The sequence below is a fragment of the Pseudomonas sp. B611 genome, assembly GCF_055407965.1.
In genome coordinates, this window is sequence record NZ_JBUZST010000021.1 from 1 (window position 1) to 57,671 (window position 57,671).

Below are 57,671 nucleotides of genomic sequence, written 5' to 3' on the forward strand. Positions count from 1 at the left end.
TGAACTCACTCGAATAAGATTTACGCATATCCAAACACCTCAGATTTGGGCGCTATCATAGCGCCCGATTGAAGTGTCCAAAATCATTAGGCCAGTTCAAGCCCGCTCCCACATTCGATCTGCGCTAATCTGGCAAGCCGCGCACGAAACAACAAGGACCTTACATGGACGTAACAATGGGCCTGCTGGCCGCCCTGCTCTGGGGCGGCACGGACTTCCTCGTGGGCCTCAACGCCCGCGCCGTTGGCGTTAAACGCGCGGTGTACTTCGGCCAAGCCCTCGGCTTTTTGATCATGACCCTGTTGCTGCTCATCTTCCCGGCCTTCCTCTTCAAGTCCCTTGATGCCCCGCTGAGCGTCTGGCTCCTCGGCATCGCCGCCGCACTGTTCACCGTCTCCGGCGCCCTCGCACTGTCCAAGGCGTTCGCCCTGGGCAAAGCCGCCATCGTCGCGCCACTGGTAACGTCCTACGGCGTAGTCACCACGCTGCTGTCCTGGGCCAGCGGTGAGCACATCAGCCTGCTTCAACTGGGCTGCATCGCCCTATGCGTGATCGGCGTGATCCTCTCCAGCCTCCACAAGGACAACGGCGTGCCCCACAACAACCCACGGCTGTCCATCGCCTACGCCATGCTCGCTGCAACGCTGTACGGCACCAGCTTCTGGCTGCAAGGCCGATACACGCTACCGGCGCTGGGGCCGATCAGCATGTTGTGGCTGGGTTACCTGGTGGGGCTGTGCGTGCTGGTGATGATGGTGCTGAGGATCAAGGATGGCCTGAAAGTCCCACCCCTGAAAAACTGCGCGACGCTGACCGGGGCGAGCCTGATGAACCTGGGTGGGTTCTCGGCGTTTTCGTGGGGGGCGATGGCGGGGTCGGTGTCGGTGGTGACGGTGATCAGTACGTTGTCGGGGGGGATTGCAGCGATTCTGGGGTTTGTGTTTTTCAAGGAGCGGTTGTCGGCGGTGCAGGTGTTGGGGGTTGTACTCGTACTCGTCGGCGCCGTGGTCCTGCACATCGCCAACTAACCTCCCGCGCACAAAAAAGCCGCCTACAAGAGGCGGCTTTTTCACAACGATCGAATCTTACAACTTAGGACCCGCAGCCTTGATCGCATCGCTCACTTCAAACTTCTTGAAGTTCTCGATGAACAAGCCAGCCAGCGCCTTCGCGGCTTCATCGTAGGCAGCCTTGTCGGCCCAGGTGTTGCGTGGGTTCAACAGGCCAGTTTCAACGCCCGGTACGGCCAGTGGCACGTCGAGGTTGATGGTGTCGAGGTGTTCAGTTTCAGCACCGATCAACGCGCCGCTCTGGATCGCTGCGATCACGCCGCGAGTGGTCGGGATGTTGAAGCGGTTGCCAACGCCGTAGCCGCCGCCGGTCCAGCCGGTGTTGACCAGGTAGACCTTGGAGCCGAAGCCACGGATGCGCTTGATCAGCAGCTCAGCGTATTCGCCAGCCGGACGCGGGAAGAACGGTGCGCCGAAGCAGGTGGAGAAGGTCGACTTGATGCCGCCGCCGGAACCCATTTCGGTCGAGCCCACCAGTGCGGTGTAGCCGGACAGGAAGTGGTAGGCCGCTTGTTCTTCGCTGAGGATCGACACCGGTGGCAGTACGCCAGTCAGGTCGCAGGTCAGGAAGATTACCGCGTTTGGCTCGCCGCCCAGGTTCTTCTCGGAACGCTTGGCAACGTGTTCCAGCGGGTAAGCAGCGCGGCTGTTCTGGGTCAGGCTGACGTTGGTGTAGTCGGCGTGCTTGGCGTCGTCAATGACGACGTTTTCCAGCACGGCGCCGTGCTTGATGGCTTTCCAGATGACCGGCTCGTTCTTCTCGGAGAGGTCGATGCACTTGGCATAGCAACCGCCTTCGATGTTGAACACCACGCCTTCGCCCCAGCCGTGTTCGTCGTCACCGATCAGGTAACGGCTTTCGTCGGCGGACAGGGTGGTTTTACCAGTGCCCGACAGACCGAAGAACAGGGTCACGTCGCCTGCTTCGCCGATGTTGGCGGCGCAGTGCATTGGCAGCACGTCGGAAGCCGGCAGCAGGAAGTTCTGCACCGAGAACATGGCTTTTTTCATTTCACCGGCGTAACGCATGCCAGCAATCAGCACTTTCTTCTGGGCGAAGTTGAGGATCACGCAACCGTCGGAGTTGGTGCCATCACGCTCTGGCACGCACTCGAAGTTGGCCACGTTGAGCACTTGCCATTCATCACGGCCGGCCGGGTTGTACTGGGCCGGGTTGATGAACAGGCAACGACCGAACAGGTTCTGCCAGGCAGTCTGAGTGGTCATTTTCACGGCGAGGTAGTGGTCTTCGGCCGCACCTACGTGAACGTGGGAAACGAAATGCTCTTGCGCGTTGTTGAACGCCTCGACGCGAGCCCACAGGGCATCGAACTTGTCGGCCGGGAACTTGCGGTTGATCGGGCCCCAGGCGATGGCGTCCTGGGTAGTAGGCTCTTCAACGATGAAACGATCGACTGGCGAACGACCGGTACGGTGACCGGTTTCTACGACCAGCGCGCCAGTATCGGCAAGCACGCCTTCACCGCGCTGCAGGGCTTCTTTGACCAGATCGTCAACACTCAGATCGGTGTATACGGCGTTATTGGCTTGCGTCATGAGGTTCCCCGTCGGCCTATGGCCGAGTGCTCCAAACGTTTTGTAGTAGAAAGTTGCGCACTACTACCGCGAAAAAAGTGGGCCGGATTATGCCAGAAAAGCCCAAAAAGAGTAGGGCCCTCCCGTCAGAACTGCGCTAATCCGGCGTTTGTCAGGTGATTTACCTGTGCTTAAACGTTTTAGTGGCGGGTATCGGAAGGGGTGTCGATGCCTGCGCCGGCGAACAATTGCACTACATCGGCGGCATCGAACAGGTAACGCTCATTGCAGAACTGGCAGTCGATCTCGATGTTGCCGCCGTGTTCCACCACCAGGTTCTGCGCGTCTTCCAGACCCAGGCTGACCAACGCGTTGGCCGAGCGCTCGCGCGAGCAGCTGCAATTGAAGCGCAGGGACTGTGCGTCGAATAGACGCACGGCTTCTTCGTGGTAGAGACGGTGCAGGATGGTTTCGTTGCTCAGGCCCAGCAGTTCTTCCGCCGTGAGCGTGCCGGCCAGGGCGGTGAGGCCGCGCCAGCTTTCCGCGCGATCGTCGTCGTCCTTGATGCGGTCGGCGGGCAGTTGTTGCAGCAGCAGGCCCCGGGCGCGATGGCCGTCAGCGTTGAGCCAGAACTTGGTGCCCACTTGCTGGGACATCACGAAATAGTTGGTGAAGCAGTCCGACAGGGTCTCGCCGTCGAGGTCGACGATGCCCTGGTAGCGCTGGCCTTCGGTCGGGTCGACGGTGAGCGCCAACACGCCGTTGGGCATCAGGTCGGACAAGGTCGCGTCCGGGGCGATCTGGTCGGCCTCGTAACGGGCCAGGCCACGGATGTCGCGCTCGCTGGAGCATTCGATCATCAGCAACGGGATCGGGCCTTCGGAGCGGGCCTGCAGGATCAGCAGACCGTCGAACTTCATGGTGCCCACCAGCAGCGCCGCAGCCGCCATCAACTCACCGAGCAACTGCGCGACCGGCTCAGGATAGGCGTGCTTGGCGAGGACTTCGGCGTAGCTGCGCTCCAGCGACACCAGTTCGCCACGGGCGTCGGTCTCGTCGAAGATGAAGCGTTGGGTGAAGTCGGTATCCGGTAGATCAGTCATAGGTCTGGGTATCTGAATTGAAGAATATTGACGCGAAGATGCTGCAGTTTATGAACAAACCGAGGCAGTTCCAAGCCAACTGACGCTTTGGGCGATTGCCGGTGGCCTCAGTCGTCGTTTCCGCTGCCGCGAAACTTGAACAGGTCGCGACGCTGTTTTTTGCTCGGTTTGCCATCGGTGGTCATGCCGATGGCACCGGCCTTGCGCATCGCCGCCGCATTTTCGCGCTTGGCGATGCTGGCGTCGGTCTCGGCGTACAGCGCCTGGGCTTCAGGCGCACCGCGGCGCACAGTGGAAAGCGCCTGCACTACGACTGTCTTTTCATCAAACCCTGTACGAATCTGGAACTCATCTCCGACGCGCGGCTCCTTGCCCGGCTTGCAGCGCTCGCCGCGATGGTGCACCTTGCCGCTCTCGATGGCGGCCTTGGCCAGGGCACGGGTCTTATAAAAACGCGCCGCCCACAGCCACTTGTCCAAACGGACCTTTTCTTCCTCTTCCTGCTTTTGAGCCACTTGAATTCCTCGCTCTGAAAAATGTCGCAACTTTACCGTTGAAACCCTTCGACGCATAAACCTCAAGGCTCACCTAAGATACGCCAGGCGGCTGGAGTTTCACGTGACTTTCCATCGCATCGACTGATTACCGGTACCTGAGCGATATCTATCGCCATTTGCCGAATATTCTGCGTGAATACCGCGAATTCGGCGCCACCCCTTCACGGATGGTCGGGGATTGTCACAATCCATGCGCAGTTGGACGTTACTGTCCTCGAAGACTACGAAACATTTCTGAATGACCGGTTACCCATATTGAAGACATTTGACCATTTGACCGTTGTGGGTCTGCGTGAGTGGGTGGCACTTCCCGACCTGGGAGTAGCCGGCCTGCGCGCCAAGATCGACACCGGCGCCAGCACCTCAAGCCTGCACGCCACCGATATCGAGCCTTTTGAGCGCGACGGTGAGAACTGGGTGCGCTTTACCGCGCACTTGGGCAGCGTGGTGCAATTGCGTCACCGCCGCTGTGAAGCGCCCCTGGTGACGATGAAAACCATCAAGAGCTCCAACGGCCATGCGCAGGTGCGCTATGTGATCAGCACCACCCTCGCGCTGGGTGATCGGGTATGGCGGGTGGAATTCACCCTGGCCTGCCGCAAAGCCATGCGTTACCGCCTGTTGCTCGGCTCCAAGGCGCTGATTGACGGCCAGTTGGTGGTCAATCCAGGCGTCAAGTACGTTCAAGACAAGCCGGTGTTCCCGGTCTCTACTATTTCTGCCCCAGGTGCTGCATGAAGATTGCTGTGCTGTCGCGAAACCCGCGTCTGTATTCCACCCGCCGCCTGGTCGAGGCCGGCACCGAACGTGGCCACGAAATGGTGGTGATCGACACGTTGCGTGCCTATATGAACATTGCCAGCCACAAGCCGCAGATCCACTACCGGGGCAAACCCCTGGAGGGCTTTGATGCGGTCATCCCGCGTATCGGCGCTTCGGTGACGTTTTATGGCTGCGCGGTGCTGCGCCAGTTTGAAATGATGGGGGTGTTTCCCCTCAATGAATCGGTGGCCATCGCCCGCTCGCGGGACAAACTGCGCTCGCTGCAACTGCTGTCGCGCCGCGGCATAGGCCTGCCGGTCACCGGCTTTGCCCACTCCCCGGACGACATCCCCGACCTGATCGAGATGGTTAACGGCGCACCGCTGGTGATCAAGGTGCTGGAAGGCACCCAGGGCATTGGCGTGGTGCTGTGTGAAACCGCGACGGCGGCAGAGTCGGTGATCGAGGCATTCATGGGCCTCAAGCAGAACATCATGGTGCAGGAATACATCAAGGAAGCCGGCGGTGCGGATATCCGCTGCTTCGTGGTGGGCGACAAGGTGATTGCGGCGATGAAGCGCCAGGCCAAGCCGGGTGAATTCCGCTCCAACCTGCACCGTGGTGGCAGCGCCAGCCTGATCAAGATTACCCCGGAAGAGCGCATGACCGCGTTGCGGGCGGCCAAGGTCATGGGATTGAGCGTGGCGGGTGTGGATATCTTGCGCTCCAACCACGGGCCGCTGGTGATGGAGGTCAACTCATCGCCAGGCCTGGAAGGGATTGAAACCACCACGGGCAAGGATGTGGCGGGGATCATCATTCAGCATCTGGAGAAGAATGGCGGGCCGAATATGACGCGGACCAAGGGCAAGGGCTGATTTCACGCTCTCTACCAGCCACCACAAAAAACTGTGGGAGCTGGCTTGCCTGCGATGAAGGCGGCACATTCAACATAATTGTTGACTGAACCACCGCTATCGCAGGCAAGCCAGCTCCCACATTGGGTTACTGGTTGTCTGTTAGACCGCGTCTCTCGGCAACATCAGACCCAACGGCAAACGCACCCGCGCTTCCAGGCCTCCGCCTTCGCGGTTGCGCAGCTCAACATTGCCGCCATGCATAGAAGCAATCCGCCGCACAATCGCCAACCCAAGGCCAGTGCCTTTGCCACCCCGGGCACGGTCGCCACGGGTGAACGGGTTGAAGATGCCTTCCAGCTCCGCCGGGTCGATCCCGGTGCCACGGTCCATCACGCTCAGCACCACATAGGGCGCAGCACTGTCGCCGGACACGTACGCCGCCACTTCCACATCTGAACCCGCGTGATGCAACGCGTTGCCGATCAGGTTGTTCAGCAGGCGCTTCATCGACACCCGACGCAGCGCAAACGGCTGGATCGGCTCCAGGCGCATGCGCACCTGTTCGCCATTCTGGTTGTAGGGCGCCACCACCTCACGCACCAGGTCAGTCAGGTCCACTTCCTCGACCACTTCGTCACGGCCATCACGGATAAACGCCAGGAACTGGTCGAGGATCGCGTCCATGTCCTCGATATCCCGCACCATGTCGTCGGTGAGGTCGTTATGGTTGCCCATCAACTCCAATGACAGCCGCAAGCGCGTCAACGGTGTGCGCAGGTCATGGGACACCCCCGCCAGCATCAGCTCGCGTTCGCGCCCGGCCTGTTCGACGTCCTCCGCCATCTGGTTGAAGGCGCCGTAAACCTCGGTCATCTCACTGGGGGTATCGCTGACCGGCAGGCGCACACTGCGCCCCTGGCCCAGTTGGCGGGCAGCAAACACCAGGCGTTTGAGCGGTTGGTTGAGCTGGCGCACGAAAATCCACGCGGACGCGGTCGAAAGCAAGCCAATGGCCAGGAACCAGCCCAACACGTTCCAGATCTTCTGCCCCCGCAACGGGTGCGGGTACAGCGGCACTTTCAACCAATCCTCACCCAGGCTCGGTGCACGCACCCATAACGCGGGCGACACATGCATGCGCAGCCGCACCTCGGTGTCTTCACCCAGTTCGGCCTGCATCTGGCGCTGGTAGATCTCGCTGTAGGGCCAATGCTGCTCACCCTCCGGCACACCGGCGCCAGCGACGCGCACCAGGGTGGCGGCCTTGGCGATCTTCTCGCGGTTCTCAGGGTCGGCGGCCCAGTAGGCGCGCAGCGTCAGGGCGACACCGTGACTGTATTGTCGATCCACGAGCACGTCCTCGTTCATCAATAGATAAACCAGCGTGAGTGCCTTGGAAAACAGAACGACGATCAGCACCAGCCAAAGGGTGCGGGAGAAAAAGCTTTGCGGGAACCACAGCGGGGTTTTCATAGAAGACAGCTAGACACCTTGCAGGAATGAGCGGCGCTCGCAGAATTGCAGACGCCGGGCATCCCGTCGACCCTCACGGAGCCGAACCCATGGATGCCCGTTCCTGCAAATCTTCGGTCACTTGGTTGCAGTGCCATCCGGCACAAACACGTAACCCACGCCCCACACGGTCTGGATATACCGTGGCTTGGACGGGTCCGGCTCGATCATCCGGCGCAGACGGGAGATCTGCACGTCGATGGAGCGCTCCAGGGCGTCCCACTCCCGGCCACGGGCCAGGTTCATCAGCTTGTCGCGGGTCAGCGGCTGGCGAGCGTTCATGACCAGCGCCTTGAGCACGGCGAATTCGCCAGTGGTCAGCATGTGCACTTCATCGCCACGCTTGAGCTCACGGGTCGCCAGCGACAGCTCGTAGTCGCCAAACGTAACGCTTTCGTCTTCGCTGCCCGGTGCGCCTGGAACCGGCGGTGCCTGGCGACGCAATACGGCCTTGACCCGCGCCATCAGCTCGTCCGGGTTGAACGGCTTGGCCAGGTAGTCATCAGCGCCCAGCTCCAGGCCCTTGATGCGGCTCAGCTCATCGCCCTTGGCGGTCAGCATGATGATGGGGATCTGGTTGTTCGCGCTGCGCAGGCGCTTGCAGGCGGTCAGGCCGTCTTCGCCCGGCAGCATCAGGTCGAGTACGACCAGGTTGAATACTTCACGCCCCAGCAGACGATCCATCTGCTCGGTGTTCGGCACCGCGCGGGCACGGTAGCCCTTGGAGTTGAAGAAACGCTCCAGCAGGCTGCTCAGCCCCGGATCGTCATCAACGATGAGAATTTTTTCGCCTTCAGCAGTTTGTGCAGTGCTGCTCATTGGATGCTCCTCTTATCTCGGCGCGCATTATGGCGTAGCTGCCGTTATACGCACCGTGTGCATTGTTAGCAGATTTTTCCTCTACTGCCAGCGAACCCGCGCCCTACAACCTTTGGCACAGTCCCCCCAAGGACAGAACGCTGGTTATAATGCGGCGCCTTCGTGCAGGGCAACGTCAGATCGTTACCGTTTACTGCCGGGCTTTTTTTACCCGCTTGTCGTGATTTTTTCGATTTCGAGGGTCAATAGGCTGCCTCTTGACCCAGGCAGCGGCGCCAGTCGGGCCGCTCAACCAGCCGCGCAAGGCCTTGTTTTACGGGCCTGCGGGCTGCTTTCAGAATTTCAGGTGGTTTTATGGACAGCATCAACAGCCGCATCGCCGAGGAACTCGGTGTACGCCCGCAACAGGTCGAAGCGGCCGTCGCTCTACTGGATGAGGGCTCCACGGTGCCCTTCATCGCCCGTTACCGTAAAGAAGTGACCGGCAGCCTCGACGACATCCAACTGCGTCACCTGGAAGAGCGCCTGCGCTACCTGCGAGAACTCGACGAACGGCGTATCAGCATCCTCGCCAGCATCGAGGAACAGGGCAAGCTGACCCCTCAGCTTGAACGCGACATCAAGCTCGCCGACACCAAAACCCGCCTCGAAGACCTCTACCTGCCGTACAAGCAGAAGCGCCGCACCAAGGGCCAGATCGCCCTGGAAGCCGGCCTCGGCGAGCTGGCCGACGGCCTGTTCAACGACCCGTCGCTGACCCCGGACACCGAAGCCGCGCGCTTCATCGACGCGGAAAAAGGCGTCGCCGACGTCAAGGCAGCCCTCGAGGGCGCCAAGTACATCCTCATGGAGCGCTTCGCCGAAGACGCCAGCCTGCTGGAAAAGCTGCGCACGTACCTGAAGCAAGAGTCCATCCTCAGCGCCCGCGTGATCGCCGGCAAAGAGGAAGAAGGCGCCAAGTTCCGCGATTACTTCGAACACGACGAACCGCTCAAGAGCATGCCTTCCCACCGTGCGCTGGCCATTTTCCGTGGGCGCAACGAAGGTATTCTCAGCTCCGCGCTGAAAGTCGGCGACGAGCTGCCGGGCACCATGCACCCGTGCGAAGGCATGATCGGTCAACAATTCGGCATCCAGAATCAGAATCGTCCTGCGGATAAGTGGCTCGGTGAAGTGGTGCGCTGGACCTGGAAGGTCAAGCTTTACACCCACCTCGAAACCGACCTGCTCGGCGAGTTGCGTGACGGCGCCGAAACCGAGGCGATCAACGTCTTTGCCCACAACCTGCACGACCTGCTGCTGGCCGCACCGGCCGGCCCGCGCGCCACCCTGGGTCTCGACCCGGGCCTGCGCACCGGCTGCAAGGTCGCGGTGGTCGATTCCACCGGCAAGCTGCTGGACCACGCCACCGTGTACCCACACGTGCCGCACAACAAGTGGGACCAGACCCTGGCGATCCTCGCCGCCCTGTGCGCCAAGCACTCGGTTGACCTGATCGCCATCGGCAACGGCACCGCCAGCCGCGAAACCGACAAGCTGGCCGCCGAACTGATCAAGAAATACCCAGCCATGAAGATGACCAAAGTCATGGTCTCCGAGGCCGGTGCTTCGGTGTACTCGGCGTCGGAACTGGCTTCCAAGGAATTCCCGGACCTCGACGTGTCGATCCGTGGCGCGGTGTCCATTGCCCGCCGCTTGCAGGACCCACTGGCCGAATTGGTGAAGATCGATCCGAAATCCATCGGCGTCGGCCAGTACCAGCACGACGTGTCGCAGCTGAAACTGGCGCGCGGCCTGGATGCGGTCGTGGAAGACTGCGTGAACGCCGTGGGCGTGGACGTGAACACCGCTTCCGTAGCGCTGCTGGCACGGATCTCCGGCCTCAACGCCACCCTGGCGCAGAACATCGTCACCCACCGTGACGAAAACGGCGCCTTCAAAACCCGCGCCGCGCTGAAAAAAGTCGCTCGTCTCGGCGAAAAAACCTTCGAGCAAGCCGCTGGCTTCCTACGCGTCATGAACGGCGACAACCCGCTGGATTCGTCCGCCGTCCACCCGGAAGCCTACCCGCTGGTGCAACGCATCGCTGCCGAGACAGACCGTGACATCCGCTCGCTGATCGGCGACGCCGCGTTCCTCAAGCGCCTGGACCCGAAGAAGTACACCGATGAAACCTTCGGCGTACCGACCATCACCGATATCCTGCAAGAACTGGAAAAACCTGGCCGCGACCCACGCCCCGAGTTCAAGACCGCCGAGTTCCAGGACGGCGTCGAAGACCTCAAGGATTTGGAGCTGGGCATGATCCTCGAAGGCGTGGTGACCAACGTGACCAACTTCGGCGCGTTTGTGGATATCGGCGTGCATCAGGACGGTTTGGTGCATATCTCTGCGCTTTCGGAGAAATTCATCAAGGACCCACGCGAAGCGGTGAAGGCCGGTGACGTGGTCAAGGTCAAGGTCATGGAAGTCGATATCCCGCGCAAACGCGTCGGCCTGTCGATGCGCATGAGCGACACCCCCGGCGAGAAAATCGACGGTGCCCGTGGCGCCCGCCCAGGCTCGGCGCCGCGCCAGTCGCAGAACCGCTCGGAAAACACGGCGCCGCGCAAGGAAACCGCGACCGCCGCGCCAAGCAACAACGCCATGGCCTCGCTGTTCGCCAACGCCAAGCAGCTGAAGAAGCGTTGATGGAGATCCGGGCCGGCTTGACCCAGAGCGCGTTCAGCGAACTGATCGGCTGCCGCCTGCAACGCCTTGAAAAAGGCGTTGCCGAGGTGGCCCTGACCCTGGAGCCGCACCTGCGCAACCGCGCGGGCAAGCTCCATGGCGGGGCGATTTTCAGCCTCGTGGACATTACGATGGGGCTGGCCTGTTCCAGCGCCCATGGTTTCGACCAGCAGAGCGCGACGATCGAGTGCAAGATCAACTACATCCGCGCCGTCGAAGACGGTGACGTGCTGTGCACCAGTCGGGTAATTCACGCCGGTCGACGCACCCTGGTGGTCGAGGCGGATGTGTACCAGGACGAAAAACTGGTCGCAAAAGCACAAGGCACCTTCGCTGTCCTATAGCTCCCCACCCTCGATTTGAGTTAATTTCGGCGCTGCACTAAACGGCGTCGGAATTTTCTTGCTGCGCTATAGCCAAATTCATGGAGTGAAGTCGGCTTTTTCTGAGCGAGTCAAATCGACTCTAGACCAGGCGATCACGCCAGTTTTAACTTCACCCTTGTAGACCGTCCTGCCCACCCCCATATTGGGGCGACTGACGCGTGAAGGAATCCAACTTGAGCGAACTTCTCAACCGCCGCCTGGCTTTGCTCGGCAAGCGCGAACACCTCTCCCTGCTAGAGCAGTGCTTGCACGGCATCGAGCGCGAATGCCTGCGCGTCACCGGCGAAGGCCGCCTGGCACAAACGCCGCACCCCGAAGCCCTGGGCGCCGCGTTGACCCACGAACAGATCACTACCGACTACTCGGAATCGTTGCTGGAGTTCATCACTCCCGCCCTGCCCAACCCGGCCGATACCCTGAGCAGCCTGGACAAGATCCATCGCTTTGCCTACACCAAGCTCGGCAGCGAATACCTGTGGAGCCCCTCGATGCCGTGCCCGCTGCCGGCCGAGGAAGATATTCCGATTGCCTACTACGGCACGTCCAATATCGGACAGCTCAAGTACGTGTACCGCAAGGGCCTGGCCCTGCGTTACGGCAAGACCATGCAATGCATCGCCGGCATCCACTACAACTTTTCCCTGCCAGAACAGTTGTGGCCGTTGCTCAAGGAGACTGAAGGATTTGTCGGCACCGACCGCGATTACCAGTCCACGGCCTACATCGCCCTGATCCGCAATTTCCGCCGCTACAGCTGGCTGCTGATGTACCTGTTCGGTGCTTCGCCGGCCCTGGACGCCGGTTTCCTGCGCGGTCGCTCGCACCAGCTCGAAGTACTCGACGCCGACACCCTGTACCTGCCGTACGCCACCAGCCTGCGCATGAGCGACCTGGGTTACCAGAGCAATGCCCAGGCCGGCCTCACGCCGTGCTACAACGATTTGAGCAGCTACACCGACAGCCTGCGCGAAGCGGTGGCAACGCCCTACGCGCCGTACGTCGAAATCGGCACGCACAAGGACGGTGAGTGGGTGCAGCTCAACACCAACATCCTGCAGATCGAAAACGAGTACTACTCCAACATCCGCCCAAAACGTGTGACCTACACCGGCGAGCGGCCGATCCAGGCGCTGATGGCCCGTGGCATCCAGTACATCGAAGTGCGTTGCCTGGACATCAACCCGTTCCTGCCGATGGGCATCGACCTGCCGGAGTCGCGGTTCCTCGATGCGTTCCTGTTGTACTGCGCGCTGAACGACAGCCCGCTGTTCGCCAGCAACGAGTGCGGCAACGCCACCGCCAACTTCCTCAGCGTGGTCAAGGAAGGTCGCCGTCCGGGCCTGCAATTGCAGCGCGACGGCCAGCCTGTGGGCATGAAGGAATGGGCCGCCGAGCTGCTGGAGAAGATCGCCCCGTTGGCCGCCCTCCTCGATGAGAGCCACGGCATCAACGAACACAGCCAGGCGCTGGACGCCCAGTTGGCGAAGGTCCAGGACCCGTCCCTGACCCCGTCGGCCCAGGTATTGGCGGCGATGGCCGAGCGTAAAGAGAGCTTTGCACAGTTCTCCCTGCACCAGAGCCAGCTGCACGCCGAGCATTTCCGCAGCGAACCGCTGCCGGCTGCAGAGCAGGCGCACTTTGAAGAACTGGCGCGCAAGTCGCTGGCACAGCAGGCAGAGCTGGAGCAGAACGAAGTGGGCGACTTTGATGTGTTTGTGGGCTCGTACCAGGCGAGCATTCTGGCGATCAGCAACTAAAGGCAGCACACAAAACCCTGTGGGAGCGGGCTTGTGTGGGAGCGGGCTTGCTCGCGAATGCGGTGTATCAGTCGATGAATCTGTTAACTGACACTCCGTCTTCGCGAGCAAGCCCGCTCCCACATTTGGCTTCTGCCCACTCAAAATCGCCGCAGCATTCTTCTCATAAGCTAATTCGAAAATGTTATTTATTTTCGAGTTCTTAGATCATTTAGTCTCCTCACACGCCGACCCTCGGCCGCCTGATTGAGGAGCTTCCCCTTGAAACGATTGACCCCTCTGCGCCTCTTGGCCGCATTGTCCCTGGCCGGTGCCAGCCTGTTTGCCCAGGCGGCGGATGTGACCATCGCTTACCAGACCACCGTGGACCCGGCCAAAGTCGCCCAGGCCGACGGCGCCTATGAAAAAGCCACCAACGCCAAGATCGACTGGCGCAAATTCGACAATGGCGCCGACATCATCGCCGCCATTGCTTCCGGCGACGTGCAGATCGGCTACCTCGGTTCGAGCCCGCTGACCGCTGCCATCACCCGCAAAGTGCCGGTGGAAACCTTCCTCGTCGCCACCCAGATCGGCGGCGCCGAAGCCCTGGTGGCGCGCAATGGTTCGGGGATCAACGGCCCGCAGGACCTGATCGGCAAGAAAATCGCCGTGCCCTTCGTGTCCACCGGCCACTACAGCCTGCTGGCCGCGCTGAAGCACTGGAACATCGACCCGGCGAAAGTGACCATCCTCAACCTCGCGCCACCGGCGATCATCGCCGCCTGGAAGCGTGGTGATATCGACGCCACTTACGTGTGGGACCCAGCCCTCGGCGTGGCCAAGGAAAACGGCAAGGTGCTGATCACCTCCGGCGAACTGGCCAAGTTTGGCGCACCGACCTTCGATGCCTGGATCGTGCGTAAGGACTTCGCCGCCAAGCACCCGGAAATCGTCACGGCTTTCGCCAAAGTCACCCTGGATGCCTACGCCGCCTACCGCAAAGACCCACAAGCGTGGATCGCCGATAAAGGCAACGTCGACAAGCTGGTGAAGCTCTCCGGCGCCAAGGCCAGCGATATCCCGCTGCTGCTGCAAGGCAACGTCTACCCGCTGGCCGCCGACCAGGTGACCCTGCTGGGTGCGCCTACCACCAAGGCCGTGACCGACACCGCCGCGTTCCTCAAGGAACAAGGCAAGGTTGACGCCGTACTGCCGGACTACGCCCCTTACGTCAGCGCCAAGTTCATTACCAACTGATCAGGAGTCTATCGCGATGGCCTTGCTACAACTGGAGCGCATCAGCGCACAGTACCCAGGCGCCACAGAACCGGTACTGTCTGACATCTCAATCGACCTGGGGCCCCAGCAATTGCTGGTGGCCCTCGGCCCGTCCGGCAGTGGCAAGACTTCGCTGTTGAACCTGATTGCCGGCTTTGTCGAACCCTCTTCCGGGCGCATCACCCTTGATGGCGTGCCGGTCAAAGGCCCCAGCGCCGAACGCGGCGTGGTGTTCCAGGACGACGCCCTGCTGCCCTGGCAGGACGTGCTGGCCAACGTCGGCTTCGGCCTGGAGCTGGCCGGCGTACCCAAGGCGCAACGTGAAGTGCGCGCCCGGGAAATGCTCGCGTTGGTGGACCTGGCCGGTTTCGACAGCCGCCGTATCTGGCAGCTCTCCGGTGGCCAGAAGCAACGCGTCGGCCTCGCCCGTGCGTTGGCCGCCGACCCACGCGTATTGCTGATGGACGAACCCTTCGGCGCCCTCGATGCGTTCACCCGCGAACAGATGCAGGAGTTGCTGCTGCAAGTCTGGCGGCGCACAGCCAAGCCGGTGTTCCTGATTACCCACGACATCGAAGAGGCGGTCTTCCTCGCCACAGACTTGATCCTCCTGGCGCCCAACCCCGGGCAGATCGTCGAACGCCTGAACCTGGACTTCGGCCAGCGCTACGCTGCCGGTGAATCGGCGCGGGCGATCAAGTCCGACCCGCGCTTTATCGAAACCCGCGAACACGTGCTGGGCAAAGTGTTCTCCCAACGGCAGGTGTCCGCATGAGCAGCTACGAAATTCCCGCCGTCGCTGAGCCAGTGGCCCATGCGGTTATCCCCGTGCGCCGCAGCTTGAGCACCCGCTGGATCAGCGTACTGACCCTTATCGCCCTGTTGGCCATCTGGTGGGCCGTGACTGCCACCGGCTTGATCGAACCGCTGTTCCTGCCGCCGCCGTCCGCCGTGCTGCAAAAGGGCTGGCTGCTGGCGACCACGGGTTATATGGATTCCACCTTGTGGCAGCATTTGGGCGCAAGCCTCAGCCGCATCGGCCTGGGCCTCGGTTTTGCGGTGCTGACCGCCGTGCCGGTGGGGATTGCCATCGGTTCCAACCGTATCGCCCGGGGCATTCTCGACCCGTTGATCGAGTTCTACCGGCCGATTCCGCCGCTGGCCTACCTGCCGCTGATCGTGATCTGGTGCGGCATTGGCGAGCTGTCCAAGGTGCTGCTGATCTATCTGGCGATCTTTGCACCGATCGCCATCGCCACCGCGACCGGCGTGCGCACCGTTGACCCGGCCAAACTGCGCGCGGCGCAGTCGCTGGGGGCAACTCGCGCCCAACTGATTCGCCACGTGATCCTGCCCAGCGCCCTGCCCGATATCCTCACCGGCGTGCGTATCGGCCTGGGTGTGGGCTGGTCCACGTTGGTCGCCGCCGAGCTGATCGCGGCCACCAGCGGCCTGGGCTTCATGGTGCAGTCGGCGGCGCAGTTCCTGGTTACCGATGTGGTGGTGCTGGGGATTCTGGTGATCGCCCTGATCGCCTTCGCCATGGAAATGGGCTTGCGTGCCCTGCAGCGTAAATGGGTGCCGTGGCATGGCCAGGCACATTGAGTGAGAACAGCATGAGCAGCCTGACCGTTACCCCGTTAAGCATCGCCCTCGGCGCCGAAATCCGTGGCGTCGATATCACCCAGCCGCTGAACCTCGAACAGCGCGACGCCATCGAACAGGCGTTGCTCACCCACTCGGTGCTGTTCTTCCGCGGCCAGGTCATCACCCCGCAACAGCAAGCTCGGTTCGCGGCGAATTTCGGCGACCTGCATATTCACCCGATCTACCCCAACGTGCCGGAACAGCCCGAAGTGCTGATCCTCGACACCGCCGTCACCGACGTGCGTGACAACGCCGTATGGCACACCGACGTGACCTTCCTGCCCACCCCGGCGCTCGGCGCGGTGCTCAGCGCCAAGCTGCTGCCGGCGTTTGGCGGCGATACGTTGTGGGCCAGCGGGATTGCGGCGTATGAGGCGCTGTCGGCGCCCTTGAAGCGCTTGCTCGATGGGCTGACGGCTACACACGACTTCACCAAATCTTTCCCGCTGGAGCGCTTTGGCAACAGCGCCGAAGACCTGGCGCGCTGGGAAGAAACCCGCAAGAAGAATCCACCGTTGTCCCACCCGGTGGTGCGTACGCATCCGGTGAGCGGGCGCAAATCGTTGTTTGTCAGCGAAGGGTTCACCACCAGGATCAATGAACTTGAACCGGCGGAAAGCGAGGCGATTCTCAAGCTGCTGTTCGCCCACGCCACCCGGCCGGAGTTCACCATTCGCTGGCGCTGGCAGGAAAACGACGTAGCGTTCTGGGACAACCGCGTGACCCAGCATTACGCGGTGGATGATTACCGGCCGCAACGGCGGGTGATGCACCGGGCGACGATTTTGGGCGACGTACCCTTCTAGAGACTGGCGACGTTCAAATGTGAGAGCTGGCTTGTCGGGTCGCCGCGCCGCTGCGATGGCGGCGTATCAGCCAGCACTTCATCGACTGACCTACCGCCATCGCGGGCAAGCCCGGCTCCCACACTGACCGGGGCACGCCAAAAATATCGGCCACACTGAAGATCCAAATGTGGGAGCTGGCTTGCCTGCGATAGCGGCGTGTCAGCCAGCACTTTCATCAACTGACACACCGCCTTCGCGAGCAAGCCCGCTCCCACATTGACCGCGTACTGCCTGCCGCTTATTCAGCGGTGGATGGTTTTTCCCACAGGTTGATCCCGCCTTCCTGGGCAAATCGGTCGATCTCCGCCAATTCTTCTGCGCTGAAATGCAGATTCTTCAACGCCCCAACGTTCTCGATGATCTGCTCCGGCCGACTGGCACCGATCAGCGCACTGGTCACCCGTGGATCACGCAGCGTCCACGCCAACGCCAATTGCGCCAGGCTCTGGCCACGACGCTGGGCGATTTCGTTCAGTGCACGCACGTGGGCGATGTTGGCTTCGGACAAGTGCTTGGCCTGCAACGAACCACCACCCGGGCGGTTCACCCGCGCATCCGCCGGTACGCCGTTGAGGTATTTGTCGGTCAACAAACCCTGGGCCAATGGCGTGAACGCAATCACCCCGGCGCCGAGTTCTTCGGTGGTGTCCAACAGGTCTTTTTCCACCCAGCGGTTGAGCAGGTTGTAGGCCGGCTGGTGGATCAGCAGCGGCACTTTCCACTCTTTGAGCAGGGCGGCGATTTCGCGGGTTTTCACCCCGGAGTAGGACGAGATACCGATGTACAACGCCTTGCCCTGTTGCACGGCGGTAGCGAGGGCGCTGGCGGTTTCTTCCAGTGGGGTGTCGGCGTCAAAACGGTGAGAGTAGAAGATGTCCACATAGTCGACGCCCAGGCGTTGCAGGCTCTGGTCCAGGCTCGCGAGGATGTATTTGCGCGAGCCGCCGCCCTGGCCGTAAGGGCCGGGCCACATGTCCCAACCGGCCTTGCTGGAGATGATCAGCTCATCGCGGTAATGCTTGAAATCTTCGCGCAGCAAACGGCCGAAATTGATCTCGGCGCTGCCGTACGGCGGGCCGTAGTTGTTGGCCAGGTCGAAGTGGTTGATACCGAGGTCGAACGCGGTACGCAGCAGGGCGCGCTGGGTGTCGATCGGAGTGCTGTCGCCAAAGTTGTGCCACAGCCCCAGGGACAGTGCAGGCAGCACCAATCCACTGCGGCCTACGCGGCGATACGGGATAGATTCATAGCGGTTTTCGGCAGCAATGTACGTCATCGAATCCTCTCTGGGCTTAGGGCAAATAAGGCCTGGGAATAACCTTATTCCCAGGCCTTTTAACCAGCTGAATCGCTTAAGTCTGCCCTTCCGTTTTACAGCAATTTCCTACCAGAGTGGAACGACGTAGCTGACATAAAAGCGGTTTTCATCCTGCACGGTGGCGCCGGTAATGTCCGGGCTGGCGTGGGCATTTTTCCAGGTCACACCGAGGCCTTTGAGGGTGCCGGTGGGCACTTGATACGCCACGGCCACGTTGCGTTCCCATTCGCTGGTGGTGCCTTGTGCGGTGCGGATGTCATCACCGTGGGCGTACGCCGCCGAGAAGGTCAGGCCGGGTACGCCGAGTTTGCCCAAGTCATATTTGTACTGCGCCAGCCAGGTGCGTTCGCCAGCGTGCTGGAATTTGTTCAACTGCATGTTGGTCAGTGCCGGCGTATCGGCGCCTGAGCCAGGGCCCTGGCGGTTATCGCCGCTGTTCAGGCCGGAGTCGAGGTAGGGGAAGTCACTTTCGCCGCTGTTTTTCTGGATGCCCAGGCCGACGGTGTGGCCGTCCAGGCTGTAGCTCTCCAGCAAGCTGGCGGTGGTCTGGTTGATGCGCCCCTTGTTCACGCCATCGCCATAAAGACCGCTGGCTGCGTAGTCTTTTTCACCGTCGGCGTTACCGCCCACACCCAGGCTGCGGAACACGCGCACGTCGGTATCGAGCGCGCCCACCGACAAGGCGTCATGGCGCTTGGCGCCCACGAAGAACTGCTGGTAGTAATCCTCAAGGTTCGAATACCACAGGCTCACCGTGGTGTTCTGGATGCCGGTGTAGTCGGCGCCGCCGAACAGGAAGCGATCACTCTCTTTGGTACCGCCCGCGGTGATCATGCCCTGGTCGCCGGTTTCGTTGCGGATCTTGGTCTTGAAGATATCGCCACCGGTAAAGGTGAAATCGCTGAGGTCCTTGGACACCAGCTGAACACCCGTATTGGTCTGCTGGTACAGGCGCCCGTCAGTGTTGGCCAGCACCGGGTTGTTGCCGTACAGCGTGCCCACGCGCAGTTCATCCTTGGCGAAGCGCATCTTGAACGTCGGGCTGAGTACGCCGAACTGGTCGGCGGATTTGCCGTTGTCCAGGGGGAACATGCTGCCGGGGTAGCGGCTCTGGTGATCCTTGTCGTTGAGGTCGCCACCGGAATCCAGCTTCAACCCGTAGAACGCCTGCAAGTCGAGGCCAAAACCCACCGGCCCTTCGGTGTAACCGGACTTGAAGTTGAACTCGAACCCCTGGCCCCAATCGCGAATGCTGTGGGCCTTGGCGTTGCTGTTCACTACATCGCGCCCCTGCTGGTTGAGATAGCGATTGAGCAGGGTCACGTCGGCGTGGCTGTCATCGATAAAATCGGCATGGGCGGACAGCATAAAGCTCGCCATGGCGGCACCCACCATAGGGCTTAATAACGTCTTCATTGGTACCGGTCTCCGTCACTGTTCTGAAATGAAAGCGTCAAACGCTTCACACAATTACGCAGTGGACAGATGACAGTTGCGCGTCAAAACCGGCGTGCGACGGATGAAATTAAATTCATGAAAGCCCCGTAGATCAGGGCTTTGCGAGGTTTTTTGTGGGAGGGTGCCCCCTCCCACAAAAAGCAGACTTCACAAGCCAGCTATCAGCGCACCAAATGCAGGAACTGCAAGTGCCGCTCGTACTGATCGAGGATGTCGTTGATGATCTGCTCCTTGGTGTAGCCCACCAGATCGTAGTCCTGGCTGCCCTCGGCCAAGTGCACTTCCGCCCGGTAGTAGCGGCGGTTGTTGAGCTCTTTGGAACCCATGCCGCCACGGGCAAACGACGGTGTGAAGTAGCCGCGCATCTGCACCTGGTAGATGAACGGATGTTCCTCACCATGGCCGATTTCCAGGCTGACACTGTCGTTGGACGGGTCGGGCTGGGTCGTCACATTCAGGCCCTTCTCGACAAACACCGCCGTCACTTCTTCGATCGCCGGGCGCACCGTCGATTCAAGGAAACGGTACACCTCATCCCGCGACGGGAAGTGCACGGCCTGGCTCAAGCGCTGGCGCCACCCGCCACGGCCCCTGCGCGAGGCCGAGACCGGTGCCAGCGAATGCAGCTGCGCGATCTGCTTCTGGGACTCCAGATAGAACGCCTTGTGCAGCCCCCACATCATCAACAGCAGGATCAGCGAGAACGGCAACGAGGTCAGCACCACGGCGGACTTCAGCGAATCGATGCTGCCAGCAAACAGCAACGCGCTGGTGACCAGTCCGGTCATCACGCCCCAGAACACCCGCAGCCATTTCGGCCCGTCTTCATCGGCATTGCCGCCCTTGGACGACAGCGTGGACAGCACCACCGTGCCAGAGTCGGCCGAGGTGACGAAGAACACAAAGCTGATAAACACCGTGACCGCGATCACGGTCTTGCTCCACGGGTAGGTTTCCAGCAGCAGGTAGAGGCTCATCGACGGGTTGTCGATGGCCGACTGGCCGAGCGCGGCCATGCCGTGGTTGAGCACCTGATCGATGGCGCTGTTGCCGAAAATCGACATCCACGCCAGGGTGAAACCCAGCGGGATCAGCAGCACGCCAAACACGAATTCGCGGATGGTGCGGCCACGGGAAATACGCGCGATAAACAGGCCCACGAACGGCGACCATGCGATCCACCAGGCCCAGTAGAACACCGTCCAACCGCCCAGCCAGTCGCTGGGTTTGTCGTAGGCGTACACGTCGAAACTCTTGGTCGGCAAGGCGCCCAGGTAGTCGCCAAGGTTCTGGATCAGGGTGTTGAGCAAATGCTGGGTGGGCCCGGCGAACAACACAAACAGCAGCAGCGCGCAGGCCAGCAGCATGTTGATATCGGACATCACCCGCACGCCCTTATCGACGCCGGCCACCGCGACAATAATCGCCGCGCCCATCATCAAGGTGATCAGGCCGACCTGAATCCATTGGGTATGGGCGATGCCGAACAGGTAATCGAGACCGGAGTTGAGGTGCAGCACCCCAAAGCCCATGTCGGCCCCCAGGCCAAACACCGTGGCGATGATGCCGAAGCCATCCACCGCATAACCGATGGGGCCGTTGATGCGCTTGCCGATCAGCGGATACAGCGCCGAACGCAACGCCAGCGGCAGGTTATGCCGGTAGGCGAAATACGCCAGGGCCATGCCGACAAACGCGAACACGCCCCAGCCGTGCAGGCCCCAGTGCAGGAACAGGATCTGCATGGCCTGGCGCGCGGCGTCGGCGTTCATCGGCGCGCCTTGGGGCGGTTGCACCAGGTGCGTCAGCGGCTCGGACACGCAGAAGAAAAACAGCGTGATGCTGATCCCGGCGGCGAACAGCATGCCGGCCCAGGACAGGTAACTGAATTCGGGCTCGTCGTGGTCGGCACCGAGTTTTATCTTGCCGTAGCCTGATAACGCGGTGACCACCACGAAGACCAGATACAGGGTCATCGCCAGCATGTAGTACCAGCCGACCGTATTGGCCGCCCAGTTTTGCGCGGCCAGCAACCAGGCACCGGCCTGTTGTGGGATCGCGATGACAATCAGGCCGAACAGCAGAATGAACGTAGCGGCGAAGTAGAAGACCGGCGCATTCATGCGCACCAGGCCGCTGGGTGGGGTGGACGATGCACTCATGAACGATGCACCCCGAGGGTGAGGGATGTGGCTGTAAAAAACGGACTCAGCAAAGGTAAGCCTCCTGTTGTGAGCGGGCAGCGAACCACCGGGTTTAACTTGAACGAGCATTCAAGTTAAACATGGATAGGCGGTTCGGGACTAATCGCAGGGCTGAGCGGTAGACAATTCCTACACTAGCTCAAGGATGGGTATGACGGGTGGCGCTAACAAAACGTTCAGCACAATTTTTCGGATTCTTCATACAACGCCGAGCAATATGTGCGGTTTTCCAACAGGCAGGCTCAACACAATCGCATGACCCAGGCACCTTCGAAAGGTCATCGCACCATGTCTGAAACACCGATTCATTTTGACTTCATCCAGCAACGGCTACCGCGCTGGTTGCCCGGCACCTCGCCGCAGCGCCTCAAGGCATTGGCGCAGCACTCCCCCGATATCGCCGAATTGCATCGCCATGCGCCCGTCGTCGCCCGACGGCGGGCATTCAAACAGGCAATCGCCAACCATTGGGCCAGCCAGGATCGCGTGGACAAGTCACTCGCCACGCTCAACGACCTCAAGGCATTCGCCGAGCCCTTGCTGAAAAACGCCCTGCGCGACTACGGCAATATCGATGTACTGCGCACCTCGATCCGTCTGTATGCCCCGGCCAGATTGCCGTGGTGGGCAATCAATGTGCAGCCGGGGGTGAGTACCCGCACGAGCACCTTGCTGGAAGCCGCGCTGCATAATTTTTCTGCCGCTGAAACCTTCGCCGATTACGCGTTCCTCGCTCCCGCGGATGCCCGAGGGCAGCGCGAGATCCTGACCTTATCCCACGCAGTGACCGGCCAGCGCTTGACCGCCGAAACCTTCAAGGCCCTGTGCCGCAAGCTGGATATCGGCGCGCGCTACCAGCAACACCTCACGACGGTGCTCGGCTTCGATAACGCCTCGGTTGCCGTCGCGCTGCGCCAGACCCTCATCACCAACCTGAAGGCTGCCCTTAACAGCGCTGCGCACATGGCTCTGGCCAGAAAAGACATCGCCACAGACAGCCATGCCCTCATCCAGACCCTGCTGCGCAGGGACGGCGCGCTGCAACTGGCGGGGCAAACCGTCGATCTGTACACCCTGGACCTGCTGGGCACGCGCCTGACCGGCATCCTGGTCATCGCCCCCATACAGCTGGACGCGCGGCCCAACCGGATTGTGGTGTACATCCCCGAAGACCCCGCCCATCCATTGAAGGAATACCCGTCCTCCCAAGCCTTCATCAAAGAGCTGACCGGCCAATTGCGTGACCGCACGCCGCCGGCGGACCTGTCACGCCCCAGCTACCAACAGTTTTTCAGCCGGTTCGTGGCCCACAAGGAACGCGGCCGTTTCTTCTCCCAGCTCAACACGCTGCTCGCCACCGTGCGCTGGCATGCCAAGACACCCGGGGACAGCCGCCCCAACTGGCGCCCAGACCCGGTGGAGGCGCCCAACCTGCAATTTCGCACCCAGGCCATTCGCGACGACACGCAAAACCGCATCAACGACCCCCACCAGAACAACCTCTGGCATTACCTCTACCGGGCGAAGCTGAATCAAGTGGTCAATGACGCCCGGGAAATCGCCATCGCCACCGACTACGCCGACCGTATGGCACGCTGGGCCTGGTGGGACAACCTGGAAAAAATGCTCTCCGACGTCCTCAACGCTGCGCTGCTGGTGGCTACGCCTTTTGTGCCCGTACTGGGCGAGTTAATGCTGGCCTACACCGCTTACCAAATGCTCGACGACGTATTCGAAGGCATCGTCGATTGGGCCGAAGGCTTGCAACGCGAAGGCTGGGAGCACCTGGTGGCAGTCGCCGACAATGTGCTGCAACTGGCCCTGTTCCACGTCGGCGGCGGCCTCGGCGAGATCACCAAGGTGAAGTTCTCCGCGTTCATCGAGCACCTGCGACCAGTACAAACACCACGAGGCGAAACGCGCCTGTGGAACCCGGACCTGACGCCTTACCAACAGATCAACCTGCGCTTGCCCAGCGGGCATGTGCCAGAAGAAAACGGCCTGCACCACCATCAGGGCAAGCAGATCGCCAAGGTCGAAAACCAGCGCTACGAAGTGCGCCAAGATCCCATCACCCAAGGGTTCCACCTCGCCCACCCCAAGCGGGCCGACGCCTACCGACCGCCCGCGATACTCAACGGCAGCGGCGCCTGTGTGTTCGCCGGCGAGCAACCGCGCACCTGGAACAACGCGCGCCTGCTGCGGCGCCTGGGGCCGCAGACCCACGGCCTGAGCGCCGGCGAGCTGGAACAGGTGCGGCTGATCAGCGGCGTGGAGTTCGGCGCCTTGCGCCATATGTACCTCAACAATGAGCCGACCCCGCCCTTGCTGGCCGATACACTCAAACGTTTCAACAGTGAAAAGCAGATCAGCAACGCCGCCGACACGGTGCGTGCCGGGCAGACCCTGGAGCCGGCGGCCGACTGGTTCGAGCAAATGGTCACCGAACTGGACGGCTGGCCCCGCGACAAGGCCTTGCTGGTGTATCCACGCACTGACTTGAGCGGCGACCCCCGCCGCTACGGCAATGCCAAGGCGCAAGGTGCTGATGCATTACACGTCGGCATCAGCGACATCATGTCGGGCCGCTTGGCGGAAAAGGTCGTGGCGTTTCTGGATGAGCCACAACTGGCCCGACTGCTCGGCAAAGCGCTGCCAGAAGAAGAGCGCGCGCAGGCCCTGCGCGACCTGTTGGCCGCGTATGTGGAACAGCAAAGCGACACCCTCGCGCACAACCTCTACGCCCGCCAGGAGAGCAGCAGCGACCCCCGCATCCAGTTGCTGCGCAGCCATTACCCTGACCTCCCCCTGAGCATCGCCCAGCGCTTGGTGCACCATACCCGACGGCGTGACCTGCGGGTGATGGACGAGTCGCAACGCCTGCCGCTGGCGGTAAAAAACCAGGCCCGCGAGCTGGATTTCGAAGCGGCCAGCTCGCGCATGTTCGAGCAGATCTTTCACGGCAAGATACCGTCGGTGCACACCGAAAACCTGGCACTCAATACCCTCAGGATCTACTCCGACGGGTTGGCAAATCTGCGCATCCAGGTGCGTGAACGCACCTACCGGGGCGAACTGCGCACCCAGGTCGGTGCCGAGGACGCCGCAGACATCAGGATCCTGGTGCGCAACCGCAAAGGCCTGTACCGGGTGTTCGACCCTCAGGGCAAACTGATCCACGGCGCCACGGATTTTTACAGCGCGGTGTTCCAAGCGTTGCCGGCCGAGAAAGCCTTCGCCGACGGCCACAAGCTGCGCACATGGCTGATCGAAAAAAACGCGCCCCCCGCCACGCGCCGGTTGATCCTGAGCGAACCGCCGATCCCCGCGCGCGCGCACACCGGGACGCTGACGCTGCTCGGCGGCGGTAACAGCAGCAGCCTGCGCGCAGCCGAGGTCACACCCGTGACACTGCGCGGGCGCATCAAGCATTGGCTGCCGCAGATGTCCGAACAAGGCGTAAAGCACTTTGCACTGCACGCCGAAACGCCGGAGGGGCTGGCGCAGTTGGAGCATGTAGAGCGAGAAGGCAAGGTGCTTGAACGCGCGCTGGACGCTTATGTGAACGCGCCCACCCCGTGGCCTGCACAAAGCCGCCTGGAAGCCGTCACACGCAACGTCAGAACCCGGCTGGCGCGCAAGTTAAAAGACGCCTGGCGTGACAGCTACACCAAGCTGCACGACCGATATGGCCCCACCGACAAAAACGTCATTCTGGATTTGAGTGAAGTGGAGTGGTCCCACGAGCTGCCCGTGCTGCCCATTGAGATGACGCACGTCTCGCACCTGTACATGAAGGACTGCGCCTTAAATCCGGAACACAGCGCGTTCCTGCAACGCTTTCCCAATCTCAAAGAGCTTGATCTGTCGGATAACCATCTGGACAAACTGCCCGAGCCGGTTGCCGCAATGCGCCAGCTCAGGGCGATTGATCTGAGCGGCAATCAGATTGTCCTGGACGATGCCGCAGTGCAACAGCTGCGGCAATTGTCACGACTACGCCTGATCGACCTGGCGCAGAACCCATTGGGCCGGGCGCCGGATATCAGCAGAATGCCCGACCTTGAGGAGCTGGATCTGTCCCGCACCGGGATCAGCGAATGGCCAGTGGGGCTGTTTGCGCAGGAACGTGGCGCGCTGTTTGTGCTGCATCTGCAGGGCAACCCCATCACGACCATTCCAGAGGTCACCAAGGGCTCCGACGAGGCCTTCATCGTCGTGTATGCGCGACTGGACCGCGCCACCCTGAGCGCAACAGCTCGGGACCTTTGGGACGAGCATAAAATCGCCCTCGGGCTAGACCCGTATCGCACCTACCCGCCTAAAGGCGAGTCCGACTTCTGGACCGCCGACCTGGACGCCGACAACCAGAGGCGCTTCGACACAATCTGGGCAGAACTGGAAGAGGAGAACGGCTCACAAGGGTTTTTCGAAGTTATCAAGACGCTGGAACCCCCGGAGTTTTTCGAAGACCCGGTCGACGAGCTGCGGTATGAACGCAACCGCCAGATCCTGACCTCCCAGGTGCGCTACATGCTGTCGAGCATGCACAACGACGCGAACTTGCGTCAGGTGTTGTTCCGGCTGTCGAGTTTCCCCGGCCTGTGCCCCGATGCCGGCAGCCAGATCTTCACCGAGATGGGCATCCAGGTCACGGCGCACCAGGCTCGGCTTTACAGCCGCACACCCGCCGAACGCGAAGACCAACTGGTCAAGCTCGCGAAGGGCGCCGCGCGTCTCAAACTATTGAACGACGTGGTCCGCGCCGACGTCGCCGACCGCCTCAAACCGCTTGACCAGGGCGGCAAGGGCTTGCGACTGACCAGCCACGTGGTCGATGGCCAACCCGGCAGCGTGGACGAAGTGGGTGTCTACCTCGCCTATCAGACGCGCCTGTCGAACCGCCTCGAACTGCCTTGGGTCAGTGACAACATGGTGTATCGCGACACAGCCAATGTGCCGAAAAGCTCCATCAACTTGGCCTACGACGCCGTGAAAACCCTTAGCGAGGGCGACGGACTGGTGAACCAGATGCTGCAGGAACCCTACTGGGAAGCCTTCCTGAAGGAGCATTACGCGCAAGGTTATCAAGCCAATGAAGAAAGCATCGACCAGCAGTTGAGTCTCCTCGATCATCTGCACGACGCGCAAAAAACCTATGCCCAGGCCCCTGATGGCGCGCAAAAAGCGCAACAGTTGGCTTCACTCAAAGACTTGGTGGAACAGTTGCAAATCGGCGATCGCGTCGCTCCCGACCAAGTCATGTCCGAAGCGTTGTACGACCAACTCTTCAATGACCTGGCGGAGCGCCGCAAGGAATGGCTGCGCGAGCAGACGCGCCTGTCACTGGCGCGGCTGTATGAGTGACGGGCTTACTTTTGCGAGCCGTCATCATGCTGCAGATTGGCCTGGGTGATATTCGCCCCGCTCGGTACGCTGCGGGTCAGCCACACGTTGCCGCCGATGGTCGAGCCCTGGCCGATGGTGATGCGCCCCAGAATCGTCGCCCCGGCGTAGATCACCACGTCATCCTCGACAATCGGGTGGCGTGGGTGGCCTTTTTGCAACTGCCCGTCTTCATCGGCCGGGAAGCGTTTGGCGCCCAGGGTCACGGCCTGGTAGATGCGCACGCGCTCGCCGATGATCGCGGTTTCGCCGATCACCACGCCGGTCCCGTGGTCGATAAAAAAGCTCGGGCCGATCTGCGCGCCGGGGTGGATATCGATCCCCGTCGCCGAATGGGCGATTTCCGCACTGATGCGCGCCAACAGCGGCAACCCGGCGCGGTACAGGTGATGCGCCAGACGATGGTGAATCACCGCGAGGATACCGGGGTAGCACAGCAGCACTTCGTCCACGCTGCGCGCGGCCGGGTCGCCGTGGTAGGCGGCCAGCACATCGGTGTCCAGCAGGCTGCGCAGGGACGGCAAGGCCAGGGCAAAATCCTGGATCAGGCGGATGGCATGGGCGTCCACGCTGCCGTCATCCTGGCCGCTCTGGCGGGCGGCGTAGCGCAGTTCCAGGCGGGCCTGGGCCAGCAGGGCATTGAGCGCGACATCGAGGGTATGGCCGACGTAGAAGTCCTCACTTTCCTCACGCAAATCCACCGGCCCCAGGCGCATGGGGAACAGCGCACCGCACAGCGACTCAAGGATCTGCGCCACCGCCTCGCGCGACGGCAACTCGCGCCCGCCATGCTCGCCGCTCAGGCGGCCATTGCGCGTTCGCCACTGGTCCCGGGCGCCGCGCAACTGGCTGACGATGGTCTGTAACTGCCAATGACTGGAACGCTCACTCACGGTATTCACTCCTGACGAAATGGCCATCACTTTACGGTATGCAGGCGGGCCGCCCTTAAGAACCAATGGTGCGATGCTAAGAACTGTCCGGCATAAGCGATTGGCGGTTGCCCGATGAAAAGTGCCTGCCTATAGTCGCCCCATCACTTAGCAACCGTGCGTAGCCATGATCAAACAACAGCTCGACCGCTTTGACCGCCTGGAACTGCTGGGCGGCGCCACTGCCCTGGAAAAACTCGAACGGCTGTCGGCCTGGCTGGGCCGCGACATCTACGTCAAGCGCGATGACACCACGCCCCTGGCGATGGGCGGCAACAAGCTGCGCAAGCTCGAATACCTCGCCGCCGATGCCATCGCCCAAGGCGCTGACACCCTGGTGACCGCCGGCGCAATCCAGTCCAACCATGTGCGCCAAACTGCCGCGCTGGCCGCCAAGCTCGGCCTGGGCTGCGTCGCGCTGCTGGAAAACCCCACCGGCACCGAAGACCCCAACTACCTGGGCAACGGCAACCGCCTGTTGCTGGACTTGTTCGACGCCAAGGTCGAATTGGTCGAGAACCTCGACAACGCCGACGACCAACTCCACGCCCTCGCTGAGCGCCTGCGCAGCAACGGCAAGAAGCCGTACCTGGTGCCCATCGGCGGTTCCAACGCCCTCGGCGCCCTCGGTTACGTGCGTGCCGGCCTGGAGCTGGCCGCGCAGATCGAAGCCAGCGGGATCGAGTTCGCCGCCGTGGTCCTGGCCTCCGGCAGCGCCGGCACCCACAGCGGCCTGGCGCTGGCGTTGAGCGAAGTGCTGCCGGATTTACCGGTGGTTGGCGTCACCGTCTCGCGCACCGACGAGGCCCAGCGCCCGAAGGTCGAAGGCTTGGCCGAGCGCACCGCCGAGTTGCTCGGCGTGGCGATTCCCGAGGCGTTCAAGGTGATCCTCTGGGATGAATACTTCGGCCCACGCTATGGCGAGCCGAATGCCGGCACCCTGGCGGCGATCAAGCTGCTGGCCAGCCAGGAAGGCTTGCTGCTGGACCCGGTCTACACTGGCAAAGCCATGGCCGGTTTGCTGGACGGTATCGGCCGCCAGCGGTTTGAGGATGGGCCGATCATTTTCCTGCATACCGGTGGGGCGCCGGCGTTGTTTGCCTATGGCGCCGCCTTCAACTGAAGGAACAGAGATCAAAAATGTGGGAGCGGGCTTGTGTGGGAGCGGGCTTGCTCGCGAATGCGGTGTATCAGTCGATACATCTGGTGACTGACACTCCGTCTTCGCGAGCAAGCCCGCTCCCACACAAGCCAGCTCCCACATTAGATTGCCGCATATTTCCAAATGGAATATCAATTTAGATTTATATTATTTTCAAGTCTTAAAAACCCGCTCTATCATCGCGCCGTAGGCGAAGACGCGCTACGCGCTTTAAGGCAGGATACGACTACTGCGTCACCTGCTTCGCTCAACATAAAAACACAGGGGCTCTTCATGACTATTTCCGTATTCCGTCGCACGCTGCTGGTAGGCACTTTGGGCCTGGCCCTCGGCGCTGGCCTGATCGGCCAAGCCGTTGCCGGCGACCAGTTGGACAACATCAAAAAAGCCGGCGAAATCAAGATCGGCCTGGAAGGCACCTACCCACCGTTCAGCTTTGTCGATGAAAGCGGCAAGCTCAGCGGCTTCGAAGTGGAACTGTCCGAAGCCCTGGCCAAGGAGCTGGGCGTGAAGGTCAAGCTGCAAGCCACGCCGTGGGACGGCATCCTCGCCGCCCTGGAATCCAAGCGCCTGGACGCTGTGGTCAACCAAGTGACCATCTCCGAAGAGCGCAAGAAGAAGTACGACTTCTCCAAGCCGTACACCGTCTCCGGCATTCAAGCGCTGACCCTGGCGAAAAACGTCGACACCATCAAGACCGCCGACGACCTGGCCGGCAAGAAAGTCGGCGTGGGCCTGGGCACCAACTACGAACAATGGCTCAAGGACAACCAGCCTAAAGCCATCATCAAGACCTACAACGATGACCCAACCAAGTTCCAGGACCTGCGCATCGGCCGTACCGACGCCATCCTGATCGACCGTCTGGCCGCCCTGGAATACGCCAAAAAAGCCACCGACACCGCCGCTGCCGGCGCTGCGTTCTCGCGCCAGGAAGCCGGTGTTGCCCTGCGCAAAGGCGAGCCTGAGCTGCTCGACGCGGTAAACAAGGCCCTCGACAAGCTGCGCGCCGATGGCACCTTGAAGAAGCTGTCCGAGAAATACTTCGCCGCTGACGTCACTCAATAATGGAAGCAGGTTTCCAACTCGCGCTGGACTCCGCGCCCTTTCTGCTCAAGGGCGCGTATTACACGGTGATTCTCAGCCTCGGCGGGATGTTCTTCGGTTTGCTGCTGGGCTTCGGCCTGGCCTTGATGCGCTTGTCGCGCTTCAAGCTGTTGAGCTGGACCGCCCGAGTCTACGTGTCGTTCTTTCGCGGCACGCCCTTGCTGGTGCAGCTGTTCCTGATCTACTACGGCTTGCCGCAAGTGGGCATCGAGCTGGATCCGATCCCGGCGGCCATGATCGGCTTTTCGCTGAACATGGCCGCCTACGCCTGTGAAATCCTGCGTGCCGCCATCGCCTCCATCGAGCGCGGCCAGTGGGAAGCCGCGGCCAGTATCGGCATGACCCGCGCACAGACCCTGCGCCGGGCCATCCTGCCGCAGGCCATGCGCACCGCATTGCCGCCACTGGGTAACAGCTTTATTTCGCTGGTCAAGGACACGGCGCTGGCCGCCACCATCCAGGTGCCCGAGCTGTTCCGCCAGGCGCAACTGGTGTCGGCACGCACCTTTGAAATCTTCACCATGTACCTGTCCGCCGCCCTGATCTACTGGATTTTGGCGAGCATCCTGGCGCATTTGCAAAATCGTCTGGAAGACCGGGTCAACCGGCATGACCTGGAGTCTTGACCCATGATCGTGGTTGAAAAACTGACCAAACAATTCAAGGGCCAGGTGGTGCTCAACGGCATCGACCTGGAGGTCAAGGAAGGCGAAGTCATCGCCATCATCGGCCCCAGCGGCTCCGGCAAGACCACCTTTCTGCGCTGCCTGAATTTCCTCGAACAACCCACCAGCGGTCGCATCAAGGTGGGTGACATCGAGATCGACACCAGCAGGCCGATCAACCAGCAACAAGGCCTGGTGCGGCGCTTGCGCCAGCACGTGGGTTTTGTGTTCCAGAACTTCAACCTGTTCCCCCACCGTACCGCGTTGGAAAACGTCATCGAAGGCCCGATCGTGGTCAAGAAGATGCCCCGCGAAACGGCGACCGCCCTCGGGCGCAAGCTGCTGGAACGGGTCGGTTTGGCCGGCAAGGAGGACTCATACCCGCGACGCCTCTCGGGTGGCCAGCAACAGCGCGTGGCAATTGCCCGGGCGCTGGCCATGGAGCCGGAAGTGATCCTGTTCGACGAACCCACCTCGGCGCTCGACCCGGAACTGGTCGGCGAAGTGCTGGCGACCATTCGCAGCCTGGCCGAAGAAAACCGCACCATGGTCATCGTCACCCACGAGATGAGCTTTGCGCGCGATGTGGCCAACCGGGTGATCTTCTTCGACAAGGGCGTGATCGTCGAGCAGGGCGAAGCCAAGGCGTTGTTCGCCAACCCCAAGGAAGAACGCACAAAGCAGTTCCTGAGCAAATTCCTCGCGCACTGAGTCGGTCGTGTGTGAAATTCGCTTGTGTCACAGGCCTGGCACAACTCCAAATGTGGGAGCGGGCTTGCTCGCGAATGCGGTAGGTCAGCTGCCACATGCGTCGGCTGATACACCGCCTTCGCGAGCAAGCCCGCTCCCACAAGGGATCTCCGCGCCTACAGCAAGTCTGCATTCCAAGCGGTAAAACACCCCGCCACACCTATCCGGAATTCCCCCGCCGCGTCAGCCCCTTCTGAATCTCCCCCAACCCGCCGTTTAGCCCTTTGCCGCCATTGACGCCTCTTGGCCAACCCTCTTATCTAGCGCCCTGAGGATTGGATCCTATCCCGGCTATTCACTGAATCGTTCTTTTCAGCCCCTGCCCGCACCCCGCGTAAAGGGCCGGAACGATTGCTGCTGGTTGCATCAAGGAGATTACTTATGACGCACACCCTGCTCACCGCGCCGACCCTGCCACAGGCCCTTCGAAACGGCATCAACGCCCTGGCTGCCGCACAGCTGCAGGTCGATATCGCGCCCTACCCCGACATGGATGAAGGCGACCTGATCGAACTGTTCTGGAACAACTGCTTTGCCGCCTCGCGCCGGGTAACCGCCTGCAAGGTCGGCACCCCCACGCACCTGCGTGTGCCGGAAAGTTTTGTGCAAGATGGCCCGGCCCAGGTCCATTACCAGGTCATGCAAGTCGGCCACGCCGCCGCACGCTCGGCCGTGACGCGGGTGCGGGTGAAGACCAACTACCCGGGCGGCCAGCCCTCGCCACTGTACTGCGACGAAAACCTGAACCTCGCTCCCGCCAGCCTGCCCGAGACCATTCGCCGCTACGGCGTCAACGCCAGCCAGGTGCGGCGGGGCATTCCCCTGACTATCGAGCCCTACCTGAACATGACCAGCGGCGACGCCATAACCCTGCGCTGGGGCGATGTGCGCCTGGACCTGCCGAAGATCCAGGCCAGGGATGTCGGCCAGCCTGTACGGGTGTGGGTGCCCTCGACTGTGATTGTCGAAGCCGGCGACGACAGCCGTCTGGAGGTCACGTACTGCATTCTTGATCGCGTCGGCAACAATTCGCGCTGGGCGCCGGCACGCACTTTGCGCATCGCCGCCGGGGCGCCGACCCGCTCGGCCGGGACGGCGCTGATCTATCAGCCGCGCCCTCTCGGCTCGCCCTGCGAACCTGGATGACGGACCTTCTATGCTTATTCCAAAAAGCACGTTTATTTAAATATTTAACACGCTTAGGGTATATGCACCGGACCACCGGACATCTTTGATTTTTCTGTTTTCATTTCATTGAATGCGAGGTCGGTATGGTCAGAATTACCCCGGTGCGTAACGCCAGGGCATTGCGTGCAGCCAAGGAGCGGCGCTGATGTCTAACTTGGCTCAAACACCCCCCCAGAGTGATCTGGACGTCGCCCCCCTGCTGTTGCCAGCCACCGTGCTGCGCAACGACGCAGAGGCGCTGAATGCGGCCCACGCGCTGGCCCAGGCGGCACGCCTGCAAGCCGCCAAGCGCGATCAGCAACGCAAACTGCCATGGGCACAGCTGGAACAATTCACCCGCAGTGGCCTGGGCAGTATTTCCATTCCCCGTGAATACGGCGGCCCGCAGGTGTCTTTCGTGACCCTGGCCGACGTATTCGCAATCATCAGCGCGGCCGACCCGGCCCTCGGCCAGATCCCGCAGAACCATTTCGGCATCCTGCACCTGGTGCAGGGAGCCGCCACCGAGCGCCAGAAAAAGCAACTGTTCCAGAGCGTCCTCGACGGCTGGCGCATCGGCAATGGGGGCCCGGAACGCGGCACCAAGAACACCCTGGAACTCAAGGCGCGCATTACCGCCAAGGGCGACGGCTATGTGATCAGCGGCCAGAAGTTCTACTCCACCGGCGCGCTGTTCGCCCACTGGGTGGCGGTCAAGGCGCTCAACGACGACGGCAAGCAGGTCATGGCGTTTGTGCGCCGTGGCACCGAAGGGCTGCGCATCGTTGACGATTGGTCGGGCTTCGGCCAACGCACTACGGCCAGCGGCACGGTATTGCTGGATCAAGTACCGGTGGACGCCGAGTTGGTAGTGGAAAACTGGCGCATCGGCGAAACCCCGAACATCCAGGGCGCCGTCTCGCAACTGATCCAGGCCGCCATCGACGCCGGCATCGCCCGTGGTGCCCTCGACGACACCATCGCCTTCGTCCGTGAACGTTCGCGCCCGTGGATCGACGCCAAGGTCGAACGCGCCAGCGATGACCTGTATGTGATCGCCGACATCGGCAAGCTGAAAATCGAACTGCACGCCGCCGAAGCCCTGCTGCGCAAGGCCGGTCAAGTGCTGGACCAGGTCAGCGCCGCGCCGATCACCGCGCAGTCCGCCGCCCGTGCATCCATCGCCGTGGCCGAGGCCAAAGTGCTGACCACCGAAGTGTCGCTGCAGGTCAGCGAAAAGCTCTTCGAACTGGCCGGCAGCCGCGCCACCCTCGCCGAGTTCAACCTCGACCGCCACTGGCGCAACGCCCGCGTGCACACCCTGCACGACCCGGTGCGCTGGAAGTATCACGCCATCGGCGCCTATCGATTGAACGGCACGTTGCCGGCTCGTCACTCCTGGATTTAACCGACCAGAACACTTCCTCTACAAGCTTCTGGAGCACACATGACTTTCTCTGCAAACGTCGCGGTTATCACCAGCGATGAACAAGCCCTTGTTGTCGCCAGCGACCTGGCCGAAGACTTCCGCCGCGACAGCGCCCAGCGCGACCGCGAACGCCGCCTGCCCTTGCCCGAACTGGACGTATTTTCCCGCTCCGGCCTGTGGGGCATCAGCGTGCCGAAGGAATACGGCGGCGCGGGCGTGTCCAACGTCACCCTGGCCAAGGTCATTGCGTTGATCGCCCAGGCGGATGCGTCCCTGGGCCAGATCCCGCAGAACCATTTCTACGCCCTCGAAGTGCTGCGCGTGAACGGCACGCCAGCGCAGCAACAACGCCTGTACGCCGAGGTGTTGGCCGGCCAGCGTTTCGGCAATGCCCTGGCCGAACTGGGCACCAAGACCGCCCACGACCGCGTCACCTCGATCACCCGCGACGGCGATGGTTTCCGTATCAACGGTCGCAAGTTCTACTCCACCGGCGCGATCTACGCCCAACGCATCCCCACCTCAGTGGTGGATGAACACGGCGTGCAGCAACTGGCCTTCGTGCCCCGTGACAGCGACGGCCTGACGGTGATCGACGATTGGAGCGGCTTCGGCCAGCGCACCACCGGCAGCGGTTCGGTGGTGTTCGACAACGTGTGGGTCGCCGCCGCCGACGTGGTCCCGTTCCAGAGCGCCTTCGAACGCCCGACCACCGTCGGCCCCCTGGCGCAGATCCTCCACGCCGCCATCGACACCGGCATCGCCCGCGCCGCCTTTGAGGATGCGCTGCACTTCGTGCGCACCAAGACCCGCCCGTGGATCGATTCCGGCAACGACAAAGCCACTGAAGACCCCTTGACCCTGAAAAGCTTCGGCCACCTGAGCATCCGCCTGCACGCCAGCGAAGCCTTGCTGGAACGCGCCGGCGAGTTCCTCGACCGCGCCCAGGCCGAGAGCAACGCCGACACCGTCGCCGCCGCCTCGATTGCGGTGGCCGAAGTGCGCGCCTTGAGCACCGAAATTTCCCTGGCCGCTGGCAGCACGCTGTTTGAACTGGCCGGCAGCCAGGCGACCCTGGCCGAACACGGCCTCGACCGCCACTGGCGCAACGCCCGCGTGCACACCCTGCACGACCCGGTGCGCTGGAAGTACCACGCGGTGGGCAATTACTACCTCAACGATGCAAACCCGCCACTGCGGGGGACCATCTAAATGGCCAAGAAAAAAATCCTGCTCAATGCCTTCAACATGAACTGCATCGGACACATCAACCACGGTATGTGGACCCACCCACGGGACACCTCGACCCAGTACAAGACCATCGAGTACTGGACCGAATTGGCGCAGATCCTGGAGCGCGGGCTGTTCGACGGGCTGTTCATCGCCGATATCGTCGGCGTGTACGACGTCTATCAAAATTCCATCGACGTGCCGCTCACAGAGTCGATCCAGCTGCCGGTGAATGACCCGTTGCTATTGGTCTCGGCGATGGCGGCGGTGACGAAAAACCTCGGCTTCGGCCTCACCGCCAACCTCACCTACGAGCCGCCGTACCTGTTCGCGCGGCGCATGTCCACGCTGGACCACCTGAGCCGTGGCCGTGTGGGTTGGAACATCGTCACCGGCTACCTCGACAGCGCCGCCAAGGCCATGGGCCTCACCGAACAGGTCGAGCATGACCGCCGCTACGACCAGGCCGACGAGTACCTGGAGGTGCTCTACAAACTCTGGGAAGGCAGCTGGGAAGACGACGCCGTGCGCAACGACCCACAGGCGCGGGTGTATGCCCAGCCGGGCAAGGTGCACAAGGTCGAGCACCACGGCGAGTTCTATCAGGTGGAGGGTTATCACCTGTGCGAGCCGTCGCCGCAGCGTACGCCGGTGCTGTTCCAGGCCGGCAGTTCGGATCGCGGTTTGCTGTTCGCCGGTCGGCATGCCGAGTGCGTGTTTATCAGCGGACAGAACAAGGCCGCGACCAAGACCCAGGTGGACAAGGTACGCGCCAGCGCCGTCGAAGCCGGGCGCAACCCGGATGACATCAAGGTGTTCATGGGCCTCAACGTGATCGTTGGCGCCACCGAAGACGCGGCCTGGGCCAAGCACGCCGAGTACCTCAGCTATGCCAGCGCGGAAGCCGGCGTGGCGCACTTCTCGGCGTCCACGGCGATTGATTTCTCGCAGTACGCATTGGATGAACCGATCCAGTACGTGAAGAGCAACGCGATCCAGTCGGCGACCAAGAACCTGCAGAACAACGACTGGACCCGGCGCAAATTGCTCGAGCAGCACGCCCTCGGCGGGCGCTATATCACCCTGGTCGGCTCGCCCGAGCAGGTGGCGGATGAGTTGGAGTCGTGGATCAGCGAGACCGGGCTGGATGGCTTCAACCTGACGCGGATTGTCACGCCGGAAAGCTATGTGGATTTCATTGAGCTGGTGGTGCCGGAGTTGCAGAAGCGGGGGTCGTACAAGACCGCTTATGAGACCGGCACGCTGCGCGAAAAAGTCTTCCACAACACCGCCCGCCTGCCCGAACAACACACCGGCTCCACCTACCGCCACTAATCAAAAATGTGGAAATGGGTTTGTGTGGGAGCGGGCTTGCTCGCGAATGCGGTGTGTCAGTCGGCACATTCGCTGGCTGACCCGACGCATTCGCGAGCAAGCCCGCTCCCACATTTGGATCTCCATTGTTTGTATCACTACCTTATGACTGGAAAACCACTATGAAAAAAACACTGCTCTCCCACCCAGTCAAAGCACTGGCCCTGGCCCTTGGTCTGTTCAGCTCGGCGGTATTCGCCAACGACGCGCCGCTGAAAGTCGGCACCACCGCCGCTTTCGCAATACCGTTGGAAGCCGCCGTCGCCGAAGCCGGCAAGCAAGGCCTGAAAGTCGAGCTGGTGGAGTTCACCGACTGGATCGCACCCAACGTCAGCCTCGCCGCCGGTGATATCGACGTGAACTACTTCCAGCACATCCCGTTCCTGGAAAACGCCAAGGCTGCCGCCGGTTTTGACCTGGTGCCGTACGCGCCGGGGATCATCAACAACGTCGGCCTGTACTCGAAGAAATTCAAAAGCATCAACGACCTGCCCCAAGGCGCCAGCGTGGCCATCGCCAACGACCCGATCAATAGTGGGCGCGGCCTGCAATTGCTGGCCAAGGCGGGGCTGATCACCCTCAAGCCGGGCGTGGGCTACAAGGCCACCGAAGAAGACATCGTCAGCAACCCGAAGAAGATCAAGATCCTGCAAGTCGAGGCCGTGCAACTGGTGCGCGCCTATGACGATGCCGATCTGGTGCAGGGCTACCCGGCCTATATCCGCCTGTCCAAGACCTTCGATGCCGAGTCGGCGCTGCTGTTCGACGGCCTCGACCACCCGGAATACGTGATCCAGTTCGTCACCCAGCCCAAGGGCACAACCGACCCGCGGGTGATCAAGTTCGTCGATATCTACCAGCACTCGCCGGTGGTGCGCGCCGCGTTGGACAAGTCCCTGGGCAAGCTCTACCAAGTCGGCTGGGAAGCTAAAAAATGACCGCTGCCCACTTCCAACTGCGTGACCTGGGCACACCGCCCAGGGACGCCGAGCAGACCGAACTGCACCCCGACTTGAACCGCGCCCATGTGCGCTTCATCAACCTGGGCAAGAGCTACGACGGCAAGGTGCATGCCCTGCAAGGCATCGACCTGGCGATCCAGCGCGGTGAGGTGTTCGGCATCATCGGCCGCAGCGGCGCCGGTAAATCCTCGTTGATCCGCACCATCAACCGCCTGGAACAACCCAGCAGCGGGCGGGTGCTGATCGATCAGGTGGACATCGGCGACTACGACGAAGACCGCCTGGTGGCGCTGCGTCGGCGCATCGGCATGATCTTCCAGCATTTCAATCTGATGTCGGCCAAGACCGTGTGGCAGAACGTCGAGCTGCCGCTGAAAGTGGCCGGCGTGCCCAAGCCGCAGCGCGAGCAGAAAGTGCGCGAGCTGCTGGAGTTGGTGGGTTTGCAGGACAAGCACAAAGCGTATCCGGCGCAATTGTCCGGCGGGCAGAAACAGCGCGTGGGCATCGCCCGCTCGCTGGTGCACGACCCCGAGATTTTGTTGTGCGACGAGGCCACGTCGGCCCTCGACCCGGAAACCACCCAGTCGATCCTCGGCCTGCTGCGCGAGATCAACCGGCGCCTGGGCCTGACCATCGTGCTGATCACCCACGAGATGGCGGTGATCCGCGAGATCTGCGACCGCGTGGTGGTGCTGGAACACGGTCACATCGTCGAGCAAGGCCCGGTGTGGCAGGTGTTTGGCGACCCGCAACATGAGGTCAGCAAAACCCTGCTGGCGCCCCTGCAACACGGTTTGCCGGAAGAACTGCAAAGCCGTTTGCAGGCCACTTCGACGTCGGCGGAGGCCGCGGTGGTGCTGCGCTTGCAGTTTACCGGCGCAGGCACCGACGAGCCGGACCTGGCCGCGCTGTTCAGCGCCCTCGGCGGGCGCGTGCGCTTGCTGCAAGGCGGCGTGGAGCGCATCCAGGGCCATGCCTTGGGGCAATTGCTGCTGGCGGTGAGTGGCTCGCTCCACAGCGCCGATGAATTGCGCAAGCGCGCCGGCAATTGGGCACAACAGGTGGAGGTGCTGGGCTATGTGGTTTGATCGTTTATTACAGGGCGCCATCGACACCTTGTTGATGGTCGGTGTGTCGTCGCTGATCGCGTTGCTGGTGGGGATTCCGCTGGCGGTGTTCCTGGTGACCAGCGACAAGGGCGGCATCTACCAGGCACCGGCGCTGAACCGTGTGCTCGGGGCGTTCGTCAATCTGTTCCGCTCGATTCCGTTCTTGATCCTGATGGTGGCGCTGATCCCGTTCACCCGGCTGATCGTCGGCACCACCTACGGTGTGTGGGCGGCGGTGGTGCCGCTGACCATCGCGGCTACGCCGTTCTTTGCGCGGATTGCCGAGGTGAGCCTGCGCGAGGTCGATCAGGGTTTGATCGAAGCCGCCCAGGCCATGGGCTGCCGGCGCTGGCACATCATCTGGCACGTGCTGTTGCCTGAAGCGCTGCCGGGAATTGTCGGCGGGTTCACCATCACCTTGGTGACGATGATCAACTCGTCGGCCATGGCCGGTGCGATTGGCGCCGGTGGTTTGGGCGACATTGCCTATCGCTACGGCTACCAGCGCTTTGATACGCAGATCATGCTGACAGTGATCGTGCTGCTGGTGGTGCTGGTGGCGGTCATCCAGCTCGGCGGCGATCGGTTGGCGCGGGTGCTGAACAAGCGCTGAGGTCGCGGACGCGGAGCGTCCTGGCTGCATTCCCACGCGGAGCGTGGGAACGATCAGATGGGGTATATTCCTCGGCATGACTCTAAAACCCGACGACCTCGACCAGATCACCTCCACCACCCTCGGCCACTACAACAAAGTGGCCGAGGACTTCCGTGCAGGCACCCGCGACCACGATGTGAGCCAGAACATCGACGCGCTGCTGCGCCACATCCAGGGCGCGGCGCCGTTTACCGTACTGGATTTCGGCTGCGGCCCGGGGCGCGATTTGCAGACTTTCACGCGCATGGGGCATATCGCCGTGGGCCTGGACGGCTCCGAGCGTTTTGCACAGATGGCACGGGAAGACAGCGGGTGCGAGGTATTGCAGCAGGACTTCCTCAAGCTGGACCTGCCGGCTGAACGCTTCGACGGGATCTTTGCCAATGCGGTGCTGTTTCATATTCCCAAGCAAGAATTGCCGCGCGTGCTCAAGCAGCTGCATGGGGCGTTGAAGGCTGGCGGGGTGTTGTTCAGTTCCAACCCTCGGGGTGAGAACCAGGAAGGGTGGAATGGGCCTCGGTATGGGTCTTATCACGATCTTGAGGCTTGGCAGGCGTTACTGAGCGAGGCAGGGTTTGTGGAGTTGGAGCATTACTACCGGCCGGCGGGGTTGGCGCGGGAGCAGCAGCCTTGGTTGGCCAGTGTGTGGCGCAAGCTTTAGCGCTGTCTGGTCTGACGTCTTCGCGAGCAAGCCCGCTCCCACATTTGAACGCATTCCAAAGTTGGAACTCGGTCAAATGTGGGAGCGGGCTTGCTCGCGAAGGTCTCAAAGACACAGCTAATCGACCTGATACACCACAGGCTTCTCACCCACCACCAACGCCGTAACGCTGCGCGCGGCATACCCCTCTCTTGGGACCGCAGCAAAATTCGCCACCAACCGCGTCCCATCCGCAAACGTGGTCTCCTGCACCTGTCGATCCACCGTCAGCCACCGAAACCCGGTCATGGCCTGCGTCGCCAAGCGCTGGTGCAACGGCCGGAAAAACCGATCCTGGCGCTCCATCACCGGTAACCGCTGCTTAACCGTCGCTGCACTCAAGTGATACAGCGGCGGCACGTTGTAGAGCAGTTGCGCCAGCTCATTCTCAACCCGCACATTGCTCAGCTTGAGACTGTCGAACAGCCAGTGATGGGTGGTAATCACCGAACCATGGAACACCGCCTGATACAGCGGCAAACGCAGGCTTGGCTCGAAATGAATCGTGCGAAACGGCTCGTTCAGCGGCACCGGTTTGAAGAACACCGCAGGCTGCTCCGGCGGGTACCAGTTACCCACGTAATGCGGCGATTGCTTGTCCTTCGTCATCGCCTGGTCACCCCAGCCAATCACTGGCGTCTGCATGCCGTGGGCGAACAGGATGCCCTGGGCGGTGATCGCGTTGCCGTCCTCGGAACCGGTCGGCAACTGGCGTGCGGTATTGAGCCAACGTGACGCATCGATATTGCCTTCGGCGTTTTGCGCCTGGGTCATGGGGGCACCGTCGCGGTAGCTGTCGAAGACCATGCTGGTGGCATAGGCGTCGAGGAACCAGGCGTTGAAACCCGCCTTGGCCTGCACAGCCTGTACCCGCGCCTCCAGCAAGGGCCGCACACAGCGCGGATCGGTGTAGTGGCCGGATTGCTGGAAGCCGGTTTTCAGCTTGCCGGTTTGCAACACAATCGCGCAGTCACGATAGGCCCTACTCCCCAGATGGGCGGTGGTCCAGTCGGGGTTTTCGCTGGCGGACAAGGCGGTCTCATAGGAGTCGTAGGGCGCCATCAGGAAACCGGCGTCCACTCCGGTGCGAATCGCCTCTGGGTGCCACAGGCCGCCTTCCCAGCCTTCGCCCAAGGTCACCAGCAAATGTGGCAGACCTGCACGGCTCAACGTTTGAATCGTCTGGTTGCCCCACGTGCCAGGGGTGTCGCGCAGCGCTCCGGCAAACGCAACGGCCAGTTCACTGCGCAGCTCGCCATAGCGCGCAGCGAGGCGTGTCATGTCGGGCGCGTCCACCTGCCAGCTCTGCCGGGCTTTTTTGTTGATCGCTGCGTTGAGTCCACGCAGCAATACCGTCTGTTCATAGCGATTAAGCGGCGTGGCCTGTGCCAAGACTTTCGTCGCTTCCTTATCCAGCAGACCCTTGAGTTCATGGGTGCGCAGCCGCTTGAGCAGCAGCGGCCAGTCCTGCACATCATCCAGGGCCAACAGATCATTGCCCCACAGATAAACGTGGCTGGCCCCCAGCAGTTTCTCGCCCTCGGGGGTCTGCTTCAGCTTGTCCACCAAGGGCTCATAACGGCCCTGCTCCACCAACCATTGGCGATATCGCTTGGCACCCGCCAAGGGATCAGCCTCGCCCAAATGCAGCAACAGGGTCATGGGCGCGGTGGGATCAAGTGCGGTGAATTCATGGGTCACCGACAACGCCTGGTCCGCCTGCCAACGCAAGCGGTTGTTGTAGGGGTTGGTCAGCAGCCAGTTCAGAGTGAAGCTACCGTGGTCCATGCCCCACAACGGCAGGCTGAGATCCTGGGTGGTATTGAGGTCGCCCTGCTCCAGCAGAAAGGCTTTCCACGCGGCATTGTCGGCTGGCACGTAATGCCCTTCGGCCAATGGCCAGATCAAGCCCTCGCCGAAGGCGCTGGCGGGTTGTTGAAGGAGCGCCACGTCACCCGGTTCGTGCGCCGTGATGACGAATGTCAGGTCGCGTTGCGCGAGGTTGGCCGTCACGCGCAAAGTTCCCCACTGCCAACTGGCTTGTTGGGCGTTCTGCACGAGTTCGCTGACTGCGCGCGCGGCAACGCCGCTGGAGGCCTGCACCGGCGCCTGGCCGTTGGGCGTGACGCGGATGGCGAGGGTGGCGGGGTCGAGTTCGACGCGCCACAGCGGGTTTTCGAGGACGGTGCTGGCAAGGGCCAGCGGGGAGATGAGGAGCGTGCAGAGCAGTAAGAAATGACGATGCCAGTTCATAACGTTCGACCGGTTGGGGTGGAGGTCGGGAGGGTAGAACACTGCGCTGCCTCAAACGACAGCGGTAAATATTCCAGGAGGTTTCCCACAAACCATGAGGCATGTGGAGATCCAAATGTGGGAGCGGGCTTGCTCGCGAATGCAGTGTGTCATTCAACCCATCAGGCGTCTGATGCACCGCTTTCGCGAGCAAGCCCGCTCCCACATTTTTAACCGCGTTTTTCCTGTTGGTCTGGTTTAGGTTCGCGGATTTTGTACCAAGCCACATACAGCGCCGGCAGGAACAACAGCGTCAACAACGTGGCAATGATGATCCCGCCAATCATCGCGTACGCCATCGGCCCCCAGAACACTTCGCGGGCGATGGGGATCATGCCCAGGCTCGCCGCAGCAGCCGTCAGCAGGATCGGCCGGCGGCGGTGCTCGGTGGCTTGCACCACCGCATCCCACGGTGAGTAACCGGCCACTTCGTACTCGTCGATCTGCGTCACCAGGATCACCGAGTTGCGGATGATGATGCCGATCAGCGCGAGGATGCCGAGGATCGCCACAAAGCCCATGGGCGTGCCCGTGGGGATCAGCGCCAGGACCACGCCGATCAGCCCCAGCGGCGCAACACTCGCCACCAGGAACATCTTCTGCACGCTGTGCAGCTGGATCATCAGGAACGTCGCCATCAGGAACAGCATCAACGGCACCACGCTGGCAATCGGGCCCTGGGCCTTGCCGCTTTCTTCCACAGTGCCGCCGGTGGCGACCTTGTAGCCCACCGGCAAACCGGCGTTGAATTTATCGATGGTCGGCGCCAGCTGTTTCACCAGGTCGGTGGGCTGCATCTCATCGCGCACCGACGCCTTGATGGTGATGGTCGGCTTGCGGTCGCGACGCCAGACCAGCGGCTGTTCCAGCTCATAACGCACCGTGGCGAACGCCAGCAGTGGGATCGACGTGCCGTTGGGCGTGACAATCTGCAAATTCTGCAAGGTTTCCGGCGTGCCGCGCTCGGCGTCTTCGGCGCGGCCGACCACGTTGATCAGGTAGATATCGTCATGCACCTGGGTCACCGAGGCGCCGCTGACCACGCTGTTCATCAACTGGGCGACGTCTTCCGACGACAACCCCAGTTGCCGCGCCTTGTCCTGGGCGATGTCCACCCGCAGCACTTTGCCGGGTTCGTTCCAGTCGTAGATGATCTCGCCCAGGTGGGTGTTCTGGTCCAGCAGCGTGGCCAGTTCGATCGCATGTTTGCGCACCTGGTCGATGTCCTTGCCGGACACCCGATACTGGATCGGCCGCCCCACCGGCGGGCCCATTTCCAGCGGCTGCACATAGCTGCCGATGCCAACAAAGTCATCGCGCAGGCGCTTTTGCAGGCGCTTGATCAACTCGCCCCGTTCTTCCAGGCCTTTGCTGACAATCACCAGCTGTGCGTAGTAGGGGTTTTCCAGTTGCTGGTCCAGCGGCAGGTAGAAACGGATCGCGCCTTGGCCGATATAGGTGCTCCAGCGTGCGATGTCCGGGTCGTCCTTGATGATCGCTTCAAGACGGTCCACAGCCTTGCGCGTCTCGTTGATCGAGGCGTTTTGCGGCAGGTTCAGGTCCACCAGGATTTCCGGGCGGTCCGACGACGGGAAGAACTGGTTCTGCACGAACTGCATCGAGAACACCGACGCCACAAACAACGCCACGGTGATGCCGATGGCCCACCAGCGGTTGCGCATGGCCCAGAGCATGCCGCCGTTGAACGCGCGACCCACCCGCCCAGGCTCCGCATCGTGGGGTTTGACCTTGGCGCTGAGGATATGCACGCCAATCACCGGCGCAAACAGCACGGCCACCACCCATGACACCAGCATCGCCACGGCGATGACCGCAAACAGGGTGAAGGTGTATTCGCCCGCCGAGCTGGCGTTGAGGCCAATCGGCACAAAGCCCGCCACCGTCACCAGCGTGCCGGTGAGCATCGGGAACGCCGTGGACGTATAAGCGTAGGTCGCCGCCTGCTCCTTGGTTTCGCCTTTTTCCAGGCGCGTGATCATCATCTCCACCGTGATCATGGCGTCGTCCACCAACAGGCCGAGGGCGATGATCAACGCGCCCAGCGACACCCGCTGCATGGTGATGCCGCTGTATTCCATGAACACGAACACCAGCGCCAGCACCAGCGGAATCGAGCACGCCACCACCAGCCCGGCACGCATACCGAGGCTGATAAAGCTCACCACCAGCACGATAATCACCGCCTCAAACAGCGCGCTGGTGAAGCCGCCGACGGCCTCTTCCACCACTTCCGCCTGGTCGGACACCTTGTGCACGCCAACGCCCACCGGCAGGTCGGCGGTCAGTTCGTCCATGCGCTCATGCAGGGCCTTGCCGAACGCCTGGATATTGCCGCCCTTCTGCATGGCAATGGCCAAGCCAATCGCCGGCGTGCCGTTGAAACGGAACATCGGCCGCGCCGGGTCGACGTAGCCACGGCTGATCTCGGCAATGTCAGCCAGCCGATAGAAACGGTCATTGAGCCGCAGGTTAACGTCGGCCAGGTCTTTTTCCGAGGCGAACTGCCCGGACGTGCGCACCGAAATCCGCTCCGGCCCGGCCTCGATCACCCCGGCAGGCGTCACCGCGTTCTGCGATTGCAGGCTTTGCACGACCTGGCGCTGATCAATGCCCAGCGCGGCCAGTTTGCGTGTGGAGAAGTTCAGGTAAATCACTTCGTCCTGCTGGCCGATCATCTCGACCTTGCCCAACCCAGGTACCGAGCGGATCTCGGCGCGCACCTGTTCAACGTAGTCGCGCAACTGGCGCATCGACAGGCCGTCGCCGGTAAAGGCGTACACCGAACCGAACACATCACCGAACTCATCGTTGAACGACGGCCCCTGCAACCCCTGGGGGAAGCTGCCGCGAATGTCGTCGATCTTCTTGTGCACCAGGTACCAGATGTGGGGGATGTCCTTGGCGCTGGTGGTGTCCTTCAAGAACACGAACACCGTGGACTCACCGGGCCGGGTGTAGCTTTTCACGTAGTCGAGGGAATCCAGCTCTTCGAGTTTTTTCTCGATGCGGTCGGTGACCTGCTTGAGGGTTTCTTCCTGGGTCGCACCGGGCCAGCGGGTCTGGATCACCATGGTCTTGATGGTGAAGGACGGGTCTTCCTCGCGGCCCAGGTTCATGTAGGAGAACACGCCCATCAGCAGCGCGACGAACATCAAGTACCAGACGAAGGACTGATGCTTGAGGGCCCAGTCGGATAAGTTGAAGCTGCCTTTCATCGCGGGCTGTCCTCGTCGATTTTGACTGTCTGCCCGGGTTTCAGGCTGTTCACGCCGGCGGTGACGATGCGCTCGCCGGGTTTGACGCCGCCGTTGAGCACGGCGCTGCCGGCGTCACGGCTGATGACGGTGATGTCACGCGGTTGCACGGTGCGGCTTTGGGTGTCGAGCAGCCAGATGCGGGTTTTGCCATCGACCTCCTGCAACGCGCTCAGGGGGAGTTCGATGCGCGGCGCGATGGCGGTGCTCAGGGTCACGCTGATCGCCGTGCCCAGGCGGAAGGCGGGTGGTGTTTCGGCCAGGGTCAGGCGCGCACGCCGGGTGCGCGTGGCGCTTTGGGCCTGGGGTTCGATCTCGCGCACGATGGCGGTGGTGTGCACGTTCGGGTCGAGTTGCCCGGCGACCAGGAACACCACGTCGGGCGGCAACCGCTCGGCGAGGCCCGCCGGCAGATCGATCACCGCTTCCTTGATGTCCGGACGGGCCAGGGTCACCACTTGCTGGCCGGCGCTGACCACCTGGCCGGCTTCGGCATTCCAGGCGGTGACGATGCCGGCGTGGTCGGTGCGCAGTTCGGCGTAGTTGAGCTGGTCCTTGGCCTGGTTGACCGCCGCCTGGGCTTGATCCAGGGACGCCTGGGTGGTTTTCAGGTCGGTCTGGGCAATGTCCAGTTGGGCCTGGGCGCCGACGCCGCGGTTGAACAGTTCTTGCTGACGGCGCGCGTTGGCCTGGGCGTTGATGAATTGCGCCTGGACCTTGGCCAGGTCGCCCTGCGCGGCGCGCAGCTGGTTTTGCTGGTCGGTGGGGTCGAGCACCGCGAGCAAGGCGCCCTGCTCCACTTCGGCGCCGACATCCACCGCACGCCGGGCGATGCGCCCAGGCACGCGGAAACCCAGGTTGCTTTCATAGCGCGCCTGGATCGTGCCGGCGAAGCGGCCGAGGTTGGCCTGGTCCTCCGCTTTCACTTCCATGGACAACACCGGACGCACTTGTTCGGGCGGTGCCTCTTCCTTGGAACACGCCGCGAGCAACAGGCTGGCGGTGAGCATGACCGTCAGACGCTTCATGGCTGGGCTCCTTGTTGGGCAATCTCGACCAGCATGCCGGGGTGCAGCAATTGCCCACCGGCCACCACGACCTTTTCGCCGCCCTTGAGGCCCTCGCTGATGATGACTTTACCGGTGAGGTAACGCGCCACGCTGACCTTGTGCAGCTGCGCCTTGCCGTCGCCGTCGATCAACCACACGGCAGGCTCGTTGAGGTCTTTGGTCAGGGCCGACCAGGGCAGCTCGATGCTCGGCTTGGCCGGGCCATTGGCCGTGGCGCTGACCACCGAGCCCAGTCGCATGCCCTTGGGCAACGCCTCCAGGGCAATCTTCACCTGCACGGTGCCGGTGTTGGCGGCCACGGCCGGGGTGACTTCGCGGACCTTGCCCTGGGCCTTGATGCTGGGGTTATCCAGCAGGCTCACGGTAATCGGCGCGTCGGGCGGTGGCTCCACCAGCAGCGATTCGTAGACGTTGAACACCGCATCGCGCTCGCCATCCTGGGCCAGGCTGAAGATCGGTACGGTGGCCTGCACCACCTGGCCGACTTCGGCCTGGCGCGCGGTGATCACGCCGGGCGCGTCGGCAATCAATGCGGTGTAGCCAAGTTGCTCGCGGGCGTTGGCCAATTGCGCCTGGGCGGCGACCAGGGCGCTTTGGCTGCTGCGCAGCGCGGCCTGGGCGGCGTCGTATTCGCTGCGGCTGGTGTAGCCCTTGGGCAGGAGTTTTTCCTGGCGCACAAAGGCTGCCGCCGTTTGTTTGACCCGCGCCTGTTCGGCCACGACCTGGGCCAGGGCGGAATCGACGTTGGTCTGCAAATCCTTGGGGTCGAGCTTGGCCAGCACTTGCTTGGCGCTGACGCGGTCGCCCACATCGACCATGCGCTGGATGATCTTGCCACCCACGCGGAATGACAGGTCGGTTTGCACGCGGGCCTGGATGTCGCCGGTGAGGGTGACCGCCGCAGCGAAATCCGCCGGCTGCACGGCCTGCACAAAGACCCGTGAATGCTGCTTGGGCTCGGCCTTTTCCTCACCGCAGCCGCTTAGAAGCGTCAGTAGGCCAAGTCCGAAAATACAGGTGCAAATACGACCGCCCATGCAGGCTCCTTTTGCGTGATGCGATAAACCAGATGTGTATGCGACTGTGAGCTTAGTTGAGGGTTCCTAAACTGCATGCAGGCTCCCATACTCCAGCGGTTCCCCCAATGATTGAAGACGCATGCTCAAAACCCTCGCGGTGGCCAATTACCGCTCGATCAACAAATTGGTGGTGCCTCTGGACCGGCTGAACCTGGTGACGGGGCCCAATGGCAGCGGCAAATCCAACTTGTACCGCGCCCTGCGCCTGCTGGCGGAAACCGCCCAGGGTGGGGTGATCAATGCGTTGGCCCGTGAGGGTGGGCTGGATTCGACCTTCTGGGCCGGCCCGGAAACCATCAGCCGGCGCATGCACAAGGGCGAGGTGCCGATTGAGTCCACTGTGCGCCAAGGCGCCAAGCGCCTGCGCCTGGGCTTTGCCGGTGAAGATTTCAGCTACGCCATTTCCCTGGGGCTGCCCGAACCCAGCGAGTCGTTTTTCGCCCTCGACCCGGAGGTGAAAAAAGAGTGCATCTGGGCTGGCCACATCTACCGCCCGGCCAGCCTGCTGGTGCAACGTTCCGGGCCGATGGTGCGGGCCCGCGACGGTCGCCAGTGGGATGTGCTAGCCCAGCACACGCCGAATTATCACAGCCTGTTCGATCAGGTCGGCAGCCTGCGCGGCTCGCCGGAAGTGTTGCTGCTGCGTGAAAGCATTCGCGGTTGGCGCTTTTATGATCACTTTCGCAGCGACGTGGACGCGCCCGTGCGCCAGCCGCAATTGGGCACGCGCACGCCGGTGCTGCACCATGACGGGCGCGACTTGGCGGCGGCGTTGCAGACCATCCGCGAAATCGGCGATCCCGAGGCGTTGCAGCGCGCGGTCAGCGATGCGTTTCCCGGCGCCCGCTTGAATATCCAGCCGTTGCAGGGTGGGCGCTTTGCAATTGAGTTTTATCAGGAAGGTCTGCTGCGGCCGTTGTCGGCGGCGGAGTTGTCCGACGGCACCTTGCGTTATCTGCTGCTGATCGCGGCGTTGCTGACGCCACGGCCGCCGACCATGATGGTGCTGAACGAGCCGGAAACCAGCTTGCACCCGGATCTGCTGCCGGCGTTGGCGCGCTTGATTATCCAGGCATCCCGGCAGTGCCAGGTGTGGGTGGTGTCCCATGCCAGCCGGTTGATTGCGGCGTTGCAGCAGGATGAGGGGTGCAATTCGATTATGCTGGAGAAGGTGTTGGGGGAGACGCGGATGGTGGGGCAAGGGATTCTGGATGCGCCGGCGTGGCACTGGCCGGAATAGTCGGCGATTGATCGTTCCCACGCTCCGCGTGGGAATGCATCCCTGGACGCTCCGCGTCCGCTCCTAGAGTCGTGACGCGGAGCGTCACAGGAGGCGTTCCCACGCGGAGCGTGGGAACGATCATCGGGTAGGGATCAGCCCTGCCACTTACCGCCCTCAACAATCACACTCTCCGGCTTGGTGTCATCGCTCAGCTCTTTACGCACATATTGGTCATACAGCTTGAGCAGGAACTTCTCCTCACCCAACTTCGCCAACTCGGCATTCACCCAGTCGCGCAGTTCGATGTTGCCCTTCTTCACCGCTGGCGCAATCGGTGCTTCATCACCGAGTTTCTCTTCCAGCACGCGGTAGCCCGGGTTCTGCTTGGCCCAGCTGAACAGCACCAGGTTGTCCTGCGCATAAGCATCACCACGGCCCGCCGACAGCGCTTGCAGCGATTCGGAGTTTTTCTCGAACTTGAGCAGTTTCCAGTCCGGGTGGTTTTTGGTCAGCCAGATATCCGCGGTGGTGCCGGTGGTCACGATGGTGGTGCGGGTCGCCAGGTCATCCAGGCTTTTCACCACGCTGTCGTTGGGTACCAGGGCCTGCACCGCGACTTTCAGGTTGGGGTTGGTGAAGTCCACCGCTTCCTTGCGCTCCGGCGTCACGGTCATGTTGGCGAGGATCAGATCGACCTTGTCGCTTTGCAGGAACGGAATACGGCTGGCCGGCTCGACCGCGACGAATTCGACTTTGTTTTCATCGCCCAGCAGATCCTTGGCGAATTGGCGGCCGATGTCGGTATCGAAGCCGACGTAGCGCCCGGCCTCGTTCACAAAGCCGAACGGCGGCTTGTCGGTAAACACGCCGACGATCAGCTTGTCCCGCGCCTTGATCTTGTCGATGTAGCTCGCGGCAGCGGCGACGGGTTTGGCAGGCTCTTCGGCCTTTTTATCGCAGCCGGCCAGCAGGGCGACGGCAAACAGTGGCAGCAGTAGTTTTTTCATAGCAGCTCCAGTTCCTTGGTTTTCTTCGGCAGTGTTGAGACAAAGGAGAACTTCTCCAGGAACTGCTGCGCGCGTGCGGTTTGCGGGTTCGTAAAGAATTCTTCGGGGGTGTTGTGTTCGAGGATGCGCCCGGCCTCCATAAACACCACGCGGTCGGCGACGGCGCGGGCGAAGGCCATTTCGTGGGTGACGATGAGCAGGGTCATGCCATCGCGGGCCAGGCCCTGGATCACTTCCAGCACTTCCTTGACCATTTCCGGGTCGAGGGCGGCGGTGACCTCGTCAAACAGCATGACCTGCGGGTTCATACACAGCGAACGGACGATGGCGATGCGTTGCTGCTGGCCGCCCGACAGCTGGCGCGGGAAGGCGTCGCGCTTGTCGGCCAGGCCGACGCGCTCCAGCAGTTTTTCGGCTTGCTCGCGGGCTTCGCGGGGGTCGCGTTTTTGCACTTTCAGCGGGCCGAGCAGGATGTTGTCGAGCACGCTCATGTGCGGGAACAAATGGTAGCTCTGGAACACCATGCCGATGTCCTGGCGGACTTGGCGCCAGTCGGTGTGTTTATCCAGCAACTCTTTACCGGCAAAACGCAGGCTGCCGCTGTGGGCGACTTCCAGCCCGTTCAGGCAGCGCAGCAAGGTGCTTTTGCCACAGCCGCTGGGGCCGAGGATCACCACCACTTCGCCGCTCTGCACGCGCAGGTCGATGCCCTTGAGCACCTGCGCTTCGCCGAAATATTTGTTGAAACCCTGAAACTCGATCAATGCGCTCATGCTTGGGCCCAGCGCCGTTCCAGCACCTTGGAGGCGGCCGACAACGGGTAGCAGATAAAGAAGAAAAACAGGAACAGCACGCCGTAAATCAACACGGATTCGTAGGTGCGTTCGATGATTTGCTGGCCGACCTTGATCACGTCCACCACGCCGATCAGCACCGCCAGGGAGCTGGTCTTGATGATGCGCGTGTAGACGTTGATGGTCGGCGGCGTCATGCGCTTGAGCGCCTGGGGCAGCAACACGTAGCCGTAGAGTTGTGGGTCCGAAAGACCAATCGACAGGCCCGCTTCACGCTGGCCACGGGGCAGCGAATGCAACGCGCCGCGCACCACTTCGCCGACTTCACTGGCGCCCCACAGCGATAGCACCAGTACCGCGCACCAGAAGCTCGGAATACTCAGGCCAAAGAAAATCGGCAGGCCGAAAAACAGCAGGTACAGCCACACCAGCACCGGGATCGCGCGGAACAGTTCCAGGTACACCCGCAACACCGCGTTGATCACCTTGTTGTTCAAGGTGCGCAGCACGCCGTACAACACGCCGCCGACGGTGCTGAAGGCGATGCTCAAGAATGAAATCGACAGGGTTTGCGCGGCGCCCTTGCCCAGTTGCGGCAACGACACCCACAACAACTCAAGACCCGAACTGGCCATGCTGGAGCCTCCTTTCCAGGCGGCTGAGCAGCAGCGACAGCGGCAAGAACAGCAGCACGCAGATCAGCGTCAGCACGGCGAGCATTTCGTAGGTCTTGTAGTACAGCGCGATGTAGCTCTTGGTGGTGTAGAGAATCTCCGGCACCGCCACGGCGGAAACCACGGTGGTCTCCTTGAGCAGAAAGATGAAATTGGCGAACAGCGCCGGCAAGCTGAGGATGCCGGCCTGGGGCAGGATTACATGACGCAGCAACTGCCAGTCGGACAGGCCGATGGACTTGCCCGACTCAATCTGCGCCAGCGGTACCGCTTCCACACCGGCGCGCAGCACTTCGGTGAGATACGCGCCACCGAGAAAGGTCATGGTGATGATCGCCGCCCAGAACCCGGAGATATTGAAGCCCAGGGCCGGCAGCGCGAAGTAGACGAAGAACAGTTGGATCAGCAGCGGCGTGTTGCGCGCCAGCTCCACATACAGCGCCACCAGGCGTGACAGGTACGGCGTGCGAAACACCAGCAACGCGGCGTTGATCAGCGCCACCAGCAGCGAGGTGGCAATGGCGATCAGGCCCACTTGCAGCGTCACCCCCACGGCTTTCAGAAACGCCGGCAGGGTGGTGAGGATAAATGCGAAATCGAAGGTCATCGGCAGTCCAAAACGCCGCAGGGGTAATGCGACGTGCGCGGTTCGATCCGGCGTGGGTAACGTCGGGTAGCGCAGACTTTAAAGGTATAAAAACAAATATTTAAATACCTAAATGGCATATTGATATCACGCAAAAACCTAACTGTCTGATGTGTCGAGTTCCATGACCTTGCACAAATCCCCTGTGGGAGCGGGCTTGCTCGCGAAGACGGTGTGTCAGTCGACAAATGCATTGGCTGAACCACCGTATTCGCGAGCAAGCCCGCTCCCACACAAGCCAGCTCCCACAGGTTTGACTGCATTCCAAAGTCCAGGCAATAAAAAACGCCGACGCTGTAGAAGCCGTCGGCGTTGAAACCTTGAAGGGGGTTTTCAGCTACATCAGAACGCCGGCAGCACAGCGCCGCTGTATTTCTTCTCGATGAAGGCTTTGACTTCCGGGCTGGTCAGGGCCTTGGACAGTTTCTGGATCGCATCGCTGTCCTTGTTGTCCGGACGTGCCACCAGGTAGTTCACATACGGAGAATCAGCACCTTCGATCAACAGCGCGTCTTTCGCCGGGTTCAGGCCAGCTTCCAGGGCGTAGTTGGTGTTGATCAGGTCCAGGTCGACCTGGTCCAGCACGCGTGGCAACAGGGCCGATTCCAGCTCTTTGAACTTCAGGTTCTTCGGGTTGCTGGCGATGTCTTTCGGCGTAGCCAGGGCGTTTTTCGGATCTTTCAGGGTGATCACGCCAGCCTTTTGCAGCAGCAACAGGGCGCGGCCGCTGTTGGAGCCTTCGTTCGGGATGGCCACGGTGGCGCCGTCTTTCAGCTCGGAGATGTTCTTGATCTTCTTCGAGTAGGCGCCGAACGGTTCAACGTGCACGCCGACCACGGTGGTCAGGTTTGTGCCTTTACCTTTGTTGAAGTTTTCCAGGTACGGCAGGGTCTGGAAGTAGTTGGCGTCCAGACGCTTCTCGGCCACTTGTACGTTGGGCTGAACGTAATCGGTGAAGACTTTGATCTGCAGGTCCACGCCTTCTTTGGCCAGGGTCGGCTTGATCAGCTCAAGGATCTCCGCGTGCGGGATCGGCGTGGCGGCAACCACCAGTTTCTCGTTGGCTTGGGCGAAGCTTGCAGTCAGGGCAGCCGCCAGAGCGGTAAACAATAGAACCTTTTTCATGCAGTGTCCTTAATTCCGGGGCGTCGGTGACGGCCGCTTTTCATGTGGTGTGCCAGCGATGTGCTATCGCGGCGTGAAACGGACAATACCTAGATTTTTTATTCCCGAACAATATCTTTTATTCACGTTGATATTCCATTTTGTTCATGTAGGAATTTTCTCAGGGTTTTCTGCTCAGCCGGGCTGGCGGCGTTGAAGATCCGCCGCACTTGCTCCAGCGGCGAGCCCGCCACTGGCAAATTCAAATGCTCGGGCAAGATCTCATCGCCACTGCTCACCAGCAATGCAAAGTGAATAACGTTTTCCAGCTCACGGGTATTGCCCGGCCAGCTGTGCTGTTCCAGCACCTGCTGGGCGGCGTCGCTGATCAGCGGCACCGGCAGGTCCAGGCGCTGGCTGTAGATACCGAGGAAATATTCCGCCAGGGACAAGATATCGCCCACCCGTTCGCGCAGCGCCGGTAGTTCCAGTTGGCCTTCGCTCAGGTAATGAAACAGGCGCTCATGAAACTTGCCCGCCGCCACGGCCTGGGCCAGGTCGATGCTGGTGGCAGCGACCAGGCGCACGTCCACCGGGCTCGGCTGATGCGCGCCGACGCGGGTGACTTCGTGGTTTTCCAGGGCGGCGAGCAATTTGACCTGGATCGGCAGCGGCAAGTCGCCGATCTCGTCCAGGTACAAGGTGCCGCCGTTGGCCGAACCAAACCAGCCGGCACGGCTGCTCGCTGCGCCGCTGTGGCTGCCGGCGGCGTAACCGAACAGCTCGGCATCGGCATAGGTCGGGCTGATAGCGCCGCAGTTGACCGAGACAAACAAGCCGCCACGATCACTGCCACGGTGGATATGCCGCGCCAGCAGTTCTTTACCGCTACCGGTCTCGCCGCGAATCAACACGGGCAAGGCGCGCGGCGCGAGGCTTTCGAGGTCTTCGCGCAGTTGGCGCGAACGTGGGTCGACAAACACCAGCGCCTTGGCGCGAATGCTCAGTGGGCTTTTATCGGCGTCGGGAAAGGTCAGCAACGGCTGGCCGTAGGTTTCATGCAGACTCATGGCAGGCTCCCGCCCCGGCTCCACTCAGGGACGGGGCGTCGAAAAATGTTCAGGCACTACGGCGGGCGTGGTGCTCAAGGCGGTTTTGCAGGCGATAGAGGTAGGCAAAACCCTGCTCCCAGCGCTGGTGGCCGGACTTCACATTGATATGCCCCGCGCCCGACAGGATGCCGGCTTCGGCGCCCCACTGACGTGCCAACTCCAGGGCCCTCGGGGCGCTGACGGCACTGTCATTGTCGGAGCTGACCACCTGGCTCGGAAACGGCAGCAGGTCGGTAGGAATCGGCGCGAAATTGCGCAGGGCCGGCGAGCAAGCAGGTCGTTCGACATCGGCCGGCGCCACCAGCAAGGCGCCACGCACCTGCCGCAAGAACTGCACGGGAGCCGTCGCCGCCCAATGCGCCACGGTGATGCAACCCAGGCTATGGGCGATCAGGATCACCGGCGTGCTGTCGGCAGCGATGGCCTCGGCCAGCGCGGCCACCCAATCTTCGCGGCGCGGCGTCAGCCAATCGGCCTGTTCCACGCGGGCGCTGTTGGGCAGGCTACTCTGCCAATGACTTTGCCAATGATCTTCTGGCGATCCTTGCCAGCCCGGCACGATCAGATAACGAATCGACTCGCTGTGCATGGGTGTGCCCTCCTGCAGCGTTTAACGTTGTAGGACAGTATAGGGACGGGTTTTATATTCGTTAAGGAATAAGAAGCTATTTATTAATAACCAAAAACTCATTCCTGATTGATCGTTCCCACGCTCCGCGTGGGAATGCATCCTGTGACGCTCCGCGTCACGACCTTGAGAACGGACGCCGAGCGTCCAAAGCGGCGTTCCCACGCAGAGCGTGGGAACGATCATCGCAGGCAAAAAAAAGGCCGCACCCTGCCAAGGAGACGGCCAAAAAATTGTCGCGGCTTTCTGAAACTAACGAGCGGTTATCACCGACAACTTGGTAATCCCCGCGCGTTCGATCGACGCCATGGCTCTCGCCACTTCGCCGTAGTTCACACCATCGTCAGCCTGCAGTTGCACCCGCACATCGGGGTCCTTGGCCTTGGCCGCCTGCAGATTGAATTCCAGCAGATCCGGCTGGATTTCGTCCTTGTTGATAAACACCTTGCCGGCGCCGTCGATGCTGACCACCAGCGGGTCCTTCTGCTCCACCGGGGCCACGGCCTCGGTCTTGGGCAGGTTGATCGGGATCGCGTTGGTCAGCAGCGGCGCGGTGACGATAAACACCACCAGCAGCACCAGCATCACGTCCACCAGCGGCGTGACGTTGATCTCGCTCAGTACCTCATCACTGTCTTGGGTGGAGAAGGCCATGTCAGGACGCCTCCTTCACTTTTTGCGGGGTGCCGGCAGCGGTTTTGTTCAGTGCCGGGTGCAGCAGCACGCGGAACGAATTTTTCTGCGCGAGGCTGTAGAAGTCGTGGGCGAAGTCGTCGAGGTCGGCTGCGGTCAGTTTGAGACGACGCAGGAAGTAGTTGTAGACCAGCACCGCCGGCACCGCGACGGCGATACCGACGCCCGTTGCAACCAGCGCGGCACCAATCGGCCCGGCCACGGTTTCGAGGCTGGCGGAGCCGGCGGCGCTGATGCCTTTGAGGGCTTCCATGATGCCCCACACGGTGCCGAACAGGCCGATGAACGGCGAGGTGCTGCCGATACTGGCGACCACGGCCAGGCCGGTTTCCAGGGAGCGACGCTCACGCACGATCTGCTGGCGCAGGGCGCGTTCGAGGCGGTCCTGATGGTTGATGGCCTGGCTCAAATCCGCAGCGTGCGGGGTTTCACCGACCTGGATCGCCGCGTAGCCAGCCTGGGCCACACGAGCAGCGGCGCCAGGTTGGGTCTCTGCCAGCTCGGCGGCCGAGTCGAGACTCGACGCCGCCCAGAACTGTTTGTGGAACTTGCGATCCTGCGCCTTGAGGCGACCGAACTGCACGCCCTTCAACAACGCCAGGCCCCAGGTCGCGACCGAAAAGACCACCAGCAGCCAGATCACCGCGCTTTCGATGGATTCAAGTGGAGATGCTAATGCCATGATGTGTTCCCTCTGTGCAGGTCGCGGCGTGTGCAACACACCGCAGCCGAATAGTTAGTGAATCTTGAAATCGATCGGGACGCTGACCCAGCCGTCCTGGGCCACGTCGCCCTGCTTGGCCGGTACGAAGCTCCAGCGCTTCACCGCTGCCAATGCGGCGTCGTCGAGTTGCTGGCGACCGCTGCTTTTCTGGATCTGGATCTCGCCCGGCTTACCGCTGGCCAGCACGTGTACCCGCAGCAACACCGTGCCTTCCCAGCCCCGGCGCTGGGCCAGTGACGGGTATTCGGGCGCCGGGTTCTTCAAGTACGCGGCGTTGGCCGAAGCGGGTGTGACCGGGGCCGGCGCCGGTGGAGCAGGCGGCGCGGGCGGGGCGGGTGTCGGAGGCGCGGGCGGTTGCTCGACCGGTTTCGGGGCGGGCTTGGGCTCAGGCTTCGGCACGGGCTTTGGCTTGGGTTTTGGAATCGGTTTTGGCGGCGCCGGCTTGGCGGCCAATTCATCCACCACGGGCGGCGGTGGCTCGACCACAGGCGGCGGCGGTGGTGGCGGCACAGGCGGTGGCGGTTCAACCACCGGCGGCGCCGGCTGGGAAAATTCGATGGTCATCGGCGGAATTTCCGGCGGCACGATCGGCAGCACCGGCGTGGGCTTCTGCGCCACCCAATAGATCACCGCACCGTGCAGGGCCAACACCAGCAAGCCCAGCAAAATGCCTTCGCGACGGCTGGAGAAACGCTTGGGGGTTTGCTGCGTTCGCAGTTGCCCCAACGGCGCGCGGTGCGGCCGGCCAAGGTCGACCAACTCACCACTCGGTGCCTGGCGCCATTGCGCCTCTTGTGCACTGGCGGCGGTCTGGACATTGCCCATTGATTCACTCCCTACGGTTTTGAAACCAAAAAACCGACGGGCCTGCGTGGA

47 protein-coding genes are annotated in these 57,671 nt (G+C 62.0%); 24 read left to right on the top strand and 23 right to left on the bottom strand.

Features of this window, described 5'->3' with window-relative positions; all coding sequences use genetic code 11:
* The first annotated feature begins 164 nt into the window (after nt 1–164).
* On the top strand, nt 165–1,028 hold the full coding sequence (locus ACZRMO_RS26510) for a DMT family transporter (RefSeq protein WP_463974808.1): 864 nt from the start codon (nt 165–167) through the stop codon (nt 1,026–1,028).
* A gap of 57 nt (nt 1,029–1,085) precedes the next feature.
* On the opposite strand, the gene ACZRMO_RS26515 is transcribed toward ACZRMO_RS26510, so the two are convergent.
* The 3 genes from ACZRMO_RS26515 to ACZRMO_RS26525 form a co-directional block, all read right to left on the bottom strand.
* Entirely contained in the window at nt 1,086–2,627 is a 1,542-nt protein-coding gene (locus tag ACZRMO_RS26515) for a phosphoenolpyruvate carboxykinase (protein WP_207040993.1), read from the bottom strand.
* Nucleotides 2,628–2,806: 179 nt separating this feature from the next.
* On the bottom strand, nt 2,807–3,709 hold the full coding sequence (hslO, locus tag ACZRMO_RS26520; protein ID WP_124526208.1) for an Hsp33 family molecular chaperone HslO: 903 nt from the start codon (nt 3,707–3,709) through the stop codon (nt 2,807–2,809).
* Between the two features lie 107 nt (nt 3,710–3,816).
* The gene (locus ACZRMO_RS26525) at nt 3,817–4,224 is read right to left on the bottom strand and encodes an RNA-binding S4 domain-containing protein (RefSeq protein ID WP_463974809.1); all 408 of its coding nucleotides are present in this window, start codon (nt 4,222–4,224) and stop codon (nt 3,817–3,819) included.
* Between the two features lie 297 nt (nt 4,225–4,521).
* Between ACZRMO_RS26525 and rimB the strand changes: the two genes are divergently transcribed.
* A complete protein-coding gene (gene rimB / locus ACZRMO_RS26530; RefSeq protein WP_017737552.1) occupies nt 4,522–5,004 on the top strand; it encodes a retropepsin-like aspartic endopeptidase RimB in 483 nt (160 codons plus the stop codon).
* Complete coding sequence (gene rimK, locus ACZRMO_RS26535) at nt 5,001–5,906, top strand: 30S ribosomal protein S6--L-glutamate ligase (RefSeq protein WP_003187674.1); 906 nt, start codon at nt 5,001–5,003, stop codon at nt 5,904–5,906. Before rimB ends, rimK begins: the two co-directional genes overlap by 4 nt.
* A gap of 141 nt (nt 5,907–6,047) precedes the next feature.
* On the opposite strand, the gene ACZRMO_RS26540 is transcribed toward rimK, so the two are convergent.
* Nucleotides 6,048–7,361, bottom strand: coding sequence for an ATP-binding protein (locus tag ACZRMO_RS26540; RefSeq protein ID WP_017737551.1), 1,314 nt, complete (start codon nt 7,359–7,361; stop codon nt 6,048–6,050).
* A 117-nt stretch (nt 7,362–7,478) separates the two neighbouring features.
* A complete protein-coding gene (gene ompR, locus ACZRMO_RS26545) occupies nt 7,479–8,219 on the bottom strand; it encodes an osmolarity response regulator transcription factor OmpR (RefSeq protein WP_017737550.1) in 741 nt (246 codons plus the stop codon).
* Nucleotides 8,220–8,573: 354 nt separating this feature from the next.
* Here ompR and ACZRMO_RS26550 point away from each other — a divergent pair, with 354 nt between their 5' ends.
* The 7 genes from ACZRMO_RS26550 to tauD all read left to right on the top strand — a co-directional run bounded on the left by ACZRMO_RS26550 (nt 8,574) and on the right by tauD (nt 16,805).
* Nucleotides 8,574–10,910 (top strand): Tex family protein, encoded by a 2,337-nt coding sequence (locus ACZRMO_RS26550; RefSeq protein WP_463974810.1) that lies wholly within the window; start codon nt 8,574–8,576, stop codon nt 10,908–10,910.
* Nucleotides 10,910–11,293 carry a PaaI family thioesterase gene (locus tag ACZRMO_RS26555; RefSeq protein ID WP_463974811.1) on the top strand — a complete coding sequence of 128 codons (384 nt, stop codon included), beginning with the start codon at nt 10,910–10,912 and terminating at the stop codon, nt 11,291–11,293. Before ACZRMO_RS26550 ends, ACZRMO_RS26555 begins: the two co-directional genes overlap by 1 nt.
* Before the next feature lie 215 nt (nt 11,294–11,508).
* Nucleotides 11,509–13,092 (top strand): glutamate--cysteine ligase, encoded by a 1,584-nt coding sequence (gshA, locus tag ACZRMO_RS26560; protein WP_463974812.1) that lies wholly within the window; start codon nt 11,509–11,511, stop codon nt 13,090–13,092.
* A 261-nt stretch (nt 13,093–13,353) separates the two neighbouring features.
* On the top strand, nt 13,354–14,331 hold the full coding sequence (gene tauA / locus ACZRMO_RS26565) for a taurine ABC transporter substrate-binding protein (protein WP_463974813.1): 978 nt from the start codon (nt 13,354–13,356) through the stop codon (nt 14,329–14,331).
* Nucleotides 14,332–14,347: 16 nt separating this feature from the next.
* Nucleotides 14,348–15,127 carry a taurine ABC transporter ATP-binding subunit gene (gene tauB / locus ACZRMO_RS26570; protein ID WP_463974814.1) on the top strand — a complete coding sequence of 260 codons (780 nt, stop codon included), beginning with the start codon at nt 14,348–14,350 and terminating at the stop codon, nt 15,125–15,127.
* The gene (tauC, locus tag ACZRMO_RS26575; protein ID WP_463974815.1) at nt 15,124–15,957 is read left to right on the top strand and encodes a taurine ABC transporter permease TauC; all 834 of its coding nucleotides are present in this window, start codon (nt 15,124–15,126) and stop codon (nt 15,955–15,957) included. Before tauB ends, tauC begins: the two co-directional genes overlap by 4 nt.
* A gap of 11 nt (nt 15,958–15,968) precedes the next feature.
* Nucleotides 15,969–16,805 carry a taurine dioxygenase gene (gene tauD / locus ACZRMO_RS26580; RefSeq protein WP_463974816.1) on the top strand — a complete coding sequence of 279 codons (837 nt, stop codon included), beginning with the start codon at nt 15,969–15,971 and terminating at the stop codon, nt 16,803–16,805.
* A 280-nt stretch (nt 16,806–17,085) separates the two neighbouring features.
* Here the strand turns inward: tauD and mgrA are convergent, their stop codons facing one another.
* The 3 genes from mgrA to betT form a co-directional block, all read right to left on the bottom strand.
* Nucleotides 17,086–18,123 carry an L-glyceraldehyde 3-phosphate reductase gene (gene mgrA, locus ACZRMO_RS26585; RefSeq protein WP_124526217.1) on the bottom strand — a complete coding sequence of 346 codons (1,038 nt, stop codon included), beginning with the start codon at nt 18,121–18,123 and terminating at the stop codon, nt 17,086–17,088.
* Between the two features lie 108 nt (nt 18,124–18,231).
* A complete protein-coding gene (locus tag ACZRMO_RS26590) occupies nt 18,232–19,560 on the bottom strand; it encodes an OprD family outer membrane porin (RefSeq protein WP_463974863.1) in 1,329 nt (442 codons plus the stop codon).
* Between the two features lie 224 nt (nt 19,561–19,784).
* Nucleotides 19,785–21,746 (bottom strand): choline transporter BetT, encoded by a 1,962-nt coding sequence (betT, locus tag ACZRMO_RS26595; protein WP_017734617.1) that lies wholly within the window; start codon nt 21,744–21,746, stop codon nt 19,785–19,787.
* A 369-nt stretch (nt 21,747–22,115) separates the two neighbouring features.
* Here betT and ACZRMO_RS26600 point away from each other — a divergent pair, with 369 nt between their 5' ends.
* Nucleotides 22,116–27,194 carry a dermonecrotic toxin domain-containing protein gene (locus ACZRMO_RS26600; RefSeq protein ID WP_463974817.1) on the top strand — a complete coding sequence of 1,693 codons (5,079 nt, stop codon included), beginning with the start codon at nt 22,116–22,118 and terminating at the stop codon, nt 27,192–27,194.
* Nucleotides 27,195–27,199: 5 nt separating this feature from the next.
* On the opposite strand, the gene epsC is transcribed toward ACZRMO_RS26600, so the two are convergent.
* The gene (gene epsC, locus ACZRMO_RS26605) at nt 27,200–28,126 is read right to left on the bottom strand and encodes a serine O-acetyltransferase EpsC (RefSeq protein WP_463974818.1); all 927 of its coding nucleotides are present in this window, start codon (nt 28,124–28,126) and stop codon (nt 27,200–27,202) included.
* A 166-nt stretch (nt 28,127–28,292) separates the two neighbouring features.
* Here epsC and ACZRMO_RS26610 point away from each other — a divergent pair, with 166 nt between their 5' ends.
* The 12 genes from ACZRMO_RS26610 to ACZRMO_RS26665 all read left to right on the top strand — a co-directional run bounded on the left by ACZRMO_RS26610 (nt 28,293) and on the right by ACZRMO_RS26665 (nt 40,436).
* On the top strand, nt 28,293–29,288 hold the full coding sequence (locus ACZRMO_RS26610; RefSeq protein ID WP_463974819.1) for a D-cysteine desulfhydrase: 996 nt from the start codon (nt 28,293–28,295) through the stop codon (nt 29,286–29,288).
* 312 nt (nt 29,289–29,600) lie between these two features.
* Complete coding sequence (gene tcyJ / locus ACZRMO_RS26615) at nt 29,601–30,395, top strand: cystine ABC transporter substrate-binding protein (protein WP_017734621.1); 795 nt, start codon at nt 29,601–29,603, stop codon at nt 30,393–30,395.
* Nucleotides 30,395–31,060: a cystine ABC transporter permease gene (gene tcyL, locus ACZRMO_RS26620; RefSeq protein WP_003187646.1), complete on the top strand. Its 666-nt coding sequence runs from the start codon at nt 30,395–30,397 to the stop codon at nt 31,058–31,060. The genes tcyJ and tcyL overlap by 1 nt, the downstream gene beginning before the upstream one ends.
* 3 nt (nt 31,061–31,063) lie before the next feature.
* Nucleotides 31,064–31,810, top strand: a complete 747-nt coding sequence (gene tcyN / locus ACZRMO_RS26625; RefSeq protein ID WP_463974820.1) for an L-cystine ABC transporter ATP-binding protein TcyN — start codon at nt 31,064–31,066, stop codon at nt 31,808–31,810.
* A gap of 420 nt (nt 31,811–32,230) precedes the next feature.
* On the top strand, nt 32,231–32,995 hold the full coding sequence (locus ACZRMO_RS26630) for a hypothetical protein (RefSeq protein ID WP_463974821.1): 765 nt from the start codon (nt 32,231–32,233) through the stop codon (nt 32,993–32,995).
* A gap of 187 nt (nt 32,996–33,182) precedes the next feature.
* The gene (locus tag ACZRMO_RS26635) at nt 33,183–34,424 is read left to right on the top strand and encodes an SfnB family sulfur acquisition oxidoreductase (protein ID WP_463974822.1); all 1,242 of its coding nucleotides are present in this window, start codon (nt 33,183–33,185) and stop codon (nt 34,422–34,424) included.
* A gap of 39 nt (nt 34,425–34,463) precedes the next feature.
* Nucleotides 34,464–35,657, top strand: coding sequence for an SfnB family sulfur acquisition oxidoreductase (locus tag ACZRMO_RS26640; RefSeq protein WP_463974823.1), 1,194 nt, complete (start codon nt 34,464–34,466; stop codon nt 35,655–35,657).
* Complete coding sequence (locus ACZRMO_RS26645; RefSeq protein ID WP_463974824.1) at nt 35,658–37,010, top strand: LLM class flavin-dependent oxidoreductase; 1,353 nt, start codon at nt 35,658–35,660, stop codon at nt 37,008–37,010. It abuts the gene before it with no gap.
* A gap of 161 nt (nt 37,011–37,171) precedes the next feature.
* The gene (locus ACZRMO_RS26650; protein ID WP_207040956.1) at nt 37,172–37,987 is read left to right on the top strand and encodes a MetQ/NlpA family ABC transporter substrate-binding protein; all 816 of its coding nucleotides are present in this window, start codon (nt 37,172–37,174) and stop codon (nt 37,985–37,987) included.
* Nucleotides 37,984–39,099, top strand: coding sequence for a methionine ABC transporter ATP-binding protein (locus tag ACZRMO_RS26655; protein ID WP_463974825.1), 1,116 nt, complete (start codon nt 37,984–37,986; stop codon nt 39,097–39,099). The genes ACZRMO_RS26650 and ACZRMO_RS26655 overlap by 4 nt, the downstream gene beginning before the upstream one ends.
* Entirely contained in the window at nt 39,089–39,733 is a 645-nt protein-coding gene (locus ACZRMO_RS26660) for a methionine ABC transporter permease (RefSeq protein WP_463974826.1), read from the top strand. Before ACZRMO_RS26655 ends, ACZRMO_RS26660 begins: the two co-directional genes overlap by 11 nt.
* Nucleotides 39,734–39,809: 76 nt before the next feature.
* Nucleotides 39,810–40,436, top strand: coding sequence for a class I SAM-dependent methyltransferase (locus ACZRMO_RS26665; RefSeq protein WP_463974827.1), 627 nt, complete (start codon nt 39,810–39,812; stop codon nt 40,434–40,436).
* A gap of 117 nt (nt 40,437–40,553) precedes the next feature.
* On the opposite strand, the gene ACZRMO_RS26670 is transcribed toward ACZRMO_RS26665, so the two are convergent.
* The 4 genes from ACZRMO_RS26670 to ACZRMO_RS26685 all read right to left on the bottom strand — a co-directional run bounded on the left by ACZRMO_RS26670 (nt 40,554) and on the right by ACZRMO_RS26685 (nt 48,149).
* Nucleotides 40,554–42,728 (bottom strand): glycoside hydrolase, encoded by a 2,175-nt coding sequence (locus ACZRMO_RS26670; protein ID WP_463974828.1) that lies wholly within the window; start codon nt 42,726–42,728, stop codon nt 40,554–40,556.
* 209 nt (nt 42,729–42,937) lie between these two features.
* Nucleotides 42,938–46,003, bottom strand: a complete 3,066-nt coding sequence (locus tag ACZRMO_RS26675; RefSeq protein WP_463974829.1) for an efflux RND transporter permease subunit — start codon at nt 46,001–46,003, stop codon at nt 42,938–42,940.
* On the bottom strand, nt 46,000–47,070 hold the full coding sequence (locus ACZRMO_RS26680; protein WP_463974830.1) for an efflux RND transporter periplasmic adaptor subunit: 1,071 nt from the start codon (nt 47,068–47,070) through the stop codon (nt 46,000–46,002). Before ACZRMO_RS26680 ends, ACZRMO_RS26675 begins: the two co-directional genes overlap by 4 nt.
* Nucleotides 47,067–48,149: an efflux RND transporter periplasmic adaptor subunit gene (locus ACZRMO_RS26685; RefSeq protein WP_463974831.1), complete on the bottom strand. Its 1,083-nt coding sequence runs from the start codon at nt 48,147–48,149 to the stop codon at nt 47,067–47,069. The genes ACZRMO_RS26680 and ACZRMO_RS26685 overlap by 4 nt, the downstream gene beginning before the upstream one ends.
* 121 nt (nt 48,150–48,270) lie before the next feature.
* Here ACZRMO_RS26685 and ACZRMO_RS26690 point away from each other — a divergent pair, with 121 nt between their 5' ends.
* Entirely contained in the window at nt 48,271–49,431 is a 1,161-nt protein-coding gene (locus ACZRMO_RS26690; protein ID WP_463974832.1) for an AAA family ATPase, read from the top strand.
* Between the two features lie 134 nt (nt 49,432–49,565).
* On the opposite strand, the gene ACZRMO_RS26695 is transcribed toward ACZRMO_RS26690, so the two are convergent.
* The 10 genes from ACZRMO_RS26695 to ACZRMO_RS26740 form a co-directional block, all read right to left on the bottom strand.
* Nucleotides 49,566–50,420, bottom strand: coding sequence for a transporter substrate-binding domain-containing protein (locus ACZRMO_RS26695; protein ID WP_463974833.1), 855 nt, complete (start codon nt 50,418–50,420; stop codon nt 49,566–49,568).
* Entirely contained in the window at nt 50,417–51,193 is a 777-nt protein-coding gene (locus ACZRMO_RS26700; RefSeq protein WP_463974834.1) for an amino acid ABC transporter ATP-binding protein, read from the bottom strand. Before ACZRMO_RS26700 ends, ACZRMO_RS26695 begins: the two co-directional genes overlap by 4 nt.
* The gene (locus ACZRMO_RS26705; RefSeq protein WP_017736877.1) at nt 51,190–51,849 is read right to left on the bottom strand and encodes an amino acid ABC transporter permease; all 660 of its coding nucleotides are present in this window, start codon (nt 51,847–51,849) and stop codon (nt 51,190–51,192) included. Before ACZRMO_RS26705 ends, ACZRMO_RS26700 begins: the two co-directional genes overlap by 4 nt.
* The gene (locus ACZRMO_RS26710; RefSeq protein WP_017736876.1) at nt 51,830–52,495 is read right to left on the bottom strand and encodes an amino acid ABC transporter permease; all 666 of its coding nucleotides are present in this window, start codon (nt 52,493–52,495) and stop codon (nt 51,830–51,832) included. Before ACZRMO_RS26710 ends, ACZRMO_RS26705 begins: the two co-directional genes overlap by 20 nt.
* A 381-nt stretch (nt 52,496–52,876) precedes the next feature.
* A complete protein-coding gene (locus tag ACZRMO_RS26715; RefSeq protein WP_017736875.1) occupies nt 52,877–53,659 on the bottom strand; it encodes a MetQ/NlpA family ABC transporter substrate-binding protein in 783 nt (260 codons plus the stop codon).
* Nucleotides 53,660–53,781: 122 nt separating this feature from the next.
* A complete protein-coding gene (locus ACZRMO_RS26720; protein ID WP_463974835.1) occupies nt 53,782–54,708 on the bottom strand; it encodes a sigma 54-interacting transcriptional regulator in 927 nt (308 codons plus the stop codon).
* A 49-nt stretch (nt 54,709–54,757) separates the two neighbouring features.
* A complete protein-coding gene (locus ACZRMO_RS26725; RefSeq protein ID WP_463974836.1) occupies nt 54,758–55,339 on the bottom strand; it encodes an alpha/beta hydrolase in 582 nt (193 codons plus the stop codon).
* 291 nt (nt 55,340–55,630) lie between these two features.
* Nucleotides 55,631–56,032, bottom strand: coding sequence for an ExbD/TolR family protein (locus ACZRMO_RS26730; RefSeq protein WP_124526239.1), 402 nt, complete (start codon nt 56,030–56,032; stop codon nt 55,631–55,633).
* Nucleotide 56,033: 1 nt separating this feature from the next.
* On the bottom strand, nt 56,034–56,756 hold the full coding sequence (locus ACZRMO_RS26735) for a MotA/TolQ/ExbB proton channel family protein (RefSeq protein ID WP_124526310.1): 723 nt from the start codon (nt 56,754–56,756) through the stop codon (nt 56,034–56,036).
* A 51-nt stretch (nt 56,757–56,807) separates the two neighbouring features.
* Complete coding sequence (locus ACZRMO_RS26740; RefSeq protein ID WP_463974837.1) at nt 56,808–57,620, bottom strand: energy transducer TonB; 813 nt, start codon at nt 57,618–57,620, stop codon at nt 56,808–56,810.
* Between the last annotated feature and the right edge of the window lie 51 nt (nt 57,621–57,671).

Excerpts from the sequence above, each read along its gene's own strand:
- ACZRMO_RS26510 (WP_463974808.1), top strand. The coding sequence starts at position 165 with ATGGACGTAACAATGGGCCTGCTGGCCGCCCTGCTCTGGGGCGGCACG.
- ACZRMO_RS26515 (WP_207040993.1), bottom strand. The coding sequence starts at position 2,627 with ATGACGCAAGCCAATAACGCCGTATACACCGATCTGAGTGTTGACGAT.
- hslO (WP_124526208.1), bottom strand. The coding sequence starts at position 3,709 with ATGACTGATCTACCGGATACCGACTTCACCCAACGCTTCATCTTCGAC.
- rimK (WP_003187674.1), top strand. The coding sequence starts at position 5,001 with ATGAAGATTGCTGTGCTGTCGCGAAACCCGCGTCTGTATTCCACCCGC.
- ACZRMO_RS26540 (WP_017737551.1), bottom strand. The coding sequence starts at position 7,361 with ATGAAAACCCCGCTGTGGTTCCCGCAAAGCTTTTTCTCCCGCACCCTT.
- ompR (WP_017737550.1), bottom strand. The coding sequence starts at position 8,219 with ATGAGCAGCACTGCACAAACTGCTGAAGGCGAAAAAATTCTCATCGTT.
- ACZRMO_RS26550 (WP_463974810.1), top strand. The coding sequence starts at position 8,574 with ATGGACAGCATCAACAGCCGCATCGCCGAGGAACTCGGTGTACGCCCG.
- ACZRMO_RS26555 (WP_463974811.1), top strand. The coding sequence starts at position 10,910 with ATGGAGATCCGGGCCGGCTTGACCCAGAGCGCGTTCAGCGAACTGATC.
- tauB (WP_463974814.1), top strand. The coding sequence starts at position 14,348 with ATGGCCTTGCTACAACTGGAGCGCATCAGCGCACAGTACCCAGGCGCC.
- tauC (WP_463974815.1), top strand. The coding sequence starts at position 15,124 with ATGAGCAGCTACGAAATTCCCGCCGTCGCTGAGCCAGTGGCCCATGCG.
- tauD (WP_463974816.1), top strand. The coding sequence starts at position 15,969 with ATGAGCAGCCTGACCGTTACCCCGTTAAGCATCGCCCTCGGCGCCGAA.
- mgrA (WP_124526217.1), bottom strand. The coding sequence starts at position 18,123 with ATGACGTACATTGCTGCCGAAAACCGCTATGAATCTATCCCGTATCGC.
- ACZRMO_RS26590 (WP_463974863.1), bottom strand. The coding sequence starts at position 19,560 with ATGGTGGGTGCCGCCATGGCGAGCTTTATGCTGTCCGCCCATGCCGAT.
- betT (WP_017734617.1), bottom strand. The coding sequence starts at position 21,746 with ATGAATGCGCCGGTCTTCTACTTCGCCGCTACGTTCATTCTGCTGTTC.
- ACZRMO_RS26600 (WP_463974817.1), top strand. The coding sequence starts at position 22,116 with ATGTCTGAAACACCGATTCATTTTGACTTCATCCAGCAACGGCTACCG.
- ACZRMO_RS26610 (WP_463974819.1), top strand. The coding sequence starts at position 28,293 with ATGATCAAACAACAGCTCGACCGCTTTGACCGCCTGGAACTGCTGGGC.
- tcyJ (WP_017734621.1), top strand. The coding sequence starts at position 29,601 with ATGACTATTTCCGTATTCCGTCGCACGCTGCTGGTAGGCACTTTGGGC.
- tcyL (WP_003187646.1), top strand. The coding sequence starts at position 30,395 with ATGGAAGCAGGTTTCCAACTCGCGCTGGACTCCGCGCCCTTTCTGCTC.
- tcyN (WP_463974820.1), top strand. The coding sequence starts at position 31,064 with ATGATCGTGGTTGAAAAACTGACCAAACAATTCAAGGGCCAGGTGGTG.
- ACZRMO_RS26630 (WP_463974821.1), top strand. The coding sequence starts at position 32,231 with ATGACGCACACCCTGCTCACCGCGCCGACCCTGCCACAGGCCCTTCGA.
- ACZRMO_RS26635 (WP_463974822.1), top strand. The coding sequence starts at position 33,183 with ATGTCTAACTTGGCTCAAACACCCCCCCAGAGTGATCTGGACGTCGCC.
- ACZRMO_RS26640 (WP_463974823.1), top strand. The coding sequence starts at position 34,464 with ATGACTTTCTCTGCAAACGTCGCGGTTATCACCAGCGATGAACAAGCC.
- ACZRMO_RS26645 (WP_463974824.1), top strand. The coding sequence starts at position 35,658 with ATGGCCAAGAAAAAAATCCTGCTCAATGCCTTCAACATGAACTGCATC.
- ACZRMO_RS26650 (WP_207040956.1), top strand. The coding sequence starts at position 37,172 with ATGAAAAAAACACTGCTCTCCCACCCAGTCAAAGCACTGGCCCTGGCC.
- ACZRMO_RS26655 (WP_463974825.1), top strand. The coding sequence starts at position 37,984 with ATGACCGCTGCCCACTTCCAACTGCGTGACCTGGGCACACCGCCCAGG.
- ACZRMO_RS26660 (WP_463974826.1), top strand. The coding sequence starts at position 39,089 with ATGTGGTTTGATCGTTTATTACAGGGCGCCATCGACACCTTGTTGATG.
- ACZRMO_RS26665 (WP_463974827.1), top strand. The coding sequence starts at position 39,810 with ATGACTCTAAAACCCGACGACCTCGACCAGATCACCTCCACCACCCTC.
- ACZRMO_RS26670 (WP_463974828.1), bottom strand. The coding sequence starts at position 42,728 with ATGAACTGGCATCGTCATTTCTTACTGCTCTGCACGCTCCTCATCTCC.
- ACZRMO_RS26675 (WP_463974829.1), bottom strand. The coding sequence starts at position 46,003 with ATGAAAGGCAGCTTCAACTTATCCGACTGGGCCCTCAAGCATCAGTCC.
- ACZRMO_RS26680 (WP_463974830.1), bottom strand. The coding sequence starts at position 47,070 with ATGAAGCGTCTGACGGTCATGCTCACCGCCAGCCTGTTGCTCGCGGCG.
- ACZRMO_RS26685 (WP_463974831.1), bottom strand. The coding sequence starts at position 48,149 with ATGGGCGGTCGTATTTGCACCTGTATTTTCGGACTTGGCCTACTGACG.
- ACZRMO_RS26690 (WP_463974832.1), top strand. The coding sequence starts at position 48,271 with ATGCTCAAAACCCTCGCGGTGGCCAATTACCGCTCGATCAACAAATTG.
- ACZRMO_RS26695 (WP_463974833.1), bottom strand. The coding sequence starts at position 50,420 with ATGAAAAAACTACTGCTGCCACTGTTTGCCGTCGCCCTGCTGGCCGGC.
- ACZRMO_RS26700 (WP_463974834.1), bottom strand. The coding sequence starts at position 51,193 with ATGAGCGCATTGATCGAGTTTCAGGGTTTCAACAAATATTTCGGCGAA.
- ACZRMO_RS26705 (WP_017736877.1), bottom strand. The coding sequence starts at position 51,849 with ATGGCCAGTTCGGGTCTTGAGTTGTTGTGGGTGTCGTTGCCGCAACTG.
- ACZRMO_RS26710 (WP_017736876.1), bottom strand. The coding sequence starts at position 52,495 with ATGACCTTCGATTTCGCATTTATCCTCACCACCCTGCCGGCGTTTCTG.
- ACZRMO_RS26715 (WP_017736875.1), bottom strand. The coding sequence starts at position 53,659 with ATGAAAAAGGTTCTATTGTTTACCGCTCTGGCGGCTGCCCTGACTGCA.
- ACZRMO_RS26720 (WP_463974835.1), bottom strand. The coding sequence starts at position 54,708 with ATGAGTCTGCATGAAACCTACGGCCAGCCGTTGCTGACCTTTCCCGAC.
- ACZRMO_RS26725 (WP_463974836.1), bottom strand. The coding sequence starts at position 55,339 with ATGCACAGCGAGTCGATTCGTTATCTGATCGTGCCGGGCTGGCAAGGA.
- ACZRMO_RS26730 (WP_124526239.1), bottom strand. The coding sequence starts at position 56,032 with ATGGCCTTCTCCACCCAAGACAGTGATGAGGTACTGAGCGAGATCAAC.
- ACZRMO_RS26740 (WP_463974837.1), bottom strand. The coding sequence starts at position 57,620 with ATGGGCAATGTCCAGACCGCCGCCAGTGCACAAGAGGCGCAATGGCGC.